This window comes from Streptacidiphilus jeojiense (genome assembly GCF_000719095.1).
GTDB classification, from domain to species: domain Bacteria; phylum Actinomycetota; class Actinomycetes; order Streptomycetales; family Streptomycetaceae; genus Streptacidiphilus; species Streptacidiphilus jeojiensis.
On the sequence record NZ_JOEH01000011.1, the window covers coordinates 1 to 57,671 of the forward strand.

A 57,671-nucleotide genomic window follows, 5' to 3' on the forward strand; every position below is an offset into this window, starting at 1 on the left:
GACACAGCCCAAGCCCCACCGGGCACTCCTGGATGACGGACAGCCCCACGAACGAGCGACGCCAAACCATCAAGAACGGGACTTAACGCCCTCTCAGAACTTATTGGCCAGGTCCTATCTGCGGCGCACGCCGGTGACGCGAGCCTGCGTGCCGCCTACGTCGACGGTCGAATGGTCGGGCTGGGGTACTGGCTGCGCTACGCGCGACCGACCCATCGTCCGCACGCCGATCTGGAGAAGCTCGCGGTGGACGCTGCCGCCCATGGTCGTGGCATCGGTAGGGCACTGACCGCGGCCTTGATCGCTGACGCCAGGCGGGCGGGTATCGAGGTCCTCACCCTGGACGCCCGTGGCGACAACAGCAATGCCCTGCACCTCTACCGGTCGCTGGGCTTCACCGAATACGGCCGCCTGCCCGACTTCGTCGCCGTCGGCACACGCCGCTACGACAAGGTCCTCTACCTGCTGGACTTCCGTCAGGAGGACTGACGCCACGCCTACGGGTTGCCCTCACAGCGATTTGGGACGGGGGCCGCCGTCGGCGGACGGCCCCAGGGCGGCCATGCCGCCTGTCAGGATGGCCGGATGGGAAACGACACGGCAGTGCGTCGACTCGACCTGGGCTACCTCGTCCGACCCGCAGCGGAGACCGAGGGCCCACAGCCGCGAGTGGAACCCGTCCTTGCCTATCTTGTGCAACACGACAGAGGACTGATCCTCTTCGATACCGGCATCGGTGCCGTCGACCCGGGGACCGAGGCCCACTACCGCCCACAACGCAGGGCGCTGCAGGGCGCCCTCTCGGATGCGGGAGTCACCCTTGCCGATGTGTCCCTGGTCGTGAACTGCCACCTCCACTTCGATCACTGCGGAGGGAATCCAACGCTGGGCGGCACACCCATCCTGGTGCAGGCCGTCGAGTTGGCCACTGCCCGCCGAGGCGGCTACACCATCGACGAACTCGTCGACTTCCCCGGTGCCACCTACGAGGAGGTCGACGGCGAGGTGGAGGTCTGGCCCGGGGTCCGGATCGTCCCCACTCCCGGACATACCGACGGGCACCAGTCGCTGGTGATCCAGCAAAGCGACGGCACCGTGATCCTCGCAGGCCAGGCGCACGACTTCGCATCCCAGTTCTCATCGGACCACCTGGCTCGCCTTGCCGTCCGTCAAGGTCTGGAACCACCGCTTCCCACCTACCGACCCTGGCTGGAGCGAATCAGCGACTTCGACCCACGACGCGTGCTCTTCGCGCACGACTGCTCAGTCTGGGAGCCACTCCGCCAGAGCAGTTGAGACCTCAGTGTCTGTCTTGCAGGTCACAACCTTGGCAGGCGCTTGAGAGTGCGGCACCGGATAGAAAGCACTCCGAGGTCCACCTGACCTGGGCGGCCGTGACTCTGATGACCTGCCGTCTCACCCGCAGGCCGACTCGCCCCCAGTCCTGCTGCTGGCGGCGGCACGATCGCTGATGGTCAGGCGCGGGCGTCGAGTCCGGCCAGGAGGTAGGCGACGTCGAGTCCCGTGGTGAGGTAATGCTCGAAGGTTTGGTTGTTCAGAGCCCAGGGCGATCGTCTCTGCCGGATGAGCGCGATGGCGGTGGCGGGGTCCTGGCCCAGCTCGATCAGGGTCTGTGCGACCACGAGGCCGGAGCGGTTGTAGCCGGAGTGGCAGCGTACGAGAACGGTGCGGTCGTTGCGTACGGCCTCAGCGGCCGTGATCGCCAGCTGCTGGACCGAGTACAGCTCCTCGGCCCTGAGCGGGCCGTCTGGGATCTCACTGATCAGATGGTCGACTCCGGGGTACGGTCCATGGCCCGGTCGAGTGAACAGGCTTATGACCAGGTTGAATTCAGCACCGACAACAGCAGTCTGCACCTCACCGTCCGGGCCGGCCCAGAAGTGCCCACCCAGCCACAGCCGCGGCCGCACCTCGTTCCACGGTGCCTGTGGTTCGGGGGCGCCCCGGTCCCTCTGCCGTGTCCTCACAGACGCTCCTCTCCGGGTGGACCAACGACACAGCCAGTCGGTTGCGTTCCCTGTTCGATGCGCTGCCGTCGTTCCTTGATCCTCAGGTCGCGCAGTTCGGTCTTGCCGACGCCGAAGCACGGAGCCTTCTGCCGTTGACGGAGCCGAGCAGTCGCCCCGGCCCCGGCCGCGATGGTCCTTGGCGCACGAGCCTGGCGGGAAGGTCGGGCGGAGGTTCCCGAACCCCCGGCGGATTCGGGTCACCGTTCAAGGCCAGACCATGGAGAACGAGTTCAGAGAGTGATCCAGTAGCGCCGTACGGGGCCGATCTCGGTGTCCTGGATGCTTCCGAGGACTCCCCCGTGGCGCTCGATCGTCATGGCCGAAGCGATGTTGTCGGCCTCGCAGACGATCAGTACCTGGTCCAGGCCCTGGGTCCGGGCCTCGTCGAGCATTCGGCCCAGGGCCCAGCGGGCCAGGCCGCGGCGGCGGGAGGACGGGCGGATGCCGTAGCCGATGTGGCCGGCCCAGAGCACGAAGTCGTCCGCTCCGTGTCGCAGCGCTATCGCGCCGTGCACCCGGTCGCCGTCGACGATCCACCGGTAGGTGCAGCACCACCGGTCGGCGTGGGCCGGATCCGAGTCGGCGGCCAGCCGGGCCACCCAGGTGGCGAACCCCTCCGGGGATTCGACCTCGTCGGATGGCAGCAACCCGAAGCCGTCCTCGTGCAGGCCGGGACCCCACTCCCGATGTGCCTCCAGCCAGCTGGCGTGCAGACGGACGGTGGGCGCGATCAGCTCAGGCATACGGTGATCATTTCACGGTGCCGGGGCGGCTCGACGGCGTTCGGCGATACGGAAGTACGGCCGCACCGCTGTCACCAACTGGCGGAGTCCCAGGGCAGTTCACGGCGCAGCCGGGCGACGGCGCCGTGCATCGCCGAGGGGTCCGGTTCGGTGTCGTCCATCGGGTCCTCGGGCTCGGGCTGGTAGGTGAGGTCCTGCCAGATCTGCCCGATCGGGTCAGGGATCCGCTCGGCCGGATCGTGCTCCGGCGGGAAGTGTCCGAGTGCTCTGAGGGTCTCGGCGGAGCTGGCCCGCAGCTGCGGTTCGCCGTTCCAGTCCTCGGGCCCGTCCAGCAGTTTCCGCAGCGCGTCCGGCGTCACCTCGGACGGTTCCCCGCCGCCCTGGTGGGCCAGTACGTACAGGGACAGGGACAGTGTCTGCAGGTCCACCTCAGCGGTCGGCGCCGCGTCGCCTTCCCAGGCCGGTGCCTGCAGCTCGGCCGCTCGGCGCACCGCAGCGCACCAGGCCGGAGGGGCCGGAGCGGACGTCAGACGGTCGAGCGCATCGGACAGGGTCCGCTGCACCACCCGGTGCGGATCGATCTCGCTGCCGGCCAACGGACCTTCCCTCCTGGACGCGGGATCATGACCGCCGCCGAGCCTATCCCGGTGCGGCCCGGCCACGGTGCCGCCGGGGCCGCGCGTCGGGGACCAGGTCGGCGGAGCGGTGTCAGGGGTTGGTCGGGATCCGGTACACCGAGACATGGGAGCGCGACTCGGCGGTGAACTCCGTCCCGGTCCAGTCCGCCTGCCTGGACTCCAGCTCGAATCCGGCCAGTTGAGCCATGAGGTCGAGTTCGGCCGGCCAGATGTAGCGGTGCTTGCTGCGGTAGAGCCGGGCCTGCCGGCTGTCGTCGAACGAGAAGTGGTGCGACACCAGGTGCTGCTCTACCACGTCGTAGGTGTCCAGGCCGATGTAGCCGGGCTGGACGTCGAAGAGCGTCCCCTGCTGTCCCGGTGGGAGCGTGCGCAGGTCGGGCACGCCGAGCTCGATGACGAAACGGCCGCCCGGCGTCAGATGCCGGGCGGCGTTGCGGAAGCAGGCGACCTGCTCGGCCTGGGTGAGCAGATTGGAGATGGTGTTGTAGACCAGGTAGACGAGCGTGTACTCCCCCGGGGCCGTGGCGGTGGACATGTCGCCGACGATCACCGGGATCGTAGCCTCGTCCACCTTGGTCCGCAGCTGTTCGATCATCGCGAGCGACAGTTCGACGCCGGTCACCGGCACCCCCCGCCCGACGAGCGGCACGGCCACCCTCCCCGTTCCGACCGCGAACTCCAGCGCGCGGCCGCCTGCGGCGAGCCCGGCGAGGAAGGCCACCGTCGGAGCCAGGACCTCCGGCGAGAACATGCCGCTGCCCGGCGTGTCATAGCGCTGGGCGGCATCGGCGTCCCAGGTCTGCTGTTGCTCCATGCCGTCCACGATCGCCGCAGGCGCCCGCGCTGTCCACCGGATTTATGCCCGGCGGAATTGCTTCGACGGATTCGCCGACCCCGCGCGGAAATACCCCGGAGAACAGCATTCACAGACAATGTCAACCGTATTCATCGACTGGCTTTTGCGCATTCCGCATGATATCTGATGTGCCATGGGAAATGATTCGACCGACACCGATTGGCGAGTCGATCGGCGCTGCACCAACTGCGACGCCGCCCGGCAGCTCGCGCCCGGCCTGGTCGCCGAGGTCGACGGCCGCTCAGCGGTGGTCCGGCAGCCGCGCACCGAGGCCGAGGCGGCAGCGCTGCACGCTGCAGCCTTCGCGTGTCACACCCGCTCGATCAGATTCGGCGCGCGGGGACCGGACCCCGCTCTCGATCCGTTCCCGCTCCGCCTGGCCGAGCACGTGTACCTGTGCGGGCACAATTCGCCGCACACTGCCGGTGCCAACTCCTATCTGCTGCGCCGGCCCGCCGGAAACCTGATGATGATCGACACACCGCGCTGGAGTTCCGCCCTGGCGACGAAATTCGCGACGGTCGGAACGGTGACCGATGTGCTGCTCACCCACCGCGACCATGCCGCGCACGGCCGGGCCTATGCCGACCGGTTCGGCGCCCGGCTCTGGATCCACGAGGGCGACCTGGCCGCCGCGCCGGACGCCGACGCGGTCCTGCGCGGCAGCGAACCCGTGGAGATCGCCGAAGGGGTCACCGCGCACCCGCTGCCGGGACACACCGAGGGCAGCGTGCTCTATCTCGCCGACGACACCTACTGCTTCAGCGGCGACAGCTTCTACTGGTCCCGGTCCGACGCCGATCTCGCCGTCGCCGAGTCGGTCACCTGGTACTCCATCAGCGAACTGGCCGCGTCACTGACCCGTACCGCGCCACGGATCCGCTTCAGCTGGCTGCTGCCGGGCCACGGCGACCGCAGGCAGCTGCCGGCCGACGACTTCGCCCGCCGCCTGCACGACCTGGCCGGCCGCACCGCACAACTCCCGGACCGACCGGTCGACTTCACCGCGCTGCGCTGGTGATCGATCCGCACGCCCAACGGTGCCGGCCGGCGCCGGACGGGGATCAGCGCATTCCCGGGGTCCAGGACGGGTCGCGGCCGAGCAGGGCGAGCAACCGGTCACCCTGCGGGGCGTCCTCGGGGACGACGATCCGGCTGCGGAACGCGGCACCGGGTCCGCGGCCCTCGTCGGGGACCAGCGCGGCCACCCGCAGCGCGGCGGCGGTGAGTTCGGCGGAGGGTTCCCAGCGGGCGCCGATGGTCGCCGCGACGTCCCAGGCGTGCGCCACGTAGTCGACCATGTGGAAGCCGATCGCGATGCGCCCGGGGACGGCGAAGCCCTCGCCCACCTCCGGCAGCGCGAACTGCCGTTCCAGCACGTCGTCGGCGGCGAACGCCTCGGTGACCTGGTCCGCCGACGCCGCGAACGCTCCGGCCGGGTCCTCGCCGAGTTCGCCGTCGCGCCACACGGCCCACTCCTTGCCGCCGCCGCGGGCCGATGCGGCGAACCCCTCGTTCTGGCTGACCAGATGGCGCAACAGGCCGTACAGGGTCCAGTCCGCGCACGGCGTCGCCGACGCCAGCTGGTCGGTCTTCACCCGGGAGACCAACTCCCCGGTCAGCGACAGTGCTTGACGGTCCAGTTCGCGTATGTCCATGGTCCGAGCGTACGGTCGCGCAGCGGTTCGGCTCCAGAGCCAATAGGCTGCCGATCGATTGAGCCAATTGCCGGGCCGGAACGGACGGAGCGGAACGGAGCGCCGAGTTGGACGTGCACGTCAGCCTCGACGGGCAGCGTGACCTGTCCGGCCAGATCTACCGTCAACTGCGCACCGCCATCCACGAGGGACTGCTGCGGCCCGGCGACCCGCTGCCGCCGACGAGGGAGTTGAGCCGACGACTCGCGGTGGCCCGCAACACCGTCGCCGTCGCCTACGACCGGCTCGTCGCCGAGGGATACGCGGACAGCAGGGTCGGCTCCGGTACCTATGTGCGCACCACCGGACTGCCCGCCTCCGGGTCCGAGAGCGCCACCGAGCCCAGCGGCCCGGGACTGCGCCCGCGCGCCCTGTGGGCGGGCCTGTCCCCCTGGGCGCCGCCGCAGATCCGGGCGCCGACGCATGACTTCCGGGTCGGCCTGCCGGACGCCCGGCTCTTCCCCTACGACACCTGGCGGCCGCTGATGGCCCGGGAACTGCGCCTGTCCGCGGCCGCGGCGGCCGGATACGGCGATCCGGCCGGCCACGCCGGGCTGCGGGCCGCCGTCGCCCGACGCATCGGACTGTCCCGCGGCGTGCGGGCCGGCCCGAGGGACATGCTGGTGACCACCGGAACACAGCAGGCCCTGGACCTCGTCGGACGGGTGCTGCTCGAACCGGGCGACCGGGTGGCCGTCGAGGATCCCGGCTACCCGCCGGCCCGGCTGCCGTTCCTGGCGCAGGGCGCCGAGGTCTGCGGCGTGCCGGTGGACGCCGAGGGCCTGCTGGTGGAGGCCATCCCGCCGGGTACCCGCGCCGTGTACGTCACCCCGGCCCACCAGTTCCCGCTCGGCATGCCGATGTCCCTGCGGCGCAGGACCGCACTGCTGCAGTGGGCGCGGCGGCACGGTGCGGCGGTGATCGAGGACGACTACGACAGCGAGTTCCGCTTCGGCGGACGGCCGGTGGAGACGCTGCAGAGCCTGGACCGGGACGGCCACGTGATCTACGTGGGGTCGTTCTCCAAGGTGATGCTGCCCTCGCTGCGCATCGGCTTCCTGGTGGCACCCACCCCACTGCGCACCGCGCTGCGCACCGCCAAGTACACCGTCGACTGGCACACGGCGGTCCCAGCCCAGGCGGCGCTGGCCCGTTTCGTCGACGACGGGCTGCTCGCCCGGCACGTCCGCCGGATGCAACACACCTACGCGGCCCGGCACCAGGCCGTCACCCGCGCGCTCGCGGGCCAGTACCCGGACCTCGCCGAACTGGTGCCGTCCGCCGCCGGCCTGCATGTGACCGCCTACACCCGGGGGCACCTGGCCGACCCCGACGCCCTCGCGGACCAGGCCGCCCTGGCCCGCGCCTCCGGCGTGGCGGTGCACACCCTGGCGGAGGTCGCCGCCGACCCCTTCGCGCGCCCGGGCTTGGTCCTCGGCTACGGCTCGATCAGTGCGCCGGACATCGAACCGGGCCTGCACCGCGTGCTCGGCCCGCCCGAGGTGAGGTCCTGGGCGGGAGCGGGCATCGAGTAGCTCATCCGGGCCGGTTCGCCGACCGTGGTGCATGCGTCACTGTCGTCCAGCCGTTCGACAGGCGCCAGAGCTGCTGCGGTTACGACCCGTCGAGGTAGTCGCCGATCCTTGGAACCCCTGGCGGGCCGCAATTCAACCGTTGTCCCTCCGCCTGCCTTCGTCACTCCCTACGCTGGCTGACCTGACACGTCCGTCCCAGGGGGGTAGCGCCGATGGCCCGGAGGCGTGGCAGCAGGATCGAGGGATTGCTCGCGTTCGTTCTGCTCCCCCTGCTCGTACTGTCCGTGATCGCGGTGGTGAGCCTCGGTGCTTCGTGGATGGTCGACGCGGTCACCGCGTCGACCGCAGCCGCCATCGTGCTCGACGTCGTGCTCGGCTTGGCCGCGAGAGGCCTGGGGTACTCCACCTGGTTGGCACGGCGGCATTCCGGAGTGCCCTTCGAGGTCCCGCAGCCCGCCGGCCCCGTCAAGGCGGACCCCTTGCCGCAGCGCCAGGTCGTCCGGCATGTCAACGTCTGTGTGGTCAGCGAGCCCGGCCGCGATCCGCATCCGCGCGCCACCTCCCTGGCGGTGGGCCGCGCTTACGCCCTACGGATCGACATCGGCGCCCGGTCGTCCGACAGCGTTGTGGAGAACCCGGAGCCGTTCCCCGCGGAGCTGCTGCCTGCCACCGAGTCCGGGCACTGGCTCACGCTGTCGGTTGCCGGCCTCGGCCTCCTGCCCACCCCGGCCCAGCAGGACACGGCGCTGTTTCTGCCCACCGAGGGCACCGCGTGGGCGTGCGACTGCACCGTCGACGGCCCGCACCGATGCCGCCCCGACGAACGCCGTCGTGAGGTGTTCGTGCCGTTCCGGACGGCGGCCCGCGCCGGTTCCGCGCGGCTGCGGCTCAGCATCCGCCATCGGGGCGGCCTGGTCCAGTCGTTGCAGATCGCTGCAGAGGTGGAACTGCTGGAGCAGGCGGGCATCGGCGTGCGGGGCCGGATCGACTACACCCTCACATCGGGCCTGCGGGACCTGGACTCTCTGCCCCCGCGCGACATGAGCATCGTCACCGAGACAGCCGCGGACGGCTCGCACACCCTCACCTTCAACGGCCTCGGCGCCGCAGGGGAAGCCCGCGGCCTGGGCCGCACCGTGTCCTTCAGGCTGACCGAGGGTCAGGTACGCAGCGCTGCAACAGCGGCGCGAACCGTGCTGCGTGACTTGCACATGACTGGCGGTCGCCGTCCCAGGAACCGGCTCGATCCGAACAACGGCAAGCCGCGCAAGGAACTGGAGGCCGACCTGCGCAGCTTGGCGCTCTTCGGCCGCCGGCTCTGGAACGTCATCCTCGCCGACCAGCCGACGCAACGACGCAGCCTGTCCGAGCTCCTCGCCCGGTCGGCTACCGTCCAGGTCGCCCGAGCCGCCCGGTCGAGCCTGGTCTTCCCGTGGGCGCTGGTCTATGACATCCCGCTGGAGGACGGCAATCCCGAGGCACACCGGCTCTGCCGATCGCTCGACAGCTTCGACCCGGCGACCCCCGCGCCTCGCGCCTGTCCCCACGCTGCCGAGCACAGCATCAATACACTCTGTCCGTACGGCTTCTGGGGCTTCAGGCACGCCATCGAGCAGCCACCTTCGGTCCCGAACTCGCGGGCCCTGCCGGTCGCCATCCGCACCCGCGGACGGGCGGACATGGTCCTTGGGCTCACCACCGCGCTCGACCAGAGCATGACCACGGCCCATGTGCGTTCCCTCAGGCGACAGTTGGCCCAGGTGGCGATCACCGTCTGCACCTCGCGCGAGCAGATCGTCACCGGACTCTCCAGGACGGACCTGCCGCTGGTGTACTTCTACTGCCACGGACGCCGTGAAGCGGTGCCGGGGGCGGCGGAGCCGCTGCCCTATCTGGAGGTGGGAACAGACGAACGGATCACCCCGGGTGATGTCACGGCCTGGTTCGACGGGCTCTGGCCGCACGAGCACTGGACTGTCGTCCCGCCTCTGGTCTTCATCAACGGCTGCCACACCGCGGAGATCACACCGGAGTCGCTGTGCCACTTCGTCGACGCCTTCGCGGGCGTCAACGCCGCCGGCGTCATCGGCACCGAGACCGCCGTGCACCAGGCGCTCGCCGGCGAGGTGGCCGAGCTCTTCTGGGACAGCTTCGCCACTGGGGCGACCGTGGGCGAGGCACTGGCGGACATGCGAACCCGGCTACTGGGCAAGGGGAATCTGCTGGGCCTCGCCTACACTGCCTACTGCTCCAGCGAGTTGCATCTGGTCCTTCCCTGATACGCCTACCTGACAAGGGACTCAACCATGATTCTCGGTGATGTCGGCGCCGGCTGCTTCGGTCTGGTGATCGGCTGGATCACCTACCGCACCCTGCGGCGACGAACGGACGGCGTCGCGCTGTCCGACATCGCGACGGTCGTCGGAGCGGTCGGCGGCGGCGCGGTGGCCGCGCTGTTCGACTCGCCCGACCTCTTCGGCTGCTACGCCATCGGGCTGGCCGCCGGGTTCTTCGGCTACCTGGTGGCCGCGACGCTTGCGGGCAGCCACAACTGGATGGGTGACTGACCCGTCCCGGCGGCCGGACCGCACGAGGGACCAGGGCTCGGCCACAGGAACGGCCGGCCTCCTGCGCCTCACTCCCCCGCCTGCCCGAGCAGCACGTAGGGGGCCCACACTGCCGGGTCCTCGCAGCCGCTGCGGTCGCGCAGGTCGAGCACGGCCGCACGCAGCGCCGCCGCCCTGCCCTGGTTCCTGCGCAGCCGGTCGTGGAGATCCGTCATCACGGACCGGGTCACCCGCGCCTCCACCGGCCAGAGAGTGAGCAGCGCGGACCTGGCGCCGCAGTAGAGCAGCGCGTGGCCGAGGCCGGCGACATCGTCCCCGCCCGAGTCGGCGCTGAGCGCGGTCTCGCAGGCACTCAGCACGACGAGCCCGGCGTCGATCCGGCGGTTCATCAAATCCCTTGCGGTGAGCAGTCCGTCGGCGAGCCGGATCCCGGAGCCGAACGGGTCCCGTTCGTCGAAGACGCCGTGGCAGGACAGGTGCAGCGTGTCCCAGGCACCTGCGAGCAGCGCGCCCCGGGCGTCCTCGCCGGTGTGGGCCCGGGTGCCGAGCAGTCGGGCCACGTCCTCGGCCTCCCCCTCGAACAGCGCGCGCTCGGCCGGGTCCGGGGTGTAGCCGATCACGCGGGACGGCCTGCCGTCCGGCACCGGCGGCCGCGCCTGGAGCTGCAGCAGCACGCCGGCGGAGGGCGCGTAGGCGATCGGGTGGCGTTCGAGCAGTGTCCGCCCGCCCGGGGCCAGCGCATGCAGCGGCATCCTCAGCAACTCCCGGTGCGGAAGCAGGTGGAGCACGTCGAGGTCATCCCCCAGGAGCTCCAGTGCCGGGGTGAGCAGAAGGTCCGCGAACAGCCGCCAGAGGTCCACCGCCTGCTCCTGCCCGTCCTCGGTCTGCACCACCCCGGGGATCTCGCCGCCACGGGCGTGCGACAGCGCCGGCAGCAGTACTCGGGCCGCCGTGGACCGGAACGCCATCGGCTCGGCCAGTCCGGTGCGGTGCACCAGCACCGTCACGGCCTCCGCCCCGACGTGGAAGCCGAGCAGCCCGACCCGGCCGGGACCGAGCAGCCGGGCCAACTGGTCCGGCCCGGGGGCCTCGGCGCGGCGCAGGGCCGCATAGTCCGGGGCCATGGGCGCGATCTCGGTCCAGAGGCGGTCCAGCTCGGCCTCCGCGGCAGCCAGACGGTCGGCCGCCGGGGATTCCGGCAGTGCGGCCCCGACCCGGTGCACAGCCTCCCGCCGCTCGCCGACCACGGCCAGCAGCCGCCGCTCCTCGGCGAGCAGGGTCTCGTCCACGCCGGGAGGGGGCGGCCAGGTCCCTTCCCCGAGCAGGGCCGCCAGGCTCCGCGCCTTGACCCGCTCGGTCTGCCGCCAGGCGGTCGCTCCCGCTCCCTGTGCCACGGCCAGGCTGAGGATCCGCTCCTGGATGGACTGCGCTTGGGCGGTGCGCGGGCCGCCCGCCAGCAGCGCCTCCTGGAGGTCGCCTGCCCGCTCGGCGTCCGCGAGCGCCGCCGCCTGGTCGCCGAGTTGCTCTGCAGCGGTACTGCGGTTGTGGAGCACCGGGGCCAGCCTGCCGAGCGCCCCCGCGTCCTCGAGCAGGCGGACCGCCTGGTCCAACTGTTCGCGGGCGTGAGCGGGATCGCCGCGGAGCAGATCGACGGCACCGAGGTTCGACAGCGCTGTGGCACGGCCTTCGGCATGGCCGATCCGCTCGGCGATCTCCAGGGCCTCCTGCCAGTACCCGACGGCATCGCGCGGATCGGCCTCGAGCGTGCCCAGGTTCAACAGGTCCAGCACAACGCCACGCTCCTGGCCCAGGGCCCGCTCCGACTCCAGCGCTCGCCGGAGCAGGTCCCGTGCCGTTCCGGTCTCCCCGCGGTCCCGGTGCACCATCGCCAGGTTGGCGTACTCACCGGCGAGCGCTTCGCCCCCGCCGAGGTCGAGGTGGATCGCGATGGACTCCCGATAGTCAGCCAGCGCACCGTCCAGGTCGCCCAGGGCACGCTTGAGACCGGCCCTGCTGGACAGCAGGGCCGCCCTGCTCCTGCCGGCTCCCTGATGGGGGGCGACCAGGGTCAGCCCCTCGGCGAGCAGGCGGCCCGCCTCCGCCGCCTTCCCCTGGTCGATGTAGGCAAGAGCGAGGGAGTTCAGGATCTCGGCCCGTTGCTGCGTCCGTCCCGGCTCCGCGACGGACGCCAGCTCCGATGCGCGGGTGAGGCGGATGACAGCCTCCTCCAGCCGGCCCAGCGCCCGCGCGCAGGCTCCTGCAAGGCGTAGCAGCTCGGTCTGGATCGGCCCTTCCAGCCCGAGCGCCGCGCCACGGACGGCGTACGCGTAGGCCTGTTCCAGTCGACCGAGGCCCAGGGCGTGGCCGGCCGCCCGTTCGAGGAGCATCGCCGTCACACCCGGCTCGTGGTCCGCGCCCAGCGCCTCCTCCAGTCGGGCCAGGGAGCGGGACGGCGTCGGACGGTGCCCGTTCTCCTCGCTGTCCACCACGGCGGCGATCCACGGTTCCACCGGCCGGCCGGCCGCTTCGGCTAGGTTGACCGCCTTGCGCATCAGCGCCTGGGTCCGGTCGGAGTCACCCGTGCCGGCGTGGAGGGAGGCCAGCCGGAGGAGCAGTTCCTCGTCCGCGGCGAAGCCGCCGCTGACGACCTGAGCCGGCCCGGTCAGGTCCCAGGCGGCTTTACCGGGGTCCAGCATCAGCTCGACGGCGTCGTCGAGGACCGAGCGAGCCCGTCCGGCCTCCCCCGCACGCTCCAGCGCCAGGCCGAGCCGGACTCGCGCCACAGCCTGCGCCTTCGGCAACTCCCGCAACAGCTCGGTGGCCAGTTCCCACTCCTCGACGGCGAGGGTGGTCTCGCCGTCGGCCTCCGCCAACCGGGCGCGCTCAGCGTGGACCAGAGCCTCGCGGGCCGGGTCTCCCCCGGTCACGAGATCGGCCCGGTCCAGGGCGGCGGCCCAGGCGTCCGCGTCACCGCCGGAGCGGGCCAGCCGGGCTTGTGCGAGTGCCACTTCGAACAGGGACGCGGTGTTGCCCGAGCGGGCGGCGATCTCCACCGCCCCCGCGATCTGCGCCTCCGCCTCGGTCCGCTCGCCCACAGCCGTCAGGCAGCCTGCGGCCAGGGTGCGGGCCCCGACGGCCACCTCGTCGAGACCGTGTGCCTCAAGTGTGTCCGCTGCGGCGCGGAGCACGTCCGCCGCCCGGTCCGGGGCGTCGCACTCCAGGTAGAGTCCGCCGAGCTGGTAGTCGACCTGGGCCGCGTGCGCCGGGCGACCGATCCGCAGGAAGGCGTCGCGCGCCGCTTCGAAGGCCGCCATGCTGCCGACCGTGTCACCGGCGGCATGACGGCGGTGGCCGGCGGCGAAGCAGGCGCCCGCGGCCCGGTACGGCTGCCCGCTCTGTTCCAGCACGCCCACCAGCCGTTCCTCGACTCCGGCGGCCTGGTCCAGCCAGCCGCCGCGCAGCAGTTCCTCCGCCGTGTCGCTGAGCACCTGCGCCGCTGTCTGCCACTCCGGCGCTGCCTCGGCCGCCCGGACTGCGGCCCGCACCGCCGCGTCCGGTTCTCCGACCGCGGCCCGGGCTGCGGCCAGGCTGGACAGGCTGAAGGCTGCTTCCTCGCCCATGTCGCACTCGAGGTAACGGGCACCGGCCTGCTCGTAGCAGTGCGCGGCGGCGGCGTGGTCGCCCAGAGCCCGGTGGCAGTCGCCCTCCCGGCTGAGATAGTCCGCCTCGTCGCGCGCCAGCCCGGCGACCCGGGCCAGCTCCACGGTCCGCCGGAAGTACTCCACGGCGTCGCCGTGGTCACCGCGCTTGGCCTGGACGATGCCCATGTTGCCGATCTGAAGCAGTTCCCAGTGGGCGTCTCCCGACTCCCGGAAGAGCGGAGCGGAGCGCGCGAAGGCGTCCAGCGCACGGTCCCACTCCTGGAGGTCTTCGTGGTTGAGGCCGGTTCGGGAGATCGCGTACGCCTCCCAGAAGCGCTCGCCGGCCTCGGCGAACCCATGGACGGCGTGGGCGAGCAGTCCGTTCGCCGCGCGGAACCGTCCGCGGTCCATCAGGAACTGTGCTGTGTCCAGCAGGTGCCGGGGGACCGCGTCCGGTTCGTTCCCGAGCACGGACCATGCCGTCGCCGCCAGGAAGAGACGGACCGTCAGGTCGTCGTCCTCGACGGCCTGTGCCAGAGCATGTGCCATCCGGACGATCTCGGCCGCCGCCTCGGGCTCCACGTCCACCGGCGGGTAGCTGCCGATGTCCGTCTCGGACCGGTCGAGCAGCCGCGCCAGGAGCGCCGTTCTGCGGAGGAACGGCTGGTCCTCCTCGGCGCGCATGCCACGGGCGCACTCCAGGGCGTCGAGCAGATCGCGATGGTCGTGCTGATCGAACAGTCGGCCGAGCAGCGTCTGCACCAGGCACTCGGCGGCGGCGGCGTGGTTCGGACCGCCCGGTTGAACGAGGCCGACGGCCTCGCGGGCATGGGCAACCGCCAGGTCCAGGTCCGGGGCACTGCCGTCCGGAACCGTCGGGGCGACGCGGGAGCGAAGCCTCAGCACCTCGGCGAGCGCGGTCAGGGCAGTGCCTCGCTGCTCCGCCCCGTCGCTGCAGGCCACCGCCTGCCGCAGCGTCCCGAGCGCCTCGTCCGCGGCGGCGATGTCGTTCGTGCGGTGCAGAACCTGCAACCATGCCTTGCCCAGCAGGACGAGGGCCGTCCAGCGGTGCGCCGCGTCGGCGGCGGCCACGGCGGCGCGGGCCACGCCGAGAGCCTCCTCCTGCGTGGTCGGGTCGTCTGTGAGCAGTGCCAGATTGACCAGGGAGTTGGCCAGGTTGGCCAGGTTACGGCCGCGGTCGGCAGCGCCGGGCGGGGTCGCGGCAACCGCGTCCCGCATGGCCTCGACCGCGGCGAGCAGATCCTGGGTGTCTCGGCTGCGCAGAAAGCGTTCCCAGCGCAGATCGCCGAGGAAGGCCAGGCGGGCCGCGTCGTCGTCGGCCAGACGGGCGACACGACTCCGGCCGCGGGCAGCGCCGTCGCGACGGCCGTCGCCCTTGGGCAGTACGGTCTCGACGGCCCCGAAGAGTCCCGTCGCCTCGCGGGCGAGTTCGTGTCGGCCGGTCAGGGCGAACTGGAGAACCTTCGCCTCGGCCAGCGTGAGCGCGGTCTCCGGTTCTGCTTCAACACCCGCCCATTGGGCCGCCAGCACCGCCCCGCAGACGACCGCGTCCAGGTGGTCCGGGAGACGGGTCCGCTCCCAGCGCTCCTGCAGTACCGAGAGGAACAGCCTGACGACGGCGCGGGCGCCCCCACTGAGGTAGTGGGATGAGGGCTCCGCCGCACGCTCCGCGCGTTGCGCCAGGTCCTGCGTGAAGACCCGGAGCACAGGCTGACGCACCGTCACCGCGAGCGGCAGCGCGCATGCGGCCAGCGCGTCCCAGGCATTGGCATCCGCGGGCAGGACGAGCACGGCGTCCCGAGCCTCCTCCGGCACCGCGCCCGGAGCGGCCAGCGCGACGGCCGTGAGGAACAGCGCCGCGACCAGTTCGTCCACCTGATCCCCGTCGGCATGTGCCCACGCCAGCCGGAACAGCTCCCCCACCGACACCCAGACGCCGACCTCCTCGCCAGGGGTCGTACAGTCACGGAGGGCTTCGTCCAACTCTCCTGCCAGCCCCGCATTCTGCAGCAGGGCCGTATCGCCCCCGCGCCGGTACTCGTCCGTTCGGGCCGCCAATGCCGCAGCCGCATCACCCCTGGCCATGTCCACCCCCCGGGACCCGCCTCAAGCATGGCACCCACGCCCCCCGTGCGGAGGGCGTCGTGCTGATGTCACCTCGGATCCCTGGAGAAGCTCCGAGGTCCGTCCGGAGGGGCTGGTCAGGTCCCGGGGTGCGGGCGGCGTCTGCCGGTGATGGTCAGCCGCCAGCGGACCTCACCGCCGGCCGGGACCTCGGCAGCGTCGTCGGGCCCGGCCGCGGCCAGGTCGAAGACCCGCCCGAGCATCGGCTCCACGCCGACCGACCGGTAGGGGGTCGGCTGCGGGAAGCCGTTGAGGTTGCGCCACAGCGCGACTGAGCCGGGCTGCTCATGGGCGTCGAGTTCCAGCTGCAGCTCGTCCTGCCCGTCCACGACCACGACCCGGGTGGTGGCGACGACGGCGCCGACCGCGGTGCCGTCCTCGGGCTGCAGGCGGTCCAGGGCGTGGCCCTGCAGCAGGGGCCAGCGGCCGGGAAGCCAGTGCGCGCCCTCGTCCGGGTAGAGCCGGGTGGGCGTCCCGTCGCGGATGTGGATCCGGGCGCTCGGCGAGAGGTCCAGCAGGGCGTGGGCGGCCCACAGGAAGCGGTATCCGGGGTCGGCGGCCAGGGTGTAGTCCACCGTCGCGGTCGGGCCGCTGGTGCGGATGCGGCGGGTGAGCCGGAACTGCGGGCACTCCACGCTCTCCTGGCCGTCGCCGCGCTGCCAGGGCCGGGACCAGGCGTCTCCGTGGTCCGGTCGGCCGCGCACGGTCGGCAGGCACTCCTCCAGGCCGCCGGCGTCGGCGAAATCGTCTGCGGGGCGGATGCCGGGGCGGCGTGGCTCGTCGCGGTGCCACAGCCATTCGCGGCCGTGGACCCGCAGTGAGGTCCAGCGGCCCCCGTGGTCGGGATCGGTGCGGATGCGCATGCCGCTGTCCGATGGGTCGCTGGCCGGCGGGTCGTTGTCCGGTACGGCGTCCGTGCGGGTCACCACTCGGCGAAGGAGCCGTCGGCGTGGCGCCAGACCGGGTTGCGCCAGGCGTGGCCGCTGCGGTCCGCGGCGCGGACCGCCTGCTCGTCCAGGGTGATGCCGAGGCCGGGCAGGTCGGTGCGGTGAGCGTGGCCGTCGGTGAAGCGGAACGGTTCGGCGTCCACCAGGTAGGACAGCAGGTCGGCCTCCTTGTTGTAGTGGATCCCCCGGCTCTGCTCCTGGATCAGGAAGTTCGGTGTGCTGAAGGCGACCTGGAGGCTGGCGGCCAGGGCGATGGGTCCCAGCGGGCAGTGCGGTGCCAGCTGTGCGCCGAAGGTCTCGGCGAGGGAGGCGATGCGGGTCACCTCGGAGATCCCTCCGGCGTGGGAGAGGTCGGGCTGGGCGACGGCGATGCCGGCGGTCAGCGCGGGCAGGAAGTCGGTGCGCGAGTACAGCCGCTCACCGGTGGCCAGCGGCACCGGGGTGGCGTCGACCAGGCCGGCCAGCAGGTGGGACTGCTCGGGCAGCACCGGCTCCTCGACGAACAGCGGGTGCAGCGGTACCAGTTCGTGCAGCACCCGGCGGGCGTTGGCGGCGCTGAAGCGGCCGTGGAAGTCGATCGCCACGTCGCGGTGCGGCCCGAGGACCTCGCGGACGGCGGCGACCCGGTCGACGACCGCGGCGGTCTGCGCGGGGGTGGTGATCGGCGCGGTGCGGCCGGCGCCGTTCATCTTCACCGCCGTGAACCCCGCCTCGACCTGGGCCTGGACCTGCTCGCGCAGCTGCGCGGGCTCGTCACCGCCCACCCACGCGTAGACCCGCACCCGGTCCCGGACCGGGCCGCCGAGGAGTCGGTGCACGGGCACGCCGAGGGCCTTGCCGGCGATGTCCCAGAGCGCCTGGTCCAGGCCGGCGACGGCGCTGGACAGGATGGGGCCGCCCCGGTAGAAGCCGCCCTTGGTCAGCACCTGCCAGTGGTCCTGGATCCGCAGCGGGTCCTGGCCGATGAGGTACTCACTGAGGACGTCGACCGCGCTGCGGACCACTTCGGCGCGGCCCTCGACGACCGGCTCGCCCCAGCCGACGACGCCGTCGTCGGTCTCGATGCGGCAGAACAGCCAGCGGGGCGGGACGAGGTAGGTGTCGATTCGTGCGATCTTCACTGGTCCTGGGTGTCCTTGTCGTCGTGGCTGCCGTGGATCTTGTCCAGGTCGCGCATGGCCTGCGTGAGCAGGGATTTCATGGCCCGCTCGGCGGCGTCGGGGTCGCCGGCGCGGACCGCGTCCAGGACCGCCCGGTGGCTGGGCACCGGGTCCTCGCTGTGCGGGGCGCTGTGCACGATCTGGTCGCGGTGCGCCAGCCCGGACTCGATGACCATCTCCATGCGTTCCAGCAGTTCGTTGTGAGTGGCCGTCAGCAGTGCGCGGTGGAACGCGAGGTCGGCCTCGATGGCGTGGGCGGCATCGCCCTCGTGCCCCATCGCCTCCAGGGCGGTGGCGAGGGCCTGGAGGTCGGCGTCGGTGCGGCGTTCGGCGGCGAGTCGCACCGCGGCGGGTTCCACGATGCCGCGGACCTCGCCGAGGTTGCGCAGCAGCGCCACGTCGACGGCGGAGCCGGTGCTGCTGGCGAACTGCCAGCGCAGCACGTCGGCGTCGAGCAGGTTCCACTGGGCCCGGGGGCGTACGAAGGTGCCGCGTTTCTGCCGGGCGTCGACCATGCCCTTGGCGGCGAGCACCTTGAGCGACTCGCGCAGTGCGGTCAGGCTGACGTCCATCTCCTGCTGCAGGGCGACCATGTCGAGCGTGGCCCCCTCGGGGAGCGACCCGCTGAGGATCTTCCGGGCCAGGGTTTCGACGGTCTGACCGTGCACTCCGCGACGTGCGTACGGCTGCATCTGCTGTCTGCCTTTTTCTCGGGGTCGGGTCGGAGATCGGAGGTCGGAGCTGGTTCGGTGCGGTGCGTTCAGGCCGAGGATTTGACGACGCTCCAGCCGCCGTCAACGAGCAGGCTGGATCCGGTGATGTAGGAGGCCTCGCCGCTGGCGAGGAACGCGATCGCGGCAGCGACCTCCTCGGGGGTGCCGAAGCGGCCCGCCGCGGTCTCGGCCACGCTGCGGGCGCGGTCCTCCTCGGAGACACGGTCCCAGGCGGCGGTCAGGATCGGCCCCGGCAGGACCGCGTTCACCCGCACCGCGGGCCCGTACTCGACGGCGAGCTGCCCGCACAGCGACAGCAGCGCGCCCTTGCTGGCCGCGTAGGCGGGGTGTCCCGGGATGCCCTTGTGCGCGTGCACCGAGGAGGTGAGCACCACCGCGCCGTCGTGCTCGCGGAGGTCGGGCAGGGCGGCCTTGAAGCCGAGGAACGCCCCGGTGAGATTGACCGCGAGCTGCTGCTGCCAGGAGGCGAGGGAGGTGGCGTGGGCCGGGGCGACGTGGACCGTGTAGGCGTTGCTGACCAGGACGCCGACGGGTCCGAACCCGTGGGCGGCTTCCACCACCCGCTCCCAGTCCGCCTCCTGGGAGACGTCGGCGCGTACGAAGCGGGCCCGGCCGCCGTCCTTGCGGATCCCGGCGGCGGCGTCCTCGCCGCGCTCGGCGTCGATGTCGGCCAGGACGACCGAGGCGCCCTCGGCGGCCAGACGCGCGGCGCCGGCCGCGCCGATGCCGGAGGCGGCACCGGTGACGACGGCGACGCGGTCGGTGAAGCGGGCCGCGATGTCCATGGGAAGTGGGGTCTCCTTCGGGAGCGGGTGATCCGGGCGGGTTGACGAAGGGTCATTGTGTCCGTGCGGCTACGTGCGTACCAGGACCGTCAGCTCCGCGTCGCGTTCGGGGGTCCAGGCGTAGGGCAGGCCGGCGTGCATGAGGTGGGCTCCGCTGTAGCGGGTTCCGCCGTCCTGGTCCAGGTAGCCGGCCGCGGGGTCCAGGTCGCGCAGCCGCAGCCGGGCGGGTCGGCCCGGTACCAGGGGTGCGCCGTCCAGGAGGCCGGTGCTCCAGGCGGTGACCACGACGCGGTCCCGGTCCGGGGTCTGGAACTGGAGCCCGCAGGTGGGGTCGGCGGGGCTGTTCAGCAGGTGCACCTCGCCGTGGTGAACGACGTCCCGCACCTGCTTGTAGCGGGCGATCCAGCCGGCCGCCTCCTCGCGCTGCCGCTCGGTCCAGGCACGGATGTCGGCGCCGATGCCGAGCACGCCGGAGATCGCGGTCACGAAGCGGAAGGCGAGGGAGCGGGGCCTGGGGTCGAATAGGCCCGGCGCGTCGGTGACCCACGAGCTCATCGTGTGGGCGGCGTGGGCGTGCAGGTATCCGTACTGGATCCTGAGCCGGTCCATGGGCGCGGTGTTGTCGCTGGGCCAGACCACGTCGGTGCGGGCGAGGGTGGCGTGCTCGATGCGGCCGCCCCCGCCGGCGCAGCCTTCGACGGTCACCTGCGGGTGCGCGCTGCGCAGCCGGTCCAGGACCCGTAGGTAGCCGGCGACATGGGCCGCGTCCAGGTCCTGGTACTCGACGTCGGGGCCCTCGGAGTTCTGGTCCGGTTGCTGGCCGGGGCGGCCGCGTTCGGTGGGCGGCCGGTTCATGTCCCACTTGAGGTAGCTGATGTCGTGGCTGCTGAGCAGTCGGTCCAGGGTGGCCAGGACGAACTCCTGCACCTCGGCGCGGCCGAGGTCGAGCAGCAGCTGGTTGCGGACCAGAGTGGCCGGCCGGCCGTCGAGGCGGTACACCCAGTCCGGGTGCTCGGCGTACAGCTGCGAGGCGGGGCTGACCGCCTCCGGTTCCACCCACAGTCCGAAGTCCAGTCCCAGGGCCCGGACCTTGCCGATGAAGTGGTCGAATCCTTCCGGGAACTTCTCCGGATCCGGGTACCAGTCGCCCAGGCCACCGGTGTCGTCGTGCCGGCCAGGGAACCAGCCGTCGTCCACGACGAACAGCTCAACTCCCAACTCAGCTGCGGTCCGCGCGAGTTCGAGCTGGTCGGCGGCCCGGACGTCGAAGCCGGTGGCCTCCCAGGAGTTGTAGAGGACCTTACGGGGGCGCAGCAGTCGCTCCCCCGCCAGGACGCGTTCGTACTGGTGCCACACCCGGGCCAGCCCGTCCAGCCCGTCGGGGCTGAAGGCGCAGGCCAGTACGGGTGTGGTCAGCGATGCTCCGGGGGCCAGCCGCACTGCGCCCTGGTCGGGGAGCCGCCCGGCGCGCACCCTGACCGCGCCCCCGGGTTCGGCGTCGGCGCTGATGCGCCAGTTGCCGGGCCAGGCCAGGGCGATCCCGTAGGTCGCGGTGGGGCCGTGGGCGGACGCGGTGGCGTCCTGGACGGCGAGCCAGGGTGCGTACGCGTGCCCGGGAACGCCCTGACTGCTCGTCATTTCGAAGCGTCCCCGGGCCAGTTCCAGCTGGGTGAGCTGGAACTCCTGCGACCACTGGCCGGCCAGGTAGGTCAGCCGGGCCCGGTCGACGGGGACGTTCACGGCTGCCGAGTCGAACCGCTCCAGGCGCAGTTCCCGGTCTCCGGTGCAGGTCAGTTCGGTCCACCGCTGGATGACGTCGGTGCCTGCGACGACCTGGTAGTGCAGGGTGGTGCGCAGTCCGAGCAGCTCGTCGTCGAAGTGCAGTCGCAGGGCCTGGTCGCCGTCCTGGTCGACGCCGGTGAACGCGTACCAGCTGCCCCGGGGCCCGCCGGGGTGATGGGCGATCAGGTCGGCTCCGGTGAAGGGGCGCAGGCCCTGGGGCAGGTGTTCGGCGGGCGCCGCGTCGGCGGGGGTGAGGAAGTGGGTGCGGCGGGACCAGTGCATCGGCGAGGGGCCGGTCTCGATGCCGTGCGGCCCCCAGGCGGACAGTTCGGCCCAGCGGCCGCTCGGGTCCAGCGCCACCGCGTAGGCGGTGTGTTCGGTGCGCAGGATCCACGGGTCGGTGGGGCTTGCTTGACGGCTCACTTGACCGCTCCCAGGTTGAGGCCGGCGACGAAGTGGCGCTGGAAGCGCAGGAACACGGCGACGGTGGGGGCTGCGGCGATCACCGATCCGGCGGCGATGACGTTCCACAGCGAGACGTACTGGCCCTGCAGGCCGATCAGCGATGCGGTGATCGGCATCTTGCTGTCGGTGCGCAGCACCGTGATCGCCCACAGCAGGTCGTTGAAGATCCAGGTGAACGACAGGGCGGACAGGGCTGCCAACGCTGGCCGGGCCAGCGGCAGGATGATGCGGGAGTAGATCTGCCAGGGTCCGGCGCCGTCGATGACGGCGGCCTCCTGGATCTCGGCGGGGATGGCGCGCATGAATCCGTGCAGCACGAAGACGTAGAAGCCGACGCCGAAGCCCACCTGGACCCCGATCAGGGCGTCCAACTGGTCGTAGATGCCGATGACTTCGCTCAGTTTGGAGACCGGGATCAGCAGGATCTGCGGTGGCAGCAGGTTGCCGGAGAGCATCACCAGCAGCAGGGTGCGTCGCAGCGGCAGGTCGTAGCGGCTGAGTCCGAATGCGGCCATCGAGGCCAGCAGCAGGGACAGCAGCACCGTGGGCACGGTCACGATCAGGCTGTTGACCATGGCATGGCCCTGGCCGCCCTCGTTCCAGGCCTGACCGAAGTTGGCCAGGGTGAACGAGCGGGGCCAACTGCCCATGCCGTGGGCGGCGATGTCGTCGAACGAGCGGGTGCTGGTGACCAGCACCAGGGCGATGGGCAGCAGCCACAGCAGCGACAGCAGGCCTGCAGTGAGATGGAAGCCCGCGGTGCGGGCCCGGCGGGCGCGCACCGCGCGGGCGTTGCCGTCCGCCGGCGGCCTGGTCCCGGTCGGGGCGCCGACGGTGCGGGTCGGGGCCTGGGTGGCGGCCATCAGCTCGCCTCCTTGAAGGCCCGGACCAGGTAGGTGGCGATCACGCCGAAGGCCAGCACGAAGATCACGACTGCCAGGGCGGAGCCGTAGCCCAGCCGCAGCGACTGGAAGGCGGTGGAGTACATGTAGGTGCTCAGCAGTTCCGAGGAGTGGTACGGGCCGCCGCGGGTGAGGGCCCAGACGACGTCGAAGGAGCGCAGCGAGTCGATCACGATGACGGAGAGCACCACCGCGTTGACGCTGGACAGTTGAGGCAGTGTCACATGGCGGAACTGCTGCCAGCGCGAGGCTCCGTCGACGCGCGCGGCCTCGTACAGCTGCGGGTCGATGCCCTTGAGGCCGGCCAGGTACAGCACCATGACGTAGCCGATCTCCCGCCACAGTGCGGGCACGATCACGGCGTAGAAGGCGGTGCTCTGGTCGGCGAGCCAGGCGTGCTGCCAGCCGCCGAGGCCGACGGCCCGCAGCACCTGGTTGATCAGGCCGTCGGGCTGGTACATGCCCTGCCACACCAGTGCGGTGGCCACCAGTGAGAAGACCACCGGGAGGAACAGCGCGGCCCGGTAGAACCCGATCCCGCGGCGCTCCTGCTGGAGCAGCAGCGCGGCGCCCAGGCCGAGCGCGGCGGACAGGCCGCCGAACAGCAGCAGCCACAGCACGGTGTTCCCCAGGGCGGTGCGGAACACCGGGTCGTGCACCATCGTGGTGAAGTTGCCGAACCCCACCGACCGCGGGGCGGCCAGGCCGTCCCAGGAGGTGAAGGCCAGGTAGAAGCCCTGCAGCGCGGGCCAGAACACCCAGGCCGCCTCCACCAGCAGCGGCACCAGGACGAAGGCCAGGACCAGCGGCGGCACCCGGGTGGCCCCGGGTCGCCGCCGTGGCATGGTCAGCACCGCCATGTCACTTGCTCCAGATCTGCTGTGCGTCGCGCTGCCAGGTGGTCAGGATCGAGTTGACCTCCTTGGGCTTGGACAGGAAGTGCACCAGCGCGGTGTCGGCGGTCGGTTGCAGCGCGTCGCTGGAGTCCCGGTTGAAGAACTGGGTGACCTGCGCCGCGGAGGCTATGAGCTTGCGTCCCTTGACCACCAGGGGCGTCCCGTTGTCCTTGGCGTCGGGGTGGGTGGGCAGGACGGTGCCGGAGGAGTTCTTGATGTACAGCTCCTGCGCCTCGGCGGTGGCGAAGTAGGCGAGGAGGTCCTTGACCCCGGCGGCGTGTGCGGTCCGGGAGCTGGCGAAGAAGCCGTCGGCGGGCGCCTCCTCGGCCATCGGGACCTTCGGGTCGATCACCGGGAAGCGGAAGAAGTCGAGGTCGCCGAGGGCGTCCTTGGGGGCGGCGTCGGCGAAGAAGGTGCCGATCAGCATCATGGCGGTGCGGCCCTCCAGCAGTGAGGTGGTGGCGTCCTGGAACGCCAGCGCGGTGCCGTTGGGGTCGAAGAACGGCAGCGCCTGTCCCCAGTAGTCGAAGACCTTGTGCACCTGCGGGTCGTTGAAGCTGTGCTTGCCGGCCAGCAGTTCGCGGTGGTAGGTCGCGCCGTTGACCCGGATGTTGAGGTAGTCGAACCAGGCGGAGGCGACCCAGGCGGTGCCGCTGCCCGCGCCGATGCCGATCGGGGCGACGTTCTTGGTCTTGAGGGTCTGACACAGGGCCAGGAACTCGTTCCAGGTGGTCGGCTCCTGGACGCCCCACTTGGCGAAGTTGGACTTGCGGTAGAAGAAGCCCCACCAGTAGTAGTCGGTGGGCACGAAGTCCTTCTTGCCGGTCGAGGGCGAGGTGCACAGGTCCCGCATCGCGGCCGAGTACCGGGACAGGTCCGGCCCCTGCCACAGGTCGCTCAGGTCCAGCAGCAGCCCCTGCTTGGCGTACGCCTCGGCGACCGAGCCCGGGTACCAGGTGTAGGCGTCCGGCGGGTTGGCGGAGGTGAGGTAGGTGGGCAGCTGGGTGCGGAAGGTCTCCGAGGCCACGGTGTTGAGCTGGGCCCGGGAGCCGCCCTTCTTGTTGTAGGCGGCGATCAGGGTCTCCAGGGCCGTTTTGGCCTGCGGCGAGGAGAGGTTGGACTGGAGGGTGACCGGTCCGCTGCTGGACTGGCTGGTGGGTGAGTTGCTCGAGGTCTGGGTGACGCATCCGCTGAGCAGTGCGCCGGCACCCACGGCGCCGACGCCGGCGAGGAAGTTGCGGCGGTCGGTGGTGAAGGGGGTCATCTTCGATCTCCTTGGTTGCGCCCGCGAAACGGAGGGGCGGCGGCCCTTGGCGGCCCGGTCCCGCGGCGGCAGGCACAGCCTGTCGCAGTGGCCGCCGGGCCGTCAAGATTAATTCCTAATTTATTATCTAGAGGTCAGAGCGTGGTCTGGTGGACGCTGCCGTCGACGCCTCGGAACGCGGCCAGCACGGAGCCGTCCGCCCCCGCGGCTGCACCCAGCGCCCCGGTGAAGGCACTGCTGACGAAGCCGGCGTGCGGGGTCCAGCCCTGCCATCCCCCGGCGGTGGTGAAGCTGCGCTGCCACAGCGTGTAGTCGCCGGCCCGGGCGTACAGGTGCACCGTGTCCCCCGAGGCGACCAGGGTGGGGCTGCCACTGATGGTGCCGCCCAGCGAGGTCCAGTCCGACCAGGTGCCGGAGCTGTCCCGCAGCCGCCACCACACCGCGTCGTCCGGCGTGCGCACGGCCACGTGCAGCTCCCCGGCGGCGTCGACCACGGCCGAGGGCCGCCCGTAGATGGGCTGGTCGCCGGGGGCGCCGAGGGACGTCCAGTCCTGCTGGGGTCCGCGCGACCACACGCTGCCGTCGGTGCCGCGGGCGAACAGGGTCCACTGGTCCGCGCCGGAGAACGCCACCGTCGGCGCGTCGGTCAACGAGCCGCCAAGGTCCTGCCAGCCGCCCCAGTGGCCGTCACTGAGCACCCGACGGTAGGCGTGGTCGTCGGTACCCCGGACGAAAACGTCGATCCGTCCGCCCGCCGAGCCGTAGGCGGCGGGCTGGCCCAGGAACCGGCCGCCGGTCGGCCCGCCCAGGTCCGGCCCCGTCGACCAGGCGCCCTGCTGTCCGGTCCGCACCTGCAGCGAGCCGTTCTGACCACGGGTGAAGACGGTGAGCGTGGCGCCGTCGGCCACCAGGGCGGGGCTGGACGTCGAGGTGCCGGGCAGCTGCGTTCCGGGAGCCGTGTCCGTACCGCTGAGGCGCAGGAACGCGGTGCCGTGCGCGGGCACCTGCACCGTGTAGGAGCCGGTGAACGCCCCGCGGTCGGCGCGGGCCCGCAGGTCCCGCACCGCGACCTTCCCGGTCAGACCAGCGTCCGCGAAGCTGACGGTGCGCTGCTGGGGCTGGTCGGAGCGGTTGAGCAGGACCACCGCGCGCTGCCCGGAGCCTTGGAGGACCTTGCTGTAGACGTCTCCGACCGAGTCGGTGGCGACCCGCACGCCCTGGATGTCCAGCGGGTCCTGGTCCACCGCGATGATCTCCGGGTTGCGCAGGGTGTCGATCATCGACTGTGGCAGCGTCCGCGGATCGCTGCCCAGTATCAGCGGCGAGGCCATCTCCGCCCACATCACCAACTGCGTGGTGGACTCCTCCTGCGACAGTTCCAGGCCGCCGCCCGCCAGTTGGCGCATGGGGACGAGGTAGTCCGGGTCGTTGTAGTGCCCCGGCCCCTGGGCCTCGGGGTGCCAGGCGTTGGCGTCCATGTTGCGCAGGATGTTCGGCCACTCGCCCGCCGTGGGGGTCCCCCAGGCGATGTCGGTCCCGGTACGCCACGAGTCGGCGGTGGTCGGTCCGTAGACATAGGCGTTGTGGGCGTCCTGCGCCGGGGTGTGCGGCAGCCCCCAGTCGTCGGTCAGCGGATTGCACAGGTTCAGCAGCATCGGGCGGCCCGACGCGGCGACCGCCGCGCTGAACTGCTTGAACGCGGTCCCCGGATCCATCTTCTCAGCGATCCCGCAGAGGAAGTCCACCTTGACCGCGTCGATCTTCCAGTCGGCGAACTGCCTGGCGTCCTGGGCGTAGTGGCCGCCGCTGCCGAGCCCGCAGTTCTTGCCGTCGTACACGCCGGCGTCGGTGTAGATCCCCGCCCGCAGGCCGCGCCGGTGCAGGTAGTCCACCAGCGCCGGGATCCCGGACGGGAACCGGGTCGGGTCGGCCACCAACTGGCCGGTGACCGGGTCCCGCGGTGTGTCGGCCTGCCAGCCGCCGTCCAGCCAGACGATGTCGTAGCCGCTGTCCCGCAGCCCGCTGCTGACCAGGTAGTCGGCAACTCCCTTGACCTGGGCCTCGGTCGGCGCCCCCAGACCGTAGTAGGTGTTCCAGCCCATGTACGGGGTCGGCGCCAGACCGCTGTCGTAGAACTGCGGCGCGCCCTGGTCGTCCGCAGCGCGAGCCTGCGGCACCCCCAGAGCCACCAGCACAGCGGCACCCAGCAGCGCCGCCGCCCGCCGCCGCCCCCGCGTCATCCCAGCACGATGCGAAGTCACGTACGTCTCCCGTGAGTTGAGGCCTCTCGACACCGCATCCACGCCGGACATCGGCGGCGGCGTCACGGCGAAGACTGTGGCTGGGCCCACTCAGGGCTGTCAATATTTATTGCTAATTAACTTAAATTCGGAGCGTGACCGTCCTCGGCACCCGTCAGATCTCGGCTCCCGGGCGTTCGAACTGCGCGCGGTACAGCTCCTCGTACCGGCCGCCCGCGACCAGTAGTTCCTCGTGCGTGCCGCGTTCGACGACGGTGCCCGCCTCGATGACCAGGATCTGGTCGGCGGCGCGGATGGTGGACAGGCGGTGCGCGATGACCACCGCGGTGCGGCCCTCCAGGGCCTCGGCGAGCGCCTCCTGGACAGCCACCTCCGAGGTGGAGTCCAGGTGGGCGGTGGCCTCGTCCAGGATCACCACGCGCTGACGGGCCAGCAGCAGGCGGGCGATGGTCAGCCGTTGGCGTTCGCCGCCGGACAGGCGGTAGCCGCGCTCCCCCACCACCGTGTCCAGGCCGTCGGGCAGCGAGGCGACCAGGCCGTCCAGCCGGGAACGGCGCAGCGCGTCCCACAGTTCGTCCTCGGTGGCCCCGGGCCTGGCCAGCAGGAGATTGGCGCGGACGGACTCGTGGAAGAGGTGGCCGTCCTGGGTGACCATGCCGATAGAGGCGCGGATCGAGTCCTGGGTGAGATCGCGTACGTCGACGCCGCCCAGGCGCACCGCGCCCTCGTCCGTGTCGTACAGCCGCGGCAGCAGTTGCGCGATGGTGGACTTCCCGGCGCCGGAGGATCCGACCAGCGCGACCATCTCGCCGGGCTCGGCGCGGAAGGAGACGCCGTGCAGCACCTCGGTGCCGCCGCGGGTGTCCAGACTGGCGACCTCTTCGAGGGAGGCCAGGGAGACCTTGTCGGCGGGCGGGTAGCCGAAGCGGACCGCGTCGAACTCCACGGAGACCGGGCCCTCGGGGACCCGGCGGGCGTCCGGCTTCTCGTCGATCAGCGGCTCCAGGTCGAGCACCTCGAAGACCCGCTCGAAGCTGACCAGGGCGCTCATGGCCTCGACCCGGGCACCGGCCAGCGAGGTCAGCGGAGCGTACAGGCGGGTGAGCAGCAGGGCCAGGGAGACGACGGCGCCGGGTTGCAGCTCTCCGCGGATGGCGTAGAAGCCGCCGAGGCCGTAGACCAGCGCCAGCGCCAGGGCGGAGACCAGGGTCAGCGCCGTGATGAACACGGACTGCGCCATGGCCGTGCGCACGCCGATGTCGCGCACCCGACGGGCCCGCGCGGCGAACTCGGCGGACTCGTCGGCGGGCCGGCCGAAGAGCTTGACCAGGGTCGCGCCGGGCGCGGAGAAGCGCTCGGTCATCCGGGTGCCCATGGCCGCGTTGTGCTCGGCCGCCTCGCGCTGCAGTCGTGCCATCCGGGCACCGGTGCGGCGGGCGGGGACGACGAACATCGGCAGCAGCACCAGGGCGAGCAGGGTGATCTGCCAGGAGATGGTGAGCATCACGGCGAGGGTCAGCAGCAGCGTCACGACATTGCTGACCACACCGGAGAGGGTGTTGCTGAAGGCGCGCTGCGCGCCGATGACGTCGTTGTTGAGGCGGCTGACCAGCGCGCCGGTGCGGGTGCGGGTGAAGAAGGCCACCGGCATGCGCTGGACGTGGTCGAAGACGGCGGTGCGCAGGTCCAGGATCAGCCCTTCGCCCAGGCTCGCCGACAGCCAGCGGTTCAGCAGCCCGAGCGCGGCGTCCGCGAGGGCGATCGCGGCGATGAGCAGCGCAAGGCGGATCACGGTGCCGGTGTCCTTGCCGTTCACGATCGCGTCGACGACTCGGCCGGCGAGGACGGGGGTGGCGACGGCCAGCAGCGCGGTCGCCACGCTGAGCACCAGGAACTGGATGATCTGCCGGCGGTGCGGGCGGGCGAAGGCCCCGATGCGCTTCACGGTGGCCCGGGTGAGGGGACGGCGCTCCTGCTGCGCGCTCATCACGCTGTGCAGCTGCATCCAGGCTGTGGATTCCATGCTCATGGAAGAGACTGTCCCACGTGGCGCTTCCGCTACGTGCGGCCCCGAAGCAGCAGGTTCCGCCGGAAGGCGCCGGGCAGGCGCGGATCCCCCGGCCGCGCCTGCCCGGCTCCCGTCAGTGGTTGCAGGCGTCGGCGTACCAGACGGGCGCCCAGTTGTAGTCGCTGTTGTAGGTCAGCGCAGGCACCGTGTAGATCACGCTGCGGCTGCTGTTGAGGAGGAAGGCCTGCGTCCCGGGGGTCTGGTTGTTGACCCACGATCCGTAGGTGTTCCAGCCCGAGCCCGGCAGTTCCTGGTCCTCGTTGCAGGTGCTGACGTTGAACTGCTCACCGGCCCCCCACTGTCCCTGCCACATGCAGAGGTAGTAGTAGGAGCAGCTGGCGCCGGGCCCGTCGGCCGGGTTGCCGTTCTTGAACCAGGTGAAGGGGACACCCACGTCACCCAGCGAACCGGTGTCCGCAGGGCTCACCGTGGCGGCGGCGAGCCTGGTCGTGCCGGTGGTCGCCGGTGCGAAGCCGAGGTTGACAGCACCGGGCAGTACCCGCGCGTAGGTCTGACCCGGCAGCGGCAGCAGGACCGAATCGCCGTGCGGCAGCGCGATCTCGTTCGCCGCGACCTGCTTGGCACCGGCGTACTGGTGCACGATCTGGTCGACGCGCTTCTGGAGTTCGGCGGACTGAGCAGTGTTCAGGCCGGCCGCCTTGACCTGCGCGGCGAAGGGGGCGGCGGCATGGGGCGCCTTCCCTGGCGCGGCAGCCGCCGTACTGACGCCCGCCATGGCGATGGCCGCAGCCACTGCCATGACCCCGGCAACCTTGAGGCTGGGAAACGTCATGAATGAGTCCTCTCTCGATGGATCGATCCTGCTCGGACGCGGTCCTCGCCCGTCGGTACCGCCGAACGCCCGGTCACTGCCCGACGTGGCTGTCCCAGGTGTCGAGGTCGGTCCTGGTCTGCGGTCCGGCGACGCCGTCCACGGAAAGGCTGGGGTAGGGCAGCCCGGTGTAGTTGTCGTCGACGTACTGCTGGAACGCGATCACGGCTGCTTCGGTCTTGGGGCCGAAGCTTCCGTCGACAGCGACCGTGGGGGTGACCTGGGACTTGTTGAGTTGCTCCTGGAGGTAGGCGACGCAGCCGTCGCCCTCGCCTTCGTGCAGGTTCTGGGTCGGGCAGGCAGAGCTCCAGTAGTTGATGGGGGTGACCGCGTACGCGGTGCCCGTGAGGCCGAACACGGCGCTGCCGAGCATGCCGAGAGCCAAGGTGCCCTGAACCAGGTGTCGTTGCAGCAGGTGCCGAGTGGGCATGGGGGCTCTCCTTCGTGTCAGCGGGATCGGCGGTCAGACTGTCGCGTCGGCGGCTGCGGGAGCCACAGTGCCCGGGCAAGTGACGAGATCTTGGGACAGGGGTGGCCCTGACCTGCGGAGATGAGCGGGACATGACGGTGGGACGGGACGCCCGGCACTGGCCTGAGCGAATCCGAGGGTCCGGACCCGGCCGCGCCGACAGGCACATGTCGCGTGTCCCGACCCGGGCCGCTCGGGTTACGGGCCTAGGGTCGGACCCGTGCCGTTCGATCCTTCGCGCCGGAGCGTGCTGCAGTTGGCTGCCGGCGCCGCCGTACTCGCTACGACCGGTGCGGCCGCGTCGACCGGCGCGTCGCCCCGCCGGACCGGTCCGGGAAGTCGGATCATCGCCGCCGACCAGGTGTCGAGGCGGGCACTGCTGCTGGACCCCGCCCAGGCGACGACCCGCGCGGTACCCGCCCCGCTGTGGTCCTGGGCACCCGGCGACGCTCCCGGCAACGCGCTGGCCGACCTGGCGCCGGAGCGGACCTGGCGGAACGTCAGCGAGGCCAAGTGGTCCACCGCTCCGGGCCGGGCCACCGTCCTGACCTGCGCCTCGGAGGGTCTTGCCGCCGCTGTCGGCGTCTCCGACGGGCAGGTGTACTGGGCCGCCGCGATCCCCGGCGCCAACCTGCACTCCCTGGAGTGGCTCCCCGGCGGCGACATCGCCGTGGCCGCCAGCACCGCCGGCTGGGTGCGCCGCTACGCCGCCTCCCTCGGCCCCCGCTCGACCGTCTGCTCCCAGTACCCGCTGCCCGGCGCGCACGGACTGCACTGGGACGCGACGACGGGCCTGCTGTGGGCGCTGGGGGACGATCTGCTGGTCGCCCTGGCCGTGGACGGTCCGGACGGTCCGGACGGTCCCCGGCTCACCGAGGCGGCCCGCTACCGGCTGCCGGACCACGGCGGGCACGACCTGGCCGCGGTCGCCGCCGACAGCGACCGGCTCTGGGTCACCACCAACGCCCACGTCCACCAGTTCTCGCTCGGCACCCGCAGCTTCCTGCCCGGTACCGTGTCGGCCGAGGTGGACCGGTCGCAGGTCAAGAGCATCGGCGACGACCCGGCGACCGGGCAGATCCTGCTGGTGTCGCCCCGGGCTGCCACGCCGCAGTCCGACAACCCCTGTGCCTGGTGCACCTCCACCATCGAACTCCTCGCCCCCACCGGCGAGGCGACCCTTCCCGGTTCCGGCCTCTACAAGGCCCGCTGGGCGGGCCGGTGGCCGGGCGTCACACCATGACCGCCCCCACGACCAGCGCCGCGACGCCGATGAGCAGGGCCACCACGCCCCAGGCCAGGTCCGAGGTCCGGGAACGGTGTTCGGCCGCGAGGTCCGCGGTGAAGACGGCCGGGTCGGCGGGCGAGTAGTGGATGGTGACGTCCCGTCCGTAGGAGCCGGCGGGGTCGGGCAGCCCTGACGAGCAGTAGGCGGTGACGGCCGTGCCCTCGTGGGTGGTGAAGGCGACGACCGGGGTGTCACTGGTGGTCGTGTGGCCGTCCTCGTCGGTGCGGACGTCCCTGAGCACCGCGACGACCCGGCCCGGGACACCGCCCGAAGAGCTCAGCGTGTCGATGCGGCGGCTCAACTCGCTTGCGTTCTGCGGCAGGTAGCACACCCCGCAGAGGGTCCACGGCCCGCCGAAGCCGAGCAGCGCCCAGGGCCAGCCCCAGTCGACCGCGGCGAGGGCGACCAGCCCGGCGTAGACCAGGAAGACCGCGCAGTTCGGCCCGCCGAGTCCGCGCCGGCCTGCCTGGAGGTCGCCGGTGAACTTGAAGGCGTGCGGCCTGCCGGGCGGATAGCGGATGCCGATCTCCCGGCCGGTCCAGGCCGTGCTGACCCGGTCGCCGTGCTCACCGTCGTTGGTCACGGTGAACTCCTGCCCGGTGGAAGGGTCCTGGAAGGAGACGACCACCGGTATCCCGTCCGACCCGGAGCTGCCGTGCCGGGGTTCGCGCACCCGCTCGATCCGTCCCGTGACCCTGACCGCCCGCTGGGCCCGGGTCACCCCGGCCAGCGACCGCCCGTACCCCAGCAGCGCCAGGGCGCCGAACACCGCACACCACAGCGCCAGACAGCCGTGCCAGCCCATGCGTCTTCCTTCTGCCCTTCCTGGGGGACGGTTTTCACCGAGCACACTGCCTTCGCGGTCAGCCCACCGGGCTGCGCCGCACCACCCTGCCCTGTCCGTCCGCCTCCAGCGAGGCCGAGCCCCCGGGTCCGGTCACCCCGATCCGGATGGTGAGCGAGCCGGTGAGGCGGTCGACGCTGAGCTGCCAGGTCTGCGGGGAGTGCACGCCGAGGGTGGTGACCGCCTCCTGGACCAGGGCCGGGAAGCGCTCGTACGGCAGCGAGCCCGGGTCGAACTGCAGGGCCTGCGTGCCGGTGGGGGTGGGGGTGAACACGATCGACAGCAGCCGGTCCTGCACCACGACGGTGAGTGCCTGGCGGGTGCCCCTGCCCTTGGTGAGCGAGTCGACGGCCCGGCGCAGCTCGCCTTGGTCCAGGAACGACTGGCCCGGACCGAGGGTGACCGTGCCGCTCGCCGATGTCTCCACCGTGCTGGACCAGGTGGAGGAGACCGACACCGAGGGCTGCGCGGCCGAGGGCGGCAGTGCGGCGGTGTCCTGTGCGAACAGGTCCGCGCGGAACAGCAGGACCACGGCGGCCGCGCCGAGCAGCAGTCCGACCAGTGCGACCAGGCCGAAGGAGCAGCCCTCCTGGGATTCGCGCGCCACCGCCGGCCCGGGCACCGTGTCGAGCCGGGCCCCGGCCACCCGGTCCTCCCACTCCGGCGTCGGCCGTTTCACGATCCTGGCCCGCCACGGCCGGTCCGGCGGGTACTGGACCACCAGGACGCCGCGCGGGCGGTAGTCGGGCAGGTCGACGCGGTTGATGGCCTGGGTGATCTCGACGCGGAAGCCCGGCGCGTCGTCCGGCACCACGGAGAGGTCGAACCGCACCGGCACGTCGCTCGGCTCACCGGTGGTGGCGTCCATGCTCTCGATCATCGCGAGGGCCGTGCGGGGCGCGACCGCGGCCTCCCGGTCGCGCTGCCTTCTGACCCCGAGGAAGCAGAGCAGCCCGTAGCCGGCGGCCAGGCCCGACCCGGTGCCGAAGAGCGGTCCGCTGTTGACGACCGCGCCCACCACCAGGGCGGCCAGCGAGGTGCCGATCACGCCCCCCGTCACGAGTCCCCGGGCGAGGGTGAGGGAGGTGCCCGGCCTCGGCTGGATGCCGGGCTTGGGCGGGGTGCCCGTGGTGATCGTCATACCGGCGATTGTGCCGGGCCGGGGTGACCGGCGGACGCACTTCCGCGGAACCGCCCGGGACGGTTTCACCCCGCTCCCGGTCCACTGCGCAAAGTAGACTAATCTCGCATTTCCACGAGAAGCCGGGTATCCCCTATCGCCGGGAGCGCTCGCATGGCGGACCAATCGGTGCGTGGCCCGACCAGCTACGACCCACGGAGCAGACCGGCACCGTCGGCCGTCGGGACCGACCTGCTGGCGCTCAACGGCATGGGCAGCTTCGACTGGGACCTGGAAGCCGGGACCTACCACCTCGACGAGGTCGGCCTGGACGTGTTCGACCTGCGGCCGGAGGACTACGACGGCCGCCCGGCCTCGCTCGCGAGCAGCGTCACCCACGAGGACGGCCTGCGCCTGGACGCCGCGGTGACCCTGGCCATCCAGGCCGGCCACCTGACCTTCGCGGCCTACTTCCAGGTGGTCTGCCGCGACGGCTCGCTCCGCTGGGCGCACACCCAGGGCCGCATCCTGCGCGACGAGCAGGCCCAGCCCTACCGGATCGTGGGGATCGTCCGCAACGCCGACGAGGAGCTGGCGCACGCCGAGGTGATGCGCACGCTGGGCGCCGACCGGCGCCGCCAGACGGACTTCGTGCGGGCCACCACCGAGGCCCTGGCGCGGGCGCTCACGGTGCAGGACGTGATCAACGTGGTCACCGACAGCGAAGGGCTGCGCCGGTTCGGCGCCGACGGACTGGCCCTGGGCCTGATCGAAGGCAGCAGCATGCGGCTGGTCGCCGCCACCCACCCGCCCTCACCGGCGCTCCGGGCCCAGGACGACTTCTCGCTCACCCGGTTGGACGACCAGCTGCCGCTGGCCGAAGCCGTCCGCACCGGCCGCCCGCAGTTCATCGGCGACCAGGAGCAGCTCTGCGCCCGCTTCCCCAGGCTGCGCCCCTACGCGGACCAGATGGGCATCAACGCCGGCGCCTTCCTCCCCCTGATCGCCCAGGCACGCACCCTCGGCGCGCTGGGCCTGTACTACGGCGACAGCCACGAGTTCAGCACCGAGGACCGCAACATCTGCATCGCCCTGACCAGCGCCGTGGCCCAGTCCCTGCAGCGCGCCGTGCTCTTCGACCAGGAGCGCGAGTTCGCCACCACCCTGCAGACCACCATGCTGCCCCGGCGGATCCCGCAGATCAGCGGCGGCGAGGTGGCCGTCCGCTACCGGGCCGGACGCAGCGGACGGGAGGTGGGCGGGGACTGGTACGACGTGATCCCGCTGCCGCACGGCCGGGTCGGGCTGGTGGTCGGCGACGTCGAGGGGCACGACAGCCACGCCGCCGCCATCATGGGCCAGCTGCGCATCGCCCTGCGCGCCTACGCCGCCGAGGGCCACTCCCCCTCCACCGTCCTGGCCCGGGCCTCGCGGTTCCTGGCCGAACTGGACACCGAGCGCTCCGCGACCTGCATCTACGTCGAGGCGGACCTGGAGACCGGGGTGCTCCGGCTGGCCCGGGCCGGCCACCTGGAGCCGCTGCTGCGGCACCGTGGCGGTCGCACCGGCTGGCCCGCGGTGCGCGGCGGGCTCCCGCTGGGGATGGCCACCGCCTTCGAAGCCGACGACTACCCGGAGACCCGGCTGCACCTGAACCACGACGGGGTGCTGCTGCTGTGCACCGACGGTCTGGTCGAGCGCCCCGGCCAGGACATCGCCGAGGGCATGGCGGCGCTGGCCGCAGCCCTGCAGTCGGGACCGCTGCGCACCGAGGAGCTCGCCGACCACCTGTGCCACGAGGGGTCCGGACGGGCGGGGACCGAGGACGACATGGCACTGCTCCTGCTGCGGCGCACCGCGGCCGCCGGCGGCCGGGTGCCGATCCGGGCGGTGCTCCACATCCACCAGGCCGACCCGGAGGGACTGGTCGAAGCCCGCGCCGTGCTGCGGCAGATCCTGTCCGGCTGGGCGGCCACCGGTCCGGTCGGCGACATCGAGCTGGTGGCGGACGAGCTGATCACCAACGCGCTGGTGCACACCGACAGCGGTGCCACGCTGACCGTCGAGCTCCTCGGCGACGCCGGACCCCGGGTGCGGCTGGAGGTCCAGGACTCCTCCAGCGAGTGGCCCCGACGCCGGACCCCGGGCGAGACCGCCACCTCCGGCCGGGGGCTGCTGCTGGTGGACGCCCTTGCCGAGCGCTGGGGGGTGCAGCCGCTGGGCTCCGGCAAGAGCGTCTGGTGCGAGTTCCCACTGCCCGCACTGTGAGCGACGGGAGGCCTGCGAATTAATTGACATTGTCAACCATGTAGGTTTACCGTCGATCTATTACTTGAACACATGAACCATCAAGGTCCTCAAGCCTCAGGGAGCACCTCCATGACCGCCGTCCTGTTCGTCGTCACCGGCGCCACCCACTGGACCCTGGCAGACGGGACCCTGCACCCCACCGGCTTCTGGGCCGAGGAACTCGCCGAGCCGCACCGGATCTTCAGCGAAGCGGGCTACCGCATCACCGTCGCCACCCCCGGCGGGGTCCCCGCCCCCGTCGACCGGGCCAGCCTGGCCGCCGAGGCCAACGGCGGCCAGGAACAGGCCGACCGTCTCAGCGCCTACCTCGACTCGATCCGCGACACGCTGGAGGCCCCGGCCAAACTGGCGGAAGTGGACCCTGACACGTTCGACCTGATCTTCTACCCGGGCGGCCACGGCCCGATGGAGGACCTCGCAGTGGACCAGGGCTCCGGCCGGATCCTCACCCGCGCCCTGGACTCCGGCAGGCCCCTGGGCGTGGTCTGCCACGCACCGGCCGCGCTGCTCGCCGCCCGCCGCGAGGACGGCAGCTGGCCGTTCGCCGGCTACCGGATGACCGCCTTCACCAACGCCGAGGAGACCGCGGCCGGCCTCGCGGCCAAGGCCCGGTGGCTCCTCCAGGACCGCCTGGTCGAGCTCGGCGCCGACTTCGTCGAAGCCGCACCGTTCGCCCCGCACACGGTGGTCGACCGCAATCTCTACACCGGCCAGAACCCGGGTTCCTCCGCCGAGCTGGCCCGCACGCTGGTGGACGCCGTCTCCGTCGACCCGGCCACGGTGGTGGCCCGGGTGCGAGCCACCTTCGAGACCGGCCGGACCAGGCCGCTCGCGTGGCGACTGGCCCAGCTGAACGCCCTGCGCGCGCTGCTGGTGGAGGAGTCCGACGAGTTCCTCGCCGCGCTCAACGCCGACCTGGGCAAGAGCGCGACCGAGGCGCAGCGCAGTGAGGTCGGGTTCGTCGTGAACGAGATCGACCACACCGTGGCGCACCTGGAGCAGTGGCTGCGCCCGAGGCCCGCCGGCGTGCCTGCTGCCTTCATGCCCGCCGAGGCGCGCGTGGTGCGCGACCCGCTCGGCGTCGTCCTGATCATCGCCCCGTGGAACTACCCGCTGCAGCTCGCGCTGGCGCCGCTGGTGGGCGCTCTCGCGGCGGGCAACACGGCCGTGCTCAAGCCCAGTGAGATGGCCCCGGCGACCTCCGCCGCGATGGCCCGGCTGATTCCGCGCTACCTGGACCGGGAGGCCGTGGCCGTCGTCGAGGGCGCCGTGGCGGAGACCACCGCGCTGCTGGAGCAGCGTTTCGACCACATCTTCTACACCGGCAACGGCGCCGTCGGACGGATCGTCATGACCGCCGCCGCCAAGCACCTCACCCCGGTCACCCTGGAGCTGGGCGGCAAGAGCCCCGCCGTGGTCGAGCCGGGCGCGGACCTGACGGTCACCGCCCAGCGGATCGCCCGCGGCCGGTTCCAAAACGCCGGCCAGACCTGCGTCGCCCCCGACTACGTACTCGCCATCGGCGCCACCGCCGCCGCGCTGGAAGCCGAACTGGTCACCGCAGTAAGGGCGTTGTACGGGGAGAACCCGGCGACCAACAGCGAGTACGGACGGATCGTCAACGAGCGCCACCACGACCGGCTCACCGCACTGCTGGGCGACGGACGGATCGTCACCGGCGGCACCCACGACCGGGCGAGCCGCTACCTCGCACCGACCGTCCTGGCCGACGTCTCGCCCGAGGCCCCGGTGATGCAGGCGGAGATCTTCGGCCCGGTCCTGCCGATCGTCGGCGTACCCGACCTCGACGCAGCGATCGCCTTCATCAACGAGCGGGACAAGCCGCTCGCCCTGTACGCCTTCACCGAATCGGAAGAGACCAAGCAGCGCCTGACCGAGGAGACCTCCTCCGGCGGTCTGGTCTTCGGCCTCACCGTCGCGCACCTGGCCGTACCCGAACTCCCCTTCGGCGGCGTGGGCGAGAGCGGCATGGGCCGCTACCACGGCGAGTACTCCATCGACACCTTCAGCCACCTGAAGGCCGTCCTGGACAAGCCCATCGCCTGACGGTTCGCGTCCCCCGAAGGGCGCGCAACCGGATCATCGGTACGCTGGCCCTTCCGACCGGAACGACCCGACAGGGAGGGACTGCGTGAAGGTGGCAGCGATCCACCACGTATCGGTCATCGTCTCGGATCTCGACGAGGCCCTGGACTTCTACACCCGTGTGCTCGGCTTGTCCGTCCGCACCGACCGCCCCGACTCCATCGGCCCCGGCGCCTGGCTCGACGCCGGAGGACAGCAGGTTCATCTGCTACCAGGCGATCCGCCGTCTGCCCGCGGCCAGCACTTCGCCGTACTCGTCGATGACCTGGACGCCACCGTCGCCGAACTGCGCGCCGTCGGCCTGCGGGTGAGCGATCCGGTGCCTGTCGGCAGCGCCCGTCAGGCATTTCTGGCCGATCCAGCGGGAAACGCCATCGAACTGCACGAAGCCGCCACGCCCTGAACGACCGGGGGCGAACCGCCGATGCCTGCGCTCCAACCCCGGATGGAGGCCAGGTTCCGGCTATGACCGAGAGGACCATCAACGTCATCCGCGAGGCGTTCACCGAGCCGGACGAGTTCACCTCCTCCCCGCTGTACCGCGCGCTCAGCCGCACGGTCGCCGCCGAGGAACGGCTGCTCGCCCTGGCCGCGCGGGGCCGGGCCGGGCAGTACCCGACCTTCCTGTTCTTCGGCGCGGTGCACCAGCTGCTGCTGGCGGGCGCGGAGCATCAACTCGCCTGCTACTACCCCTCGGTGGCGGGCCCAGACGCACTCGCCCCGGACGAGGCAGCCGGGCCCGCCCTGCTGGACTTCTGTCTGCGTCACGAGACCGAGCTGACCGGGCTGATCAGCACCCGGCTCGTCCAGACCAACCATGTGCAGCGGGCCCTGGGCCTGCGCATCGGGCTGGCCGAGATCGCCCGGCACACCGACGCGCCGGTCCACCTGATCGAGGTCGGCACCAGCGCCGGCCTGAACCTGCGCTTCGACCGCTACGGCTACACCCTCGGCGGGCGCCGCTACGGCGACCCGGCCTCCCCGGTGCAGCTGGTCGCCGCACTGCACGGCCCGGACACCCTCCCCGACCTGGACGCGCTGCCCGCGACGGCCAGTGTCCACGGCGTCGACCTGAACCCGGTCGACGTGCGGGCCCAGGCGGACCGCCGCTGGCTCGAGGCCCTGGTCTGGCCGGAGAACCTGGACCAGCGCAGGCTGCTCGCCGCGGCGCTCGACCTGGTCGCCGCGGACCCGCCGCGGGTGCTGCGCGGTGACGCCGTCGACGTGCTGCCCGCGCTGGCAGCGGAACTACCACCGGGCGAGCCGCGCGTGGTCTTCCACTCCGCGACCCGTCTGCACGTGCCGCTGGATCGGCGCGCCGCGTTCGACGCGGCGATCACCGCCGTTGGCACAGCCGGCCCGCTGTGGTGGCTCTGCGTCGAGGACGGCCCCGACCCGGATCCTCGGCCCGCGGCTTCGCGCCGCGACCGCGTCGGCTCGGCACTGCGCCTGCGCGACCCCGACGGCGACGACCACACCCTCGCCGTGGTCGAGGGCCACCTGCGCTGGGTCGAGACACTCCAGGCCGATCCCGACGACTCCAGTCGACTCGAAGGCGACGAAGAAGGGCGCTTTGCCCGGTAGAGACTCGGCTGGGCCGCTGCGGCGACGCGACGGCGGCCCGCGCTGCGGATCAGCCGGAGTGTCTCGGGGGCGGATGGACGATCCGTCAGTCCGCTCCACCCCAGGCGGGGATGGAGGCGTTTGCATGCGTCGGCGTCTCCCTTGCGATGGGTCGGTTGCAGTCCGCCCGGTACCGGTGCGCTGCGTCGAAGATGCTCCAGCCGTCGATCTCCTCGGTGGCGGGAGCGTCGGGTCGCCAACCGCGTTTCAGGGCTGCGTCGAGCAGCGCCCTGACAGTGCCCGGCTCGTGGAGGTTCAAGGTCCTGCCGAGGTCCGTGCCGACCGCTCCGGACGGCATCAGGTACCCGTCCGGGACAAGCCGATCGGGGCCCGCCCGGAAGGCAATGCGGAGACGCCCCGTCACCTTGGGCCGGCGGATGACGAGTGTCTCGCAGCAGTCCTCGTACCGGCCGTCGCCCAGGGTGCGGTGATGGTGGCTCAAGCTCCAGAGGAAGTCCTCCCCCTCGACCACGAGACGCCGTGCCCTCTTGTCACTACGAGCCATCCCCCGATCCTAACGACCCGCGTTCCGCGCGATTCCGTGTGGCTCGGGTTCGGTCGGCGGCCTTTCGCTGCAGGTGCGCTTGCATATGTGCGATCTGGGTCTTCAGACCGAGTTGCTGGAAGATGTCGAGGCCTTGTCTGAGGTGCGTGTCGCTTTCCTCGATTCTTCCGAGCTGCTGGTAGCACTGCCCGATGCCGGCGTGGGCGCCGGCTTCGACGGCGGCCATACGGGTCTGGCGGGCCAGGTTCAGCACATCGCGGTAGAGCTCCAGGGCACGGAGCTGGTCGCCCGTTGCGGCGACGGTCCCGGCGTAGAGGTCCAGAGCCCAGGCTTCGTTTCCCCGGGCGCCGATACGGCGGAAGATGTCGAGGGCCTTCTGGAGATCCGGGAGCCCGTCTTCGGGGCGGCCGGCGAGACGCTTGAAGTATCCGAGGTTGCCCCATGCGTTGGCCTGGCCGTTGGGGTCGGCGAGGTCGCGGAAGAGTTCGAGCGCTCGGCGTGCGGCGTCGATGGCGGCGGGGTGGTCGCCGGCGTGGGCGCAGGCCTGTCCCAGCCCCAGGAATGCTCTGGCTTGGCCGATCCGGTTGCCGGCTCCGCGGTGCAGGTGCAGGGCCTGTTGTTGATGGCGGGTGGCGGTGGCGTAGTCGCCGGTGGTTTCGTGGACCACTCCGAGGTTGGACAGGGCGGTGGCTTGCCCCTCCTGGTCGCCGAGGGCCTGGTAGGCGGCGAGGGCGGTGTGGAGGTCGCGTTCGGCTGCTGGGTAGTCGCCGTTGAGCCGGTAGACGGTTCCTCGTTGGACGTGGGCGTTGGCCAGTCCGAGGTGCTCGTCCAGTTGCCCGTACCGCTCGATCGCGTGGTGAAGGTGCTGTTCCGCCATGGCGCGCCGGCCGGTGAACGCGCTGACTTGTGCCAGCAGGGTCAACGCGTTGGCGTGCCCGAGGTGCCCGCCGGCCCGTTCGCAGTGGTGCAGCGCGGCTTCCAAGTCGGAGGCCGCGCCGGTGAAGTCCCCCGTCAGCGCCCGCAGATAGGCCAGGTCGGTCAGCGCGGTACCCAGGACAGCGGGCAGTCCCAGTCGTTCGGCCAGGTCGGTGGCTGTGGAGTGCACGGTGATCGCTTCGTCCCAGGGGCCGTCGGCAGCCAGCAGGGTGGCCATCGCGCCCGCGAGCCGCACGGCCCGCAGCCCGTCGTGGGCGGCGACGCGGCCGAACGCGGCCAGCAGGTTGGAGCGTTCGGTGCGCAGCCAGGTCCAGGCGGAGCTTCGGTCGCTCAGCGTGGGAGCGACCTTTGGCGCGGGTCCCTCGACCGGGAGCCGTGGAGTCGAGGTCACGAGTGCCTGCGCGCACCAGGCGGTGTGCTGGTAGTAGTCCAGCAGTCGGGTCGCGTCGGGGTCCTGTCCGCCGGGTGGGTGCTGTCGTGCCTGCTGTCCAGACAGCGTGCGGGCGTAGGCGCGCACAAGGTCGTGCAGCCGGTAGCGGCCGGCCTGGTGCTGCAGCAGCAGGTTGTGGTCGAGCAATGACTCCAGCAGGTGCTCTGCGGTACGCACGTCGCCCAGGTCGGCCAGATTCGCGGCAGCGTACGCATCGATGTCGTCGCCGGGAAGGTGGCCGAGCATGCGGAACAGGTACTGCTCCGCCTCGGGCAGCCGGTCGTAGGAAGTGGCGAAGACCGCGGTCAGGTCGCGATCGGTGTCGCGCAGGTGGGCGAGCCGGTCGGTCGCGTCCCGTAGCTGTGCGACCAGGTCCGGGACGCGCAGGGCCGGGCGGTGGCGCAGTCGCGCTCCGACGATCCGCAACGCCAACGGGAGCCGTCCGCACAGCTCCACCAACTCGGCGACAGCGTCGGTCTGGTCGGCGCTGATCCGCTGCGGCCCGGCGACCTGACGCAACAGCGTCGCGGCCTGGTCGATGTCGAGCACGTCCAGGGTCAGCGTGTGCGCGTCGTCCAACCCGGTCAGGCGGGTCCGGGAGGTGATCAGGACCAGGCAACCGGCCTCTCCCGGAAGCAGCGGTCGAACCTGGGCGGCGTCAACGGCGTTGTCGAGCAGGATCAACGTGCGGGTGCCGGCCATTCGGGACCGGTACAAGGCGGCGCGCGCCTCCACCCCGGGCGGGATCGCCTGCGCCGGCACGCCCAGGGACCGCAGCAGCGCCTCCAGGGCATCGGCCGGGGACATCGGCTCCCACCCGGCCGAGTGGGCGTGCAGATCCACGAACAGCTGGCCGTCGCCGTAGCGGTCCTTCAGCTGGTGCGCGGCGTGGATCGCCAACGCGCTCTTGCCGATCCCGGCCATCCCGTCCACCGCGGCGATCACCAGCCAGCCCGCGGAATCCGACGCGGTGGCCGCCGCCGTCAACTGCGCCGTCTCACGCGAACGGCCGGCGAACAAGCGTGTCGCGGCCGGCAACTGAAAGCGGGCGCCTCCGGCATACACACCCGTCGAGTTGTCACTACCACTACCGGCGCCGGACGCCGCACCAACGCCTGCGGGGAACTGATTCTGTGTCATCTGCTCGACACCGAGCACGCTGGAGATGCGACGCATCGTGCTCGGATGCGGTCGCCGGGTCCGGCCGCGCTCGATCTCGCTGATCGCGCGCACACTCACGCCCGCGCGCGTCGCCAACTCCTCGATGGACAGGCCCTTGCCCCTGCGCAGGGCACGGAGGTCACCGCCCAGCGACCCCGGTGTCATCCTCGTCCCTCCGCCCGCAGCGCGCCCAAGGAGATCAACCCCGCTGCGGAAACTGCCTGGTATTCCGCCGGAAAGCATCATCCGGCTCATCATGGTCGGCGACAAGGGCGCGTCCATAGGCTGACAGCGGGCGAACCACAGGTGTTCCGCTGACGAACAGGAATCGGACGGCACCAGGAACACCACCGGGCAGTTGGGTTCCCATATGTCGGCGTGTGCTGCCGCATGCGGCAAGCCGGCGGAACGCTGACGCATTCCCTGTGCAGTTCACACGCTTCAGGAGGTATTGCCGGTGAGAGCACTGCCATCAATGTCGATCCGACGACTGCGAAGGAGTGGCCGCGGTAGGGCCTGCCTTGCGCTGGTCTGCGCGGCCGGAGTCATGACGGCTCCCGTGGCCGGTGGCGCGCCGGCCTACGCTACGCCGACGGCGAGCGTCCCGCCGCCGCCCGGAGTGCCGCGCCCGGACGCGGTTGCGACGTCGAGCATCACCCTGCCGGGCGGTGACCGTGTCATCTATCAGGGAGCTAGCGGAAGCCGGTCGTACGACGTGGTCGGGCACGATGGCCGCACCGCGCCGTTCCTGAAGTTCGATCCTGGCAGCGGGCATGACTACGTCATCCCGGCCTCCGCGCTGTCCCACGTCGCGTCGCTCGATCCGGAGCAGTACGACGTGCCGCAGTTGTCCCGTTCCGCGGCATCGCCCGCGACGCAGGCGTCCCAGACGCCGGCGGGGTACCCGCTGCACATCGTCCAGATCAATGCCAACGACTTGACCTCGGCACCGGCGCAGAACGCCCTGAGCTTCGTGATGAACGTCGACTCGAGGGCGAAGTTCGCGGCGGTGGTCCCGGACATCGGCGGGGTGGCCCGAGTGGCCGTGCCGGTGGGGAACTACGCGATCTACACCGGTTTCGCCGAGTACGACGCGAGCGGGAATCCCACCGGGGTGCGTCTGGTGCTACAGGACGACCTGGTGGTACCGGACTCCAGTGGCGTCACGACGGTCACCGCCGACGAGCGCGCCGCTACCGCGCAGGTCTCGGCGGCCACACCGCGTCCGGCGAAGTCGGACAATGTGACGCTGAATGTGATCCGCACCGACGCCGTCGGCAACGCGGTCCCGATCCAGGCTGTCGCCTCGGGGAACGTCTTCGTCTCCCCGCAGGGCGCGCCGGCGATCGGGAAGCTCGGCTCCCAGGTGGTCTGGGACGGGGAGAGTCCGGCGGGTGCCGGCTCACGCTACCGCTATGACCTTGTCTTCCCGCAGGCCGCCGATGTCCCCGCCAACGAGAGGTTCCCGGTGGCGGCGAGCGGATTGGCCTCGCTCCACTACACGTTCGACACCGACTCCTCCAACACCGCCCACACCGCCCTGTACGAGATAGGCATGCGCAGCGATCAGCTCGGAGGCATGTTCGGCTACTATCCGGTGACCGTGCCCGAGAGGCTCACCGACTACGTCACCGCACCTCTGCCCAGCGGTTTCTCCTGGCTCCAGAGCTACTTCGCGGAGCTGGGCAGGGCGCCGGACGAGGGGTTCGCCGGCTTGCAGGCCGGCGACGTGCCGAGCTTCGCCGCAGGGCAGCAGGTGTGGCGCACCTGGGGGCACGGACCGCTGGGCCCGCAGGTGGGCCGGTTCAGCGGTCCCAGTCTCTGCTACTCCTGCGTGGCGGGCACCACGATGGGCATCGCCTTCAACGGCGACTTCACTGACAGTGAACCTGAGACTCCGGGCTACTACGAAGTCCCCTTCGGTTACCCCAACCCGACCGTCGAGAACTTCGTGGTCTATCGGGACGGCCGGCAGATCGACCAGGAACCCGGTGTGGGTGCGTGGTTGAACAACATCCCGCAGCAGACCGACACCTACCGGGCGGTGTTCGACGTGGACGCGAGCGGGATCAGCTCGGTGTCACAGGCCACGAAGACCCACACAGACCTGACCTTCGTCTACAACCCGGCCGGCGACCCACATTTGACGCTGCCGCCGGCTGACTCCTGCTACGAGGGGGGCGGCGATCCGGCCTCGTGCCGGATCCTCCCGATGTTGGACCTGAACTACCAGCTGAACACGGATGGCAGCAACACCGGCCACGCCGTGTCGGTGCTGGACCTGACGGTGGGTCACGAGAGCTACGACGGGCAGGGTTCGCAGGCCCCGGCCACCTCGGCGAAGGTCGAGGTGTCCTTCGACGGCGGCTCCACCTGGAAGTCGGCTGCCACCGTTCCCACCGTCCGCAACCACTACCTGGCCGTCTGGCCCAACACCGGGGCCAAGGGAAGCATGCCGTCGCTGCGGATCACCGCGACCGACTCGATCGGCGGCTCCATCAGCCAGACCATCACCAACGCCTACACCATCGGCTGACGGGAGCGATCATGAGACTGACAACCAGATCCCGGTTCCGCCTCGGGGCTGCCGCGGTGGGCCTGGCGGCCCTGACAGCGACCGCGTCGATGGCAGCCCCGTCCTCGACGGCCTACGCGGGACCCGTGGAATCCGCGCACACCGCCTCGTCCGCTGTCCGTGACGTGTGCGGCGCGGCGAAGGCCGGGTTCGAGCGCTGTCTGGCCGAGGTCCGCACCGATGTGCACGGGGGCCTGGGCGTGCGCGGGAGGGCGGCTGCCGCCGTCACCGGCCACGCGTCGGCGCTGCCGGCCGGCCTCGGCCCGGCCGACCTGCAGGCGGCCTACAAGCTGCCGGGCACCGGGGGCGCGAACCAGACCGTGGCGATCGTCGACGCCGGTGACGACGCGAGCGCCGAGGCGGACCTCGCCGTCTACCGCTCCAGCTACGGCCTGCCCGCCTGCACCACCGCCAACGGCTGCTTCAGGAAGCTGAACCAGTCCGGAACCGCCTCGCCGCTGCCGGCGGATCAGGGCTGGGGCATCGAGATCGCGCTGGACGTCGACATGGTGTCCGCGGCCTGCCCGCAGTGCCACATCCTGCTGGTGGAGTCCGACGACGCCTACTCACGGAACCTGGCCGCCTCCGTGGATACCGCGGTCCGGCTCGGGGCGACCGAGGTGTCCAACAGCTACGGCGCAACCGAGGGCAACGGCATCCAGGCGTTCGCCGGAGACTACGCCCACCCCGGAGTGGCGATCTTCGCCTCCTCCGGCGACAGCGGCTACGGCATCCCCATCATCCCGGCCGCGTACAGCTCGGTGATCGCCGTCGGAGGAACGTCGCTGACCAGGGACTCCAGCGCGCGCGGCTGGAGCGAGACGGCGTGGTCCGGCGCCGGCAGCGGCTGCTCGGCCTGGATCGACAAGCCGACGTGGCAGACCGACCCGGACTGCCCGGGACGCGTGATCGCCGACGTCTCGGCGGACGCCGATCCGAGCTCCGGCCCCGCCGTCTACGATTCCGACCCCTACGACGGCGCCCCCGGCTGGGTCGTCACCGGCGGCACCAGCGTCGCCTCCCCCTTCGTCGCCGGGGTGGTCGGCCTGGCCGGCAACCCCGCGAAGTTCCCGAACGCCTCGGCGTTCTACGCACCGTCCGCCGCCGCCGGCCTGAACGACGTGGTGGGCGGGAGGAACGGATCCTGCGAGGGCGACTACCTCTGCACCGGCGTCGCCGGGTACGACGGCCCGACCGGCATGGGATCGCCGAACGGTCTGTCTGCCTTCTGACAGGTCGACAGCGCACCGACGCCTCGGGCTCCGTGGACGACGTCCACGGAGCCCGAGGTGCTGGGAACGAAGCACCACGGCAGCGGGAGAACGCTCAGTCGCATCTCACCGTTCACCGGCTGGAAGGGGCGGGTCTGCTCACGACGGGCCTCGCCCGCCACGGCGTGGCGGTGTTCCGGTGCCGGTGGGCGTCACGGGGTGGGGGGGCCAGTTCAGCAGCGCGCTGTCGGCGACCTGCTGGAGGTCGTCGCGGCAGACGCCGCCGGCTGCCTGGACGGCGATGCCGTAGGCGAGGGTGGTCACGTAGCGGGCCAGGTGCGCTGGATCGCTGCCCGGTGGCAGGTCGCCCTCATCGAGGGCTTGCTCGAAGCGTGAGCGGATGGCCTCCCCGCCGTCCCGGCGCCAGGCGATCAACGCGTCGCGGGCACTGTGCGCTGTTTCACCGGCGGCCAGCGCGCCCTGGACGCCCAGGCACCCGGCCGGGCAGTCGGGCCGGGTGGTGGTCCGGACGGCGCCGTCCAGGAGAGCTCGGGCCACCGCTTCTGCGGTGGGCTGCTCCAGTGCCTTGGCCACGTACCCGGCAGGGCCCCGGGTGTAGCGAGCCAGGGCCTTGCGGAAGAGCTCCTCCTTGTTGCCGTAGGCCGCGTACATGCTGGTGCGGGTGATGCCCATGGCCTTGGTCAGGTCGGTGAGGGTGGCTCCCTCGTAGCCGTGCTCCCAGAACACCAGCAGCGCGCGTTCCAGGGCCTGCTCGGCGTCGAAGCCCCGCGGCCTGCCCATCACTGCCTGCTGCTGTCCGGTGTCCATGACTCCAGCATACCCATATCAGTACCGCCCGGTACTCAAGTCGGCCCGGGGCATGCTACGGTCTATTCAGTACCGCTCGATACATAAGTTTTCGCAGATCAGAGACTCGACCGGACGCACGCCCGCGCCAAGACCTTGAGGAGACGAACCACCATGGGACAGCTCGAAGGCAAGACCGCAGTCATCACCGGGGGCACCACCGGCATCGGCCTGGCCGCTGCGAAGAGGCTGGCAGCCGAGGGCGCCCAGGTGTTCATCACCGGACGGCGCAAGCCGGAACTGGATGCGGCGGTCGAGGCCGTCGGCGCCCGCGCGACCGGGGTGCAGGGGGACGTTGCGGTCCTGGCGGACCTGGACCGCCTCTACGACACCGTGCGCGGCCAGGGCCGCCGTATTGACGTACTGTTCGCCAACGCCGGGGGCGGCTCCTTCACCACTCTCGAACAGGTCACCGAGGAGCACTTCGACCAGACCTTCGACATCAACGTCCGCGGCCTGCTCTTCACCGTCCAGAAGGCGCTACCACTGCTCAACGACGGCGCCTCGGTCATCCTGACCAGTTCCACGACCGCCACCACCGGCGCCGAGGCGTTCGGGGTCTACGCCGCCTCCAAGGCCGCCGTCCGCTCCTTCGCCCGCACCTGGGCCAACGAGCTCAAGGTCCGCGGCATCCGGGTCAACTCCATCACCCCCGGCCCGATCGACACCCCCGGAGTCACCGGCCTCGCCCCCGACGAGGAGCAGGCCACCGACCTGAAGACCTTCCTGGCCGGCCAGGTCCCCCTCGGCCGGATGGGGCGCCCCGAGGAGATCGCCGACGCAGTCCTCTTCCTCGCCACCGACCGAAGCAGCTTCATCACCGGATCCAACCTCGACGTCGATGGCGGCCTCAACCAGGTCTGATCCCCGGTGCACGGCGAGCTGAGCGCTCAGCACGCTGCCGCTGCCGTTTCACTCGCGTAAAACAAAAGGAGACCATTAGTTTCCCTATTGACTCTTGGCGTGTCGAGTCGCCAGGATGACGGCGTCGCCGCAGCCCGTTCTTCGCCGGGCTGCCCTCCCCGTGTTCCTGGCGGTGCCCTCGCACCGCTGCTCAGGCCTGCCTGCGGGTGGATCGGCGGCCCGCGAGACAAGGAGAGTCACCGCATGAACGACGCCCTGACACAGTGGGATGCCGAACGCGCCGCCAGGATCGGGGAGTTGTACCGCGACCTGCACCGCAACCCCGAGCTGTCCTTCCAGGAGCACCGCACCGCGGCGAAGGTGGCCGAAGCCCTGGCACCGCTGGGATGGGACGTGCGCACCGGGATCGCCGGCACCGGCATCGCCGCCGTCCTGCGCAACGGCCCCGGCCCGGTGGTGATGCTCCGCGCCGACATGGACGCCCTTCCTGTGCGCGAGGAGACCGGCCTGCCCTACGCCTCGACGGCCACCGCCACGGACCCGTACGGCCGGGAGGTCCCGGTCATGCACGCCTGCGGCCACGACATGCACACCGCCTGCCTGCTCGGCGCGGTCGAACTGCTCACCGCCGCACGGCAGTCGTGGTCCGGCACGGTGGTCGCGGTCTTCCAGCCTGCCGAGGAGAACGTCAGCGGTGCCGCCGCGATGGTGCGCGAGGGCCTGTTCGACCACGTGCCCGTCCCCGCGGTCGTGCTGGCCCAGCATGTGAGCCCGATGCCGGTGGGCACGGTCGGATACCGGCCCGGACCGCTGATGGCGGCCAGCGACACCCTGGACGTGGTCCTGTACGGCCGCGGCGGGCACGGCTCCTCCCCGGAGAACGCGCTGGACCCGGTGCTGATGGCCGCCTGCACGGTGGTCCGCCTGCAGGGCATCGTCTCCCGCGAGCTGTCCATGCAGGACCAGGCGGTGGTCACCGTAGGCCGGCTCCAGGCCGGCACCAAGGACAACGTCATCCCCGACACCGCTGAGCTGGGCATCAACACCCGCTCGTACTCCCCCGAGATCCGCGCGCGCCTCAAAGCCTCGATCGAGCGGGTGGTCCGGGCCGAGGCCGCCGCCTCCGGCGCGCTCAAGGACCCCGACCTGACCTGGACCCACGGCACCTCGGTGCTGGTCAGCGACCCCGATGCCACCACGCGCACCCTCGACGCCCTGGCCGCGCTCGTCGGACGGGACCGTCTGACCGAGCTCGCGCCCGTTCCCGCCAGCGAGGACGCCGGTGTGATCGGCGACTGCGTCGGCGCGCCGACCGTGTACTGGTTCTGGGGCGGCTCCGACCCCGCGACCTTCGCCGACGACCGCGCCGCAGGTCACCTCGTCGCCAACCACCATCCCCGCTTCGCCCCGGACCCGGAACCCACCCTCGCCTCCGGGGTGGCCCTGATGACGACGGCGGCCCTGGCATGGCTCGACAGAGCCTGACCGTATGCTGGTCCGGCCACCACCAGGGGGGCGGACCGGGTACGAGAGGCAGCAGCGATGACCGACGAGCGGCCGCCCGCACGTCGGGGACGCCCACCGGACCTCGAAGCACGCCGACGCACCCTGGAACTGGCCACCACCGTACTGAAGGAAGGCGGGTACGCGGGGCTGACGATGGACCTCCTGGCCCGCCGATCCGGGGTGTCGAAGAAGTCGCTGTACCGCTGGTGGCCCAACAAGGCGGCAGTCGCCGCCGAAGCCCTGGCCGCACAGGCGGAGGTGCTACCCGTGGACGAGACCGGGGACTCGCGCGCCGAACTGCTCGCCATCGCCCGCAACGCACGCCGCTACGCCACCGCGGACGAGCTCCCCCTGGGATTCACCGCCCAGCTGTCCATCGCCGACCAGCGCGCCCTCGGCCGCAGCTACATGGAGCACGTGATCCGCCCTCGGCGCCTGCTCTCCAGGGATGCCCTCGACCGCGTCGTCGCGCGCGGCGACCTCCCCCAGGACACCGACACCGACGCCCTGCTGGATCTGTGGAGCGGTTTCGCCGTCTACCGCCACAACGTGCGCGGCGTCACGATCACCGACCACCTCGTCGAGCAGCTCGTCGACATGGCCCTCTCCGGCAGCGTCCCCCGCCTGACCTGACCAGGCACGGCACGGCACCCGCACCGGGGCCCGCACCGGCGGTCGCGCCGCGCCCTCCTCTCCTTCCCCTCCGGCCTTTCGGCCTCCTCCTGTGGAGCACCCATGCCCGAAAGAACGCCCCCGTCGTCCACGGCTGCCCGTTCCGCACTCGCCGTTGTCAGCTTCCTGGTCTTCGTCGAGCTGTGCAGCGGCATCCTCCAGGGCTCCGTCCCGACCCTGGTCCCGCTCATCGGCGCCCAGATGCACATCAGCTCCGGCTCCCTCAGCTGGGTCAACACCCTGCCGCTGCTGGTCTCCGGCATCTCCGTCCCGCTGGCCTCCAAGCTCGGTGACATCCACGGCCACCGACGCATGATCCTGATCACGATGGCTGCCGTGGCCGTCGGCTCCGTCCTCGCCGCAACCACCACCTCGTTCGGCCTGCTCCTGGTCGGCCGTGCCCTGCAGGGCCTCTACACCGCCTGGCTGCCCCTCGACTTCGCCATCGTCCGCGACCGCGTCCAGGGCAGGCAGGCCGGGACCGGCATCGGTCTGCTGGTCGGGGCCGTCTTCCTCGGCAGTACCCTCGGCGCGGTCGGTACCGGACTGCTCTCGCAGCACGTGGCCACCGCGCGCGCCATGATGTGGTTCCCCGCGGTCGCGATCCTGCTGTGCCTGCCCGTGGTGCTCCTGCTGATCCCCGAGTCCGTCACCCGCAACCGCAGCCGCATCGACTGGAGCGGCACCGTCCTGCTCAGTACCGGGCTCGGTACCGGTCTGCTCGCCCTGGGTCGCGGCAGCGCCTGGGGCTGGACCAGCGCAACGGTCCTCGTACTCGCCGCGGCGGCCGTGCTCGCGCTCGCCGCCTTCACAGTGACCGAACTGCGCGCCGCCGAACCGCTGATCGACGTCCGCCTCATCACCGGACGCCGCCTCGCACCCCTCTACCTACTCAGCTTCGTCATCGGCATCGCCATGTTCGGCTCGCAGACCGCCGGCAGCACGTTCATGGCCACGCCGAAGCAGTTCGGGTTCGGGTTCGGCTTCGACACGCTCCGCCTCTCCCTGATGGCGCTGCCCACCACCGTCGCCGCCTTCCTCTCGGCCGGCGCCGCGTCCCGCCTCCTGCGCGTCCTGGGCGCCCGCACCCCGCTCGCTCTCGGCTTCGCCGGCTTCACCGCCTCCTACGCCCTCATCGCCCTTGCCCACAGCGCCCCCTGGCAGTTCGTGGTCTCCGGCGTCCTCGCCGGTGTCGGACTCGGCCTGGTCATCGGCGCGCTGCCGGTCCAGATCATGGGCCACCTGCCCGCCGATCAGACGGGCATCGGCACCGGCATCTACAACACCCTCAAGGCACTGGCCGGTTCGGTCTCCGGAGCCGCCTTCGCCGCGGTCCTCGACCACAACCTCCTCAAGCTCCCCGTCCCCGGCGTCGAGCTGTCCGACCTGCACGGCTACGTCATCGTGTGGACCAGCTGCGCAGTCATCTGCCTTCTGGGCCTGGGCCTCTCCCTCGTCATCGGCCGCGCCCCCGTCACCACCGGGCAGACCAGCCTGCGACCGGTCGAAGCCCTCTCCTCCGAGTAACCACCGCGCTGCGCGCCGACCGTCGCCGCGGGCGTCCACGCACCAGGGACCTCCGCGGCGACGGCCGCACAGGTGTTGGGGGGGTCAGGAGGCGTCGGGATCCGCTGCGGGAATCGCGCGCATGACGAATCGGACGACCTCCTCCACCCCCCGCCGTGCCTGGATCAGCGTCGTGCGGCCGGTGGTCCACGAGGTCAGCGCACCCAGCAGGGTCGACCCGATGGCGACACGGGCGGGACGGGCGTACTCCTCCGGGATGTCCCCCATGAGCACCCGCATGACCTTCTCGTTCTCCACGTCCAGCTCGTCGATCGCCTCGCTGGTGGCCGTGTCCGGGCACGTCGACACGAAGACCACCACCTTGGCGAAGTTGGGGGTGCGCTGGAAGCTGCGCAGCTGCCGCTGGATGTAGGCCACCACGCGGTCCTCCGCACCGGCGCGACTGCGGTCCTCGGACTCCATTTCGGCCAGCACCTGCCGGGTCAGGCGACGGTGCCACTCCGCCCAGGCCGCCGCCAGCAGGTGCTCCTTGGAGGCGAAGTAGCGGTAGGTGGTGCCGAGCGCCACATGCGAGCGCTCCGCCACCTCGCGCATGCCGACCTTCTCCAGGTCCGTCGTCTCCAACAGGTCCAGGACGGCTTCGACGATCCGTTGGCGGCGGGCGAGTTGCCCAGCGGTCATCGACGTCGCGTCGGCGTAGAGCAGCTCATCAGGCACGCGCCCAGGATACGGCAACACCGTTTCACCCCCGTCACGCAAGAGCTGCAGACCGCCCCCGGTGACAGTGCAGTTGCACGGCGGGGGCAGTCTGCAGCGGGTCACCCGTGCAGAAATTCGGTTCACCCACGACTGCCGGCGTCCCCCTGATCCTCCAGCAGGCGCTTGACGACCTTTCCGGTGGCCGAGTAGGGAAGCGAGTCACGGAACTCCACGTGCGCCGGCACCTTGAATGCAGCGAGAGCCTCTCCCACCCACGCGCGCACGCCCTCGGACTCCCATCCTGCCCCCGGACGCAGCACGATGCAGGCCTTCACCTCCTGGCCCAACACCTCGTGCGGTACGCCGACGACTGCGACATCTGCCACCGACGGGTGCTCGACCAGCCGGTTCTCGACCTCCACCGGGTAGATGTTCTCGCCCGCGCGCACGATCAGGTCCTGGCGCCGCGACTCCAGGTACAGCCGGCCTCCCTCCGCCCGCCCGAAGTCGCCGGTGCGGTACCAGCCTTCCGCGTCCAGCACGCGGGCGGTGGCACGGGGATCCTGCCAGTAGCCGAGGAACACGGAGCCGCTGCGCAGCCATACCTCGCCGACCGTGCCGTCGGGCACGGGCGCGCCCGACTCGTCGCGGACCTGCAGCTCGGCCAGCGGTACGGGGGCGCCGACCGAGGACGGGTGCGCTCTCAGTTCCTCGCCGGTGATGGTGGTGCCCGAGCCGAAGGTCTCGGTCATGCCGAAGCCGTTGCCCAGGCGTACGCGGGGGAACCGCTGCCCCAGCAGGAAGGTGAGCCGCGGGGGCAGGTTCGCGCCGCCCGTGCCCAGGACGGCGACAGCCGGAAGGCGCGCGGCGTCGAAGCCCGGGGTGTCCAGGAGACGCCAGAACTGGGCGGGCACCCCGTTCCAGACGGTGACCTCGTGTTCGGCCATCAGATCGAGGTGCGTTTCCGGGTCCCATCGCCCCGGTCGCGGCATCACCAGGGCACCGCCGGCGAACGGGGCGGACGCCAGGGCCATCATCAGGCCGGAGACGTGGAACAGCGGGGAGGAGACCAGCGCGGTCATGGTGGAGCCGGCACCGTCGGCGGGGTTCCGGCCTGCTCCGTCGACGGCGCCGAGGGTGCCGCTCATGGCGTTGGCCTGTGCCGCGTGCACGATGTTGCGGTGCGAGAGCAACGCTCCCTTGGCGCGGCCGGTCGTGCCGCTGGTGAACAGCAGCAGTGCGGCTGCGTCCTCGGCGACGGTCTCGCCGTCGTCCGGCCCGGGACGGGCCGGGGTGCGGTCCGCCTCGCGGTCGGCCCGGGCTCCGAACTCGTCGAACAGTTCCACCGGTGCCGCCGCGCGGGCTGCCGGGGGCAGGCGCGCGATCCGCCGGGCGTCCCCGAGGAGCAGACGGGGCTGCGACAGTTCGATTCCCTGCATCAGTTCGCTGCCGGTCCACCAGCCGTTCAGCCCCACGGCCACCGCTCCCAGGCGCAGGACGGCCCACAGGTGGAGCAGGTACTCGCTCTGGTTGGCGCCCAGCAGCGCTACCCGGTCCCCGGTGCGCACCCCTCGGCGGGCCAGGGCGGCGGCCCTGGCCCCGACGGCCCGCCATGCCTGCGCGTAGGTGACGACCTGTTCGCCGTCGATGAGGTACGGGTGGTCGGCGTGGGAGGTGGCACGCGTCCTCAGCAGGTCGGGCAGGCTGCGGAAGCGATGGGTGAAAACCTGCCCCCGGCGGCCGTTCACGTCCTCCTCGTGGTGGGCGAAAGGGGCGTCCGGGCCGGTCAGGGCCTTGAGTGTGCGGTCCGGGAGCGGCGGGAGCTGCCACCTCAGGGTGGATGGGGACGTGTCCATGGAGCCCTCACAACGGTGGGAGAGTCAGGGGTGGGGATGGCGCCTGCGTGCGGTGGCCGCGGACCGGCGCTCAGCTGACGCCGAGGATGCGCGCGGCGTTGCCGTACAGGAACTGCGGCCACACCTCGTCCTTGAAGGGCACGGCGGGCAGTTCGCCGAAGATGCGGTCCAGCGTCAGCCCCATCGGGAAGTAGCCGGCGTAGAGGATCTTGTGGGCGCCGCGGGTGTTGGCGAAGTCCACCACAGCCCTGGGGTAGTAGCGGGGGGCGAAGGCGGAGGTGGAGTAGTAGAGGTTGGGCCACTTCAGCAGGAGCTTGACCGCGAGGTCGGTCCACGGCTCGCAACCGTGGCGGGTGACGAAGACGAGCTCCGGGAAGTCGTACATGACCTCGTCGATCAGCTCGACGCGCTGGGGGTCCATCCGCAGTCGCGGGCCGGGCACCCCGGCGCAGCAGAAGAACGGGATGCCCAGCTCCACGCACTTGGCGTAGTAGGGGTACATCTTCTTGTCGTTGATGGCGACCTGCGGCAGCGCCCCTGCGGGGAAGCAGCCGGCTGCGCGTACACCGAACTCCTCGTGGGCGCGCACCAGTGCGCGGATCCCGTCCATGCCGGCGTTCGGGTCGATCTCGAAGGAGCCGAGGAAGCGGTCGGGGTGCTGGGCGAGGGCCTTGTGGGAGGTTTCGTCGCCGACTCCGGTCAGGCCGTAACGGATGTTGAAGCGGTCCATCTCGTGCAGGGTGAAGGCGACCGGGTCGTCGGTGGGCAGGTCCTTGGGTACGTCCTTGAACATGTACTCGACCGGGAACTGGTACTCCTCCCGGGACTGTCGGTCCTTGGTCTGTCGGCGGATGAAGTCGTACTGGTCCCATCCGTCGTGCGGGAAACCGATCATCGTGTCGATCACGGGTGTTCCTGCGGGGAACGGCATGTCGGTGCCTTTCTCGGGGGTGCTGCAAGGGGGGCTGGTCACGCCTGCTGCAAGGCGCCTGTGCGGTGCGGCGCGCCGGGAGCGACGCGCCAGCGTGGAGGTTCGCCCACGGTCTCGCGCATCTCGACCCGTCCCAGCCGCTGCCAGTGCCGGAGGAACGCGTAGGCCTCGACCGCGGCGAGGTAGTGCGCCGCCTGGGAGTGGTGCGATCCGGGACGCTCCGTCTGCCGGACCCGATCGGCGACCTTCCAGGCGCTGACCGGACGGTCCGTCGGCAGGGCGGCCAGGATCTGCTCGCCTCGGCCCGTGTAGTGCGCCCGCGCCCGTTCGTGCAGCGCCGCAGCGTCGGCCACGGGCTCGCCGTGGCCGGGCAGGAGCGAGCCGGACAGGGGTTGCGTCCGGTCCAAAGAAGCCAGGTAGTCGCCGACGGGATCGGGCCCCTCCTCGTCGGCGCCCTCGTCGTCGGCGCCCTGCCGGGGCGTGTCGCCGTCCAGGTACAGACGGGGGCGCAGGCCGGGCAGGAGGTGGTCGCCGGCGAACAGCGCACCGGTCTCGTCGAGGAAGCACAGGTGACCGGGGCTGTGCCCCGGTGTCCGCACCGCCTGGATGCGGCGCCCCCGGGTCGGGGCCGCCTGGCCGTCGTCCAGGGGGGTCAGCACAGGCCGGGGCAGCAGCGGTATGCCACCGAACTTCGCCTCCAGGGCCTGGGCGGTGGACGCCGGGGCTCCGAGCCGGTCCAGCATCCCCAAGGGGCGAGCGCCGCCGCGGTTCTCGCCACTGCCACCGTCCTCGAACGCGCCCCACTCCGCACGATGGGCGGCGACCCAGCACCCGGTCTGCTGCTGCAGGGCCTGCGCCAGACCGGCATGGTCGGGGTGAGCGTGCGTCAGCAGTACTCCTTCGACGGCGTCGAGTCCTGCTCCGAGCGCTGCCAGGCCTGACCGCAATGTCCTCAGGCTCACCTCGTCCCAGCCCGCGTCGACCAGGACGACGCGGTCCGCGCAGGCCAAGGCGTACACGTTGACGACCGGTGGGGTGTTGCGCTCGACGAGGACCGGCAGGCGCCACACCCCGTCGCCGACCGGAGTCGGGGCGTGGCGCCCGCGGGGCCCGTACAGGGAGGACCTCATCGGGGCAGTCCCAGAATGCGCTCCGCTATCACATTGAGCTGGATCTCCACGGTCCCGCCGCCGATCAGGACGCTCGGCAGCTGGAGTTCGCCCTGCACCAGTCCGTGGGCGTCGGTGCCGACGGCCCCCTCTGCGCCCAGCAGTCGCAGCCCGGTCGCTGCGGCGGCACGGTCGGCCAGGGCGCTGCCCACCTTCAGGACGCTGGCAGCCGCACCCGGTTGCAGTCCTGACAGGCGGCGCAGCGTGGAGCGGAGGCCCAGCGCGTGCAGGGCGATCCGGGTGGCCGTGATCGACCCGAGCTCCTCCAGCACCGCCGGCGCGTCCGCCGCCGGCGTACCGGACCGCACCGCGTCGCGCAGCCGCTCGGCACCATCCTTCCCTCCCATGCCCGCGCCGATGGTCAGGCGCTCGTTGGCGAGCGTGGTGGCCGTCAGCTTCCAGCCTTCGCCGGCCTGTCCGACCAGGCACTGGTCGGGGACGAAGACGTCGGTCAGGAAGACTTCGTTGAACTCCGCCCCGCCGGTGGCCTGCCGCAGGGGGCGCACCTCCACGCCGGGTGAGTGCATGTCCACGAGGAAGCAACTCAGACCCTTGTGCCTGGGTGCCTGCGGATCGCTACGGGCCAGGCAGATGCCCCAGTCGGCCTCGTGCGCCGAGGAGGTCCACACCTTCTGGCCGTTGAGCACCCAGCCGCCGCGCTCCCGGTCCTGGACGGCACGGGTGCTGAGCGAGGCGAGGTCCGAGCCGGCGCCCGGTTCGCTGAACAACTGGCACCACGTCATCTCGCCGCGCAGGGTGGGAACGGCGAACCGTCTCTTCTGCTCCTCCTCGCCATGGGCCAGGACGGTGGGCACCGCCCACTCGCCGATGACCGACGAGGGCCGTTCCAGGCCGCGCTTCGCGAACTCCTGGGCGATGACGGCCTGCTGGGCCGGCGAGGCGTCCAGCCCGTAGGGCCTGGGCCAGTGCGGGGCTGCCAGGCCGGTGTCGGCCAGCAGGGTGCGGCGCGGTCCGGTGCCGGACGCGGGCCAGGCGCCGGGGCGCTGCGACAGGTCCGGGGGCAGGGCCATCGCGGCGTCGAGCTGCTCGGCTA

The 57,671-nt window shown here is 71.5% G+C and carries 44 protein-coding genes and 1 pseudogene (1 of these 45 running past the window's edge); 17 read left to right on the forward strand and 28 right to left on the reverse strand.

Features of this window, described 5'->3' with window-relative positions:
- Positions 1 to 90: 90 nt before the first annotated feature.
- Positions 91 to 489 (forward strand): annotated as a pseudogene (locus IF29_RS0116110) (N-acetyltransferase family protein); the annotation flags it as partial.
- Between the two features lie 96 nt (positions 490 to 585).
- Positions 586 to 1,296: an N-acyl homoserine lactonase family protein gene (locus IF29_RS0116115; protein WP_030254864.1), complete on the forward strand. Its 711-nt coding sequence runs from the start codon at positions 586 to 588 to the stop codon at positions 1,294 to 1,296.
- A gap of 179 nt (positions 1,297 to 1,475) precedes the next feature.
- Here IF29_RS0116115 and IF29_RS0116120 read toward each other — a convergent pair whose 3' ends face one another.
- From IF29_RS0116120 to IF29_RS0116135, 4 genes are all read right to left on the reverse strand, one after another.
- Positions 1,476 to 1,931: a protein-tyrosine phosphatase family protein gene (locus tag IF29_RS0116120; protein ID WP_232242174.1), complete on the reverse strand. Its 456-nt coding sequence runs from the start codon at positions 1,929 to 1,931 to the stop codon at positions 1,476 to 1,478.
- Between the two features lie 329 nt (positions 1,932 to 2,260).
- Positions 2,261 to 2,773 carry a GNAT family N-acetyltransferase gene (locus IF29_RS0116125; RefSeq protein WP_030254869.1) on the reverse strand — a complete coding sequence of 171 codons (513 nt, stop codon included), beginning with the start codon at positions 2,771 to 2,773 and terminating at the stop codon, positions 2,261 to 2,263.
- Between the two features lie 71 nt (positions 2,774 to 2,844).
- Entirely contained in the window at positions 2,845 to 3,369 is a 525-nt protein-coding gene (locus IF29_RS0116130; RefSeq protein WP_030254873.1) for a hypothetical protein, read from the reverse strand.
- 112 nt (positions 3,370 to 3,481) lie between these two features.
- Positions 3,482 to 4,225 carry a class I SAM-dependent methyltransferase gene (locus IF29_RS0116135; protein ID WP_030254876.1) on the reverse strand — a complete coding sequence of 248 codons (744 nt, stop codon included), beginning with the start codon at positions 4,223 to 4,225 and terminating at the stop codon, positions 3,482 to 3,484.
- Positions 4,226 to 4,400: 175 nt separating this feature from the next.
- On the opposite strand from IF29_RS0116135, the gene IF29_RS0116140 reads away from it, so the two are divergent.
- Entirely contained in the window at positions 4,401 to 5,288 is an 888-nt protein-coding gene (locus IF29_RS0116140) for an MBL fold metallo-hydrolase (protein ID WP_030254879.1), read from the forward strand.
- A gap of 43 nt (positions 5,289 to 5,331) precedes the next feature.
- Here IF29_RS0116140 and IF29_RS0116145 read toward each other — a convergent pair whose 3' ends face one another.
- Positions 5,332 to 5,925, reverse strand: a complete 594-nt coding sequence (locus IF29_RS0116145) for a TIGR03086 family metal-binding protein (RefSeq protein WP_030254882.1) — start codon at positions 5,923 to 5,925, stop codon at positions 5,332 to 5,334.
- Between the two features lie 113 nt (positions 5,926 to 6,038).
- On the opposite strand from IF29_RS0116145, the gene pdxR reads away from it, so the two are divergent.
- The 3 genes from pdxR (at position 6,039) to IF29_RS0116160 (ending at position 10,066) form a co-directional block, all read left to right on the forward strand.
- A complete protein-coding gene (gene pdxR / locus IF29_RS0116150) occupies positions 6,039 to 7,499 on the forward strand; it encodes a MocR-like pyridoxine biosynthesis transcription factor PdxR (RefSeq protein WP_232242186.1) in 1,461 nt (486 codons plus the stop codon).
- A gap of 245 nt (positions 7,500 to 7,744) precedes the next feature.
- Positions 7,745 to 9,778, forward strand: a complete 2,034-nt coding sequence (locus IF29_RS0116155; protein WP_030254887.1) for a hypothetical protein — start codon at positions 7,745 to 7,747, stop codon at positions 9,776 to 9,778.
- 27 nt (positions 9,779 to 9,805) lie between these two features.
- A complete protein-coding gene (locus IF29_RS0116160; RefSeq protein ID WP_051725389.1) occupies positions 9,806 to 10,066 on the forward strand; it encodes a hypothetical protein in 261 nt (86 codons plus the stop codon).
- Positions 10,067 to 10,134: 68 nt separating this feature from the next.
- Here the strand turns inward: IF29_RS0116160 and IF29_RS0116165 are convergent, their stop codons facing one another.
- The 13 genes from IF29_RS0116165 to IF29_RS0116225 form a co-directional block, all read right to left on the reverse strand.
- Complete coding sequence (locus IF29_RS0116165; protein WP_157623778.1) at positions 10,135 to 15,711, reverse strand: CHAT domain-containing protein; 5,577 nt, start codon at positions 15,709 to 15,711, stop codon at positions 10,135 to 10,137.
- Positions 15,712 to 15,929: 218 nt separating this feature from the next.
- On the reverse strand, positions 15,930 to 16,781 hold the full coding sequence (locus IF29_RS0116170) for an aldose epimerase family protein (RefSeq protein WP_380522955.1): 852 nt from the start codon (positions 16,779 to 16,781) through the stop codon (positions 15,930 to 15,932).
- Positions 16,775 to 17,920: a galactonate dehydratase gene (dgoD, locus tag IF29_RS0116175; RefSeq protein WP_030254897.1), complete on the reverse strand. Its 1,146-nt coding sequence runs from the start codon at positions 17,918 to 17,920 to the stop codon at positions 16,775 to 16,777. Before dgoD ends, IF29_RS0116170 begins: the two co-directional genes overlap by 7 nt.
- Positions 17,917 to 18,651: a FadR/GntR family transcriptional regulator gene (locus IF29_RS0116180; protein WP_030254900.1), complete on the reverse strand. Its 735-nt coding sequence runs from the start codon at positions 18,649 to 18,651 to the stop codon at positions 17,917 to 17,919. The genes dgoD and IF29_RS0116180 overlap by 4 nt, the downstream gene beginning before the upstream one ends.
- Before the next feature lie 68 nt (positions 18,652 to 18,719).
- The gene (locus IF29_RS0116185; RefSeq protein WP_030254901.1) at positions 18,720 to 19,478 is read right to left on the reverse strand and encodes an SDR family NAD(P)-dependent oxidoreductase; all 759 of its coding nucleotides are present in this window, start codon (positions 19,476 to 19,478) and stop codon (positions 18,720 to 18,722) included.
- 69 nt (positions 19,479 to 19,547) lie between these two features.
- Positions 19,548 to 21,683 carry an alpha-galactosidase gene (locus tag IF29_RS0116190; RefSeq protein ID WP_030254904.1) on the reverse strand — a complete coding sequence of 712 codons (2,136 nt, stop codon included), beginning with the start codon at positions 21,681 to 21,683 and terminating at the stop codon, positions 19,548 to 19,550.
- Positions 21,680 to 22,588 (reverse strand): carbohydrate ABC transporter permease, encoded by a 909-nt coding sequence (locus IF29_RS0116195; protein WP_030254907.1) that lies wholly within the window; start codon positions 22,586 to 22,588, stop codon positions 21,680 to 21,682. Before IF29_RS0116195 ends, IF29_RS0116190 begins: the two co-directional genes overlap by 4 nt.
- Positions 22,588 to 23,487: a carbohydrate ABC transporter permease gene (locus tag IF29_RS0116200; protein ID WP_030254910.1), complete on the reverse strand. Its 900-nt coding sequence runs from the start codon at positions 23,485 to 23,487 to the stop codon at positions 22,588 to 22,590. The genes IF29_RS0116195 and IF29_RS0116200 overlap by 1 nt, the downstream gene beginning before the upstream one ends.
- Before the next feature lies 1 nt (position 23,488).
- Positions 23,489 to 24,787 (reverse strand): ABC transporter substrate-binding protein, encoded by a 1,299-nt coding sequence (locus IF29_RS0116205; protein WP_030254911.1) that lies wholly within the window; start codon positions 24,785 to 24,787, stop codon positions 23,489 to 23,491.
- Between the two features lie 134 nt (positions 24,788 to 24,921).
- Positions 24,922 to 27,027, reverse strand: coding sequence for a DUF8189 domain-containing protein (locus tag IF29_RS0116210; protein ID WP_030254914.1), 2,106 nt, complete (start codon positions 27,025 to 27,027; stop codon positions 24,922 to 24,924).
- A gap of 175 nt (positions 27,028 to 27,202) precedes the next feature.
- Positions 27,203 to 29,077: an ABC transporter ATP-binding protein gene (locus tag IF29_RS0116215; protein WP_030254917.1), complete on the reverse strand. Its 1,875-nt coding sequence runs from the start codon at positions 29,075 to 29,077 to the stop codon at positions 27,203 to 27,205.
- Between the two features lie 112 nt (positions 29,078 to 29,189).
- The gene (locus tag IF29_RS43610; RefSeq protein ID WP_051725390.1) at positions 29,190 to 29,909 is read right to left on the reverse strand and encodes a hypothetical protein; all 720 of its coding nucleotides are present in this window, start codon (positions 29,907 to 29,909) and stop codon (positions 29,190 to 29,192) included.
- A gap of 73 nt (positions 29,910 to 29,982) precedes the next feature.
- Complete coding sequence (locus IF29_RS0116225; protein ID WP_030254922.1) at positions 29,983 to 30,378, reverse strand: peptidoglycan-binding domain-containing protein; 396 nt, start codon at positions 30,376 to 30,378, stop codon at positions 29,983 to 29,985.
- A 259-nt stretch (positions 30,379 to 30,637) separates the two neighbouring features.
- Between IF29_RS0116225 and IF29_RS0116230 the strand changes: the two genes are divergently transcribed.
- Entirely contained in the window at positions 30,638 to 31,660 is a 1,023-nt protein-coding gene (locus tag IF29_RS0116230) for a DUF6528 family protein (RefSeq protein ID WP_037595491.1), read from the forward strand.
- On the opposite strand, the gene IF29_RS0116235 is transcribed toward IF29_RS0116230, so the two are convergent.
- Together IF29_RS0116235 and IF29_RS0116240 are read right to left on the reverse strand one after the other, a co-directional pair.
- Complete coding sequence (locus IF29_RS0116235; RefSeq protein ID WP_030254924.1) at positions 31,650 to 32,510, reverse strand: DUF3592 domain-containing protein; 861 nt, start codon at positions 32,508 to 32,510, stop codon at positions 31,650 to 31,652. The genes IF29_RS0116230 and IF29_RS0116235 overlap by 11 nt on opposite strands.
- A 58-nt stretch (positions 32,511 to 32,568) precedes the next feature.
- Positions 32,569 to 33,690, reverse strand: coding sequence for a hypothetical protein (locus IF29_RS0116240; protein WP_030254928.1), 1,122 nt, complete (start codon positions 33,688 to 33,690; stop codon positions 32,569 to 32,571).
- Between the two features lie 153 nt (positions 33,691 to 33,843).
- On the opposite strand from IF29_RS0116240, the gene IF29_RS0116245 reads away from it, so the two are divergent.
- The 4 genes from IF29_RS0116245 (at position 33,844) to IF29_RS0116260 (ending at position 39,669) form a co-directional block, all read left to right on the forward strand.
- Complete coding sequence (locus tag IF29_RS0116245) at positions 33,844 to 35,937, forward strand: SpoIIE family protein phosphatase (RefSeq protein WP_030254930.1); 2,094 nt, start codon at positions 33,844 to 33,846, stop codon at positions 35,935 to 35,937.
- Between the two features lie 111 nt (positions 35,938 to 36,048).
- A complete protein-coding gene (locus IF29_RS0116250; RefSeq protein ID WP_084714365.1) occupies positions 36,049 to 38,046 on the forward strand; it encodes an aldehyde dehydrogenase family protein in 1,998 nt (665 codons plus the stop codon).
- A gap of 85 nt (positions 38,047 to 38,131) precedes the next feature.
- A complete protein-coding gene (locus IF29_RS42055) occupies positions 38,132 to 38,488 on the forward strand; it encodes a VOC family protein (RefSeq protein WP_037595499.1) in 357 nt (118 codons plus the stop codon).
- Positions 38,489 to 38,550: 62 nt separating this feature from the next.
- Positions 38,551 to 39,669 (forward strand): DUF2332 domain-containing protein, encoded by a 1,119-nt coding sequence (locus tag IF29_RS0116260; protein WP_051725391.1) that lies wholly within the window; start codon positions 38,551 to 38,553, stop codon positions 39,667 to 39,669.
- 85 nt (positions 39,670 to 39,754) lie between these two features.
- Here the strand turns inward: IF29_RS0116260 and IF29_RS0116265 are convergent, their stop codons facing one another.
- Positions 39,755 to 40,213, reverse strand: coding sequence for a hypothetical protein (locus IF29_RS0116265; protein WP_063757516.1), 459 nt, complete (start codon positions 40,211 to 40,213; stop codon positions 39,755 to 39,757).
- The gene (locus IF29_RS0116270; RefSeq protein ID WP_198037467.1) at positions 40,203 to 43,091 is read right to left on the reverse strand and encodes a tetratricopeptide repeat protein; all 2,889 of its coding nucleotides are present in this window, start codon (positions 43,089 to 43,091) and stop codon (positions 40,203 to 40,205) included. The genes IF29_RS0116265 and IF29_RS0116270 overlap by 11 nt, the downstream gene beginning before the upstream one ends.
- A 196-nt stretch (positions 43,092 to 43,287) precedes the next feature.
- On the opposite strand from IF29_RS0116270, the gene IF29_RS0116280 reads away from it, so the two are divergent.
- The gene (locus IF29_RS0116280) at positions 43,288 to 45,276 is read left to right on the forward strand and encodes a hypothetical protein (protein ID WP_157623779.1); all 1,989 of its coding nucleotides are present in this window, start codon (positions 43,288 to 43,290) and stop codon (positions 45,274 to 45,276) included.
- A gap of 11 nt (positions 45,277 to 45,287) precedes the next feature.
- Entirely contained in the window at positions 45,288 to 46,547 is a 1,260-nt protein-coding gene (locus IF29_RS0116285) for a S53 family peptidase (protein WP_030254946.1), read from the forward strand.
- A 138-nt stretch (positions 46,548 to 46,685) separates the two neighbouring features.
- Here IF29_RS0116285 and IF29_RS0116290 read toward each other — a convergent pair whose 3' ends face one another.
- Complete coding sequence (locus IF29_RS0116290) at positions 46,686 to 47,354, reverse strand: TetR/AcrR family transcriptional regulator (RefSeq protein WP_051725393.1); 669 nt, start codon at positions 47,352 to 47,354, stop codon at positions 46,686 to 46,688.
- A 153-nt stretch (positions 47,355 to 47,507) separates the two neighbouring features.
- On the opposite strand from IF29_RS0116290, the gene IF29_RS0116295 reads away from it, so the two are divergent.
- The 4 genes from IF29_RS0116295 to IF29_RS0116310 all read left to right on the forward strand — a co-directional run bounded on the left by IF29_RS0116295 (position 47,508) and on the right by IF29_RS0116310 (position 51,962).
- On the forward strand, positions 47,508 to 48,257 hold the full coding sequence (locus IF29_RS0116295) for an SDR family NAD(P)-dependent oxidoreductase (RefSeq protein WP_030254952.1): 750 nt from the start codon (positions 47,508 to 47,510) through the stop codon (positions 48,255 to 48,257).
- A gap of 243 nt (positions 48,258 to 48,500) precedes the next feature.
- Complete coding sequence (locus IF29_RS0116300; RefSeq protein ID WP_030254953.1) at positions 48,501 to 49,742, forward strand: amidohydrolase; 1,242 nt, start codon at positions 48,501 to 48,503, stop codon at positions 49,740 to 49,742.
- A 57-nt stretch (positions 49,743 to 49,799) separates the two neighbouring features.
- Complete coding sequence (locus IF29_RS0116305; RefSeq protein ID WP_030254955.1) at positions 49,800 to 50,396, forward strand: TetR/AcrR family transcriptional regulator; 597 nt, start codon at positions 49,800 to 49,802, stop codon at positions 50,394 to 50,396.
- Positions 50,397 to 50,498: 102 nt separating this feature from the next.
- Complete coding sequence (locus IF29_RS0116310) at positions 50,499 to 51,962, forward strand: MFS transporter (protein ID WP_051725394.1); 1,464 nt, start codon at positions 50,499 to 50,501, stop codon at positions 51,960 to 51,962.
- Positions 51,963 to 52,046: 84 nt separating this feature from the next.
- Here the strand turns inward: IF29_RS0116310 and IF29_RS0116315 are convergent, their stop codons facing one another.
- The 5 genes from IF29_RS0116315 to IF29_RS0116335 form a co-directional block, all read right to left on the reverse strand.
- The gene (locus IF29_RS0116315; protein WP_198037468.1) at positions 52,047 to 52,679 is read right to left on the reverse strand and encodes a TetR/AcrR family transcriptional regulator; all 633 of its coding nucleotides are present in this window, start codon (positions 52,677 to 52,679) and stop codon (positions 52,047 to 52,049) included.
- A 122-nt stretch (positions 52,680 to 52,801) separates the two neighbouring features.
- A complete protein-coding gene (locus IF29_RS0116320) occupies positions 52,802 to 54,517 on the reverse strand; it encodes a class I adenylate-forming enzyme family protein (RefSeq protein WP_084714371.1) in 1,716 nt (571 codons plus the stop codon).
- 70 nt (positions 54,518 to 54,587) lie between these two features.
- Positions 54,588 to 55,424, reverse strand: coding sequence for an amidohydrolase family protein (locus tag IF29_RS0116325; RefSeq protein WP_232242175.1), 837 nt, complete (start codon positions 55,422 to 55,424; stop codon positions 54,588 to 54,590).
- A gap of 62 nt (positions 55,425 to 55,486) precedes the next feature.
- Positions 55,487 to 56,578, reverse strand: a complete 1,092-nt coding sequence (locus IF29_RS43615; RefSeq protein WP_051725395.1) for an MBL fold metallo-hydrolase — start codon at positions 56,576 to 56,578, stop codon at positions 55,487 to 55,489.
- Positions 56,575 to 57,671, reverse strand: the 3' end of a protein-coding gene (locus tag IF29_RS0116335) for an acyl-CoA dehydrogenase family protein (RefSeq protein WP_030254971.1). 1,144 nt of this gene lie beyond the right edge of the window; only the last 1,097 of its 2,241 coding nucleotides appear in the window; the start codon falls outside the window, past its right edge; its stop codon occupies positions 56,575 to 56,577. The genes IF29_RS43615 and IF29_RS0116335 overlap by 4 nt, the downstream gene beginning before the upstream one ends.

Bases quoted from the DNA above. Each gene is read 5' to 3' on its own strand.
- IF29_RS0116260 (WP_051725391.1), top strand. From the start codon at position 38,551: ATGACCGAGAGGACCATCAACGTCATCCGCGAGGCGTTCACCGAGCCG.
- IF29_RS0116250 (WP_084714365.1), top strand. From the start codon at position 36,049: ATGACCGCCGTCCTGTTCGTCGTCACCGGCGCCACCCACTGGACCCTG.
- IF29_RS0116305 (WP_030254955.1), top strand. From the start codon at position 49,800: ATGACCGACGAGCGGCCGCCCGCACGTCGGGGACGCCCACCGGACCTC.
- IF29_RS0116280 (WP_157623779.1), top strand. From the start codon at position 43,288: ATGACGGCTCCCGTGGCCGGTGGCGCGCCGGCCTACGCTACGCCGACG.
- IF29_RS0116185 (WP_030254901.1), bottom strand. From the start codon at position 19,478: ATGGACATCGCGGCCCGCTTCACCGACCGCGTCGCCGTCGTCACCGGT.
- IF29_RS0116195 (WP_030254907.1), bottom strand. From the start codon at position 22,588: ATGGCCGCCACCCAGGCCCCGACCCGCACCGTCGGCGCCCCGACCGGG.
- IF29_RS0116125 (WP_030254869.1), bottom strand. From the start codon at position 2,773: ATGCCTGAGCTGATCGCGCCCACCGTCCGTCTGCACGCCAGCTGGCTG.
- IF29_RS0116215 (WP_030254917.1), bottom strand. From the start codon at position 29,077: ATGAGCATGGAATCCACAGCCTGGATGCAGCTGCACAGCGTGATGAGC.
- IF29_RS0116200 (WP_030254910.1), bottom strand. From the start codon at position 23,487: ATGGCGGTGCTGACCATGCCACGGCGGCGACCCGGGGCCACCCGGGTG.
- IF29_RS0116145 (WP_030254882.1), bottom strand. From the start codon at position 5,925: ATGGACATACGCGAACTGGACCGTCAAGCACTGTCGCTGACCGGGGAG.
- IF29_RS43610 (WP_051725390.1), bottom strand. From the start codon at position 29,909: ATGACGTTTCCCAGCCTCAAGGTTGCCGGGGTCATGGCAGTGGCTGCG.
- IF29_RS0116135 (WP_030254876.1), bottom strand. From the start codon at position 4,225: ATGGAGCAACAGCAGACCTGGGACGCCGATGCCGCCCAGCGCTATGAC.
- IF29_RS0116225 (WP_030254922.1), bottom strand. From the start codon at position 30,378: ATGCCCACTCGGCACCTGCTGCAACGACACCTGGTTCAGGGCACCTTG.
- IF29_RS0116265 (WP_063757516.1), bottom strand. From the start codon at position 40,213: ATGGCTCGTAGTGACAAGAGGGCACGGCGTCTCGTGGTCGAGGGGGAG.
- IF29_RS0116210 (WP_030254914.1), bottom strand. From the start codon at position 27,027: ATGACGCGGGGGCGGCGGCGGGCGGCGGCGCTGCTGGGTGCCGCTGTG.
- IF29_RS0116320 (WP_084714371.1), bottom strand. From the start codon at position 54,517: ATGGACACGTCCCCATCCACCCTGAGGTGGCAGCTCCCGCCGCTCCCG.
- IF29_RS0116290 (WP_051725393.1), bottom strand. From the start codon at position 47,354: ATGGACACCGGACAGCAGCAGGCAGTGATGGGCAGGCCGCGGGGCTTC.
- IF29_RS0116140 (WP_030254879.1), top strand. From the start codon at position 4,401: ATGGGAAATGATTCGACCGACACCGATTGGCGAGTCGATCGGCGCTGC.
- IF29_RS0116300 (WP_030254953.1), top strand. From the start codon at position 48,501: ATGAACGACGCCCTGACACAGTGGGATGCCGAACGCGCCGCCAGGATC.
- IF29_RS0116240 (WP_030254928.1), bottom strand. From the start codon at position 33,690: ATGACGATCACCACGGGCACCCCGCCCAAGCCCGGCATCCAGCCGAGG.
- IF29_RS0116160 (WP_051725389.1), top strand. From the start codon at position 9,806: ATGATTCTCGGTGATGTCGGCGCCGGCTGCTTCGGTCTGGTGATCGGC.
- IF29_RS0116235 (WP_030254924.1), bottom strand. From the start codon at position 32,510: ATGGGCTGGCACGGCTGTCTGGCGCTGTGGTGTGCGGTGTTCGGCGCC.
- IF29_RS0116205 (WP_030254911.1), bottom strand. From the start codon at position 24,787: ATGACCCCCTTCACCACCGACCGCCGCAACTTCCTCGCCGGCGTCGGC.
- IF29_RS0116245 (WP_030254930.1), top strand. From the start codon at position 33,844: ATGGCGGACCAATCGGTGCGTGGCCCGACCAGCTACGACCCACGGAGC.
- IF29_RS0116115 (WP_030254864.1), top strand. From the start codon at position 586: ATGGGAAACGACACGGCAGTGCGTCGACTCGACCTGGGCTACCTCGTC.
- IF29_RS0116310 (WP_051725394.1), top strand. From the start codon at position 50,499: ATGCCCGAAAGAACGCCCCCGTCGTCCACGGCTGCCCGTTCCGCACTC.
- IF29_RS43615 (WP_051725395.1), bottom strand. From the start codon at position 56,578: ATGAGGTCCTCCCTGTACGGGCCCCGCGGGCGCCACGCCCCGACTCCG.
- IF29_RS0116295 (WP_030254952.1), top strand. From the start codon at position 47,508: ATGGGACAGCTCGAAGGCAAGACCGCAGTCATCACCGGGGGCACCACC.
- IF29_RS0116180 (WP_030254900.1), bottom strand. From the start codon at position 18,651: ATGCAGCCGTACGCACGTCGCGGAGTGCACGGTCAGACCGTCGAAACC.
- IF29_RS0116285 (WP_030254946.1), top strand. From the start codon at position 45,288: ATGAGACTGACAACCAGATCCCGGTTCCGCCTCGGGGCTGCCGCGGTG.